Origin of the sequence: Pseudomonas brenneri (assembly GCF_007858285.1) — a bacterium.
In the GTDB taxonomy this organism is placed as follows: domain Bacteria; phylum Pseudomonadota; class Gammaproteobacteria; order Pseudomonadales; family Pseudomonadaceae; genus Aquipseudomonas; species Aquipseudomonas brenneri.
The window spans coordinates 54006-101479 of the sequence record NZ_VFIL01000015.1 but is presented as its reverse complement, the minus strand read 5'-3'; the positions used below and the strand labels follow the sequence as shown (position 1 = coordinate 101479).

Below are 47474 nucleotides of genomic sequence, written 5' to 3'. Positions count from 1 at the left end.
AGATGATCCTGCAAGGGACCCAGCTGGAGATCGAATACGCACGCGACACCATGCCGCGCGGCGTGCTGGGCATGAACGCGGCGATGATGGAGGACTACCTCAAATTCATCGCCAACCGTCGCCTGTCACAGATTGGCTTGAAGGAAGAATACCCGGGCACGACCAACCCGTTTCCTTGGATGAGCGAGATCATGGACTTGAAGAAAGAGAAGAACTTCTTCGAGACCCGCGTGATCGAGTATCAGACTGGCGGGGCGTTGAGCTGGGATTGATTGACCCACACCTCCTGTAGGAGCGAGCTTGCTCGCGAAGATCGTCAACGATAACCCAGGCACCCCGGATAAACGCGGCGCCTAGGCGTTTTTCGCAAGCAAGCTCGCTCCTACAATCAGTTGCGGTGTACGGCCTCAGTTGGACACTTGCTCAAGAAAGATCAGTTTCAGTGGTTCGTTGAGCAAGTCATCCGCCGTGGCGGCAAAGCGCTGGAAGTACGGCATCGCAAAGTGCGCATCGAGGGCCGCCTGGTTCTTGAACGCTTCACGCATATAGAACGTGCCGGGATCATCACGCAGTTCGAACAACACGTAATCCAGGTTGCCTGGCTCGGTACGGGTCGGCTCGACCAGGGCCAGCAAACCGGCCTTGAGCGCTTGTTCCTGGCCTGGCTTGGCCTTGAGTACGGCGATGGATATCAAGGGTTTGGTCATGCTGGCGACTCCATTGGTAGATTGGCTGGCGCATCCGGCAAGCATTGCGCACAGCGATAAGCCCAAGGCTTTGATCAGGGTGTTCATTGAAAATTCTCCAGCACAATCTTGCCCCGCGCCTTGCCGCTTTCCACCAGGGCATGGGCGCTGCGCATGTTGGCCGCGTTGATCGACCCAAAATGCGCCCCCAGCGTGGTATGCAACACGCCTTGGTCGACCAGTTGCGCAACGCGGTTGAGCAGATGGTGTTGCTGGATCATGTCCGCTGTTTCAAACAGCGAGCGGGTGAACATCAGTTCCCAGTGCAAGGACAAGGACTTGAGCTTGAGCGGCATGACATCCAGGCTGGCCGGATCGTCGATCAAACCCAGTCGCCCTTGGGGGCGCAGCACTTCGACCAGTTGCGCAAGGTACTCCTGGGTATGGGTGAGGCTGGCAACATGACTGACCCCATCAACCCCCAGCGCTTGAAGCTGGGCCAGCATCGGCCGGTGATGGTCAATCACATGATGGGCGCCCATGCGCTGGACCCACTCGACAGTCTCCGGGCGCGAGGCGGTACCGATCACCGTCATTTTTGTCAGTTGACGGGCCAGTTGCACCAGGATCGAACCCACGCCGCCACCGGCACCGACCACCAACAACACATCACCCTCGCCGCCGCCTTCGCTCACGCCAAGGCGATCGAACAGCAACTCCCAGGCGGTGATCGAGGTCAGCGGCAAGGCGGCGGCGTGGGCGGCATCCAGGGTACGTGGCCGGTGGCCGACGATGCGCTCGTCGACGACCTGCAATTGGCTGTAGCTGCCAGCGCGGATCAAGGAACCGGCGTAGTACACCGCGTCGCCCGGTTTGAACAGGGTGACCTCGGCGCCCACCTCCTGCACGATGCCTGCCGCGTCCCAGCCGAGGATTTTCGGCTCCTTGGCAAAGGTGCCGGAACGCACTTTGGTATCGACCGGGTTGACCGCCACGGCCTGTACTTGCACCAGCAGGTCCCGAGGGCCCGGTTGGGGTGCTTCGATATTCACATCAATCAGCGAGCGCGGATCGTCGATGGGCAGGCCATGTTCGGTGAAGGTAATTGCTTTCATGGAATCTCACGGGTGAAGAAGGACGATGGCCCTCGATGGCTTGCATTTTCACTGTTCCCAGGACGAAGAAAAATCGACAAAATGCAGCAACACTTTCATTTTTGGAGTGAAAATGATCCGCATCGATGATCTCGGCCTGTTCCTGCGCAGTGCCGCTTTGGGCAGTTTCACTGCGGCTGCCGTGGAGGCGAATCTGTTGCCAGGCCAGGTGGCAGCGGCGATCAAGCGCCTGGAACGGGAGCTGGAGGTACGCCTGTTTACCCGCACCACCCGCAGCCTGCGCTTGAGTGCCGAGGGCGAACAGTACCTGCCCACCGCCCGTGGCGTGCTGGAACAACTGGAGCTGGGTCGCGAACGCTTGCGGGGCGATAACGCGCCGCTGCGGGGCACGTTGCAGATTGCTGCGCCTTCGGACCTGGGGCGCAATATCCTGCTGCCGATGCTCACCGAGTTCCGGCGCCTGCACCCTGAACTGGCCTTACGGTTCCTGGTGTCGGACCAGGTCACCAACCTGTTTCGCGACCCGGTGGACGTCGCCCTGCGTTACGGCTGGAACACAGACGCCAACTACATCGCCCTGCCCCTGGCCCCCTGGAACCGCCGGGTGCTGGTGGCGTCACCGGATTACGTGGCGCGCCACGGTGCGCCCACGTCGATCAACGAGCTAACCCGCCACCCGTGCCTGTTGTACCTGCAAAACGGTCGCCTTCACGACCGTTGGGAACTGGGCGAGCAGACCGTGCAGGTCGCCGGCCCCTTGTTCAGTGACGACGCCGATGTGGTGCGGCGCTGGGCGGTGGCAGGTGAAGGCATCGCCTACAAATGCTGGCTGGATGTATACGCCGATGTGCAGGCCCAGCGCCTGGTGGTGCTGTTGCCCGAGATTCCCGGTGATGTGTACCCCTTGAGTTTTGCCTGCCCCCATCGCGGGCAGATGTCACGGGCAGTCACCCAGTTGTATCAATGGTTGAACCAGCAGTTCAACGCCCTGGAGCGCCTGTGAACCCTTTTGTCGTGGATTAGGAAAGACGCGGTTTTTATGCCAAATCAAACCATCAAGACGCCGTGCGTCGGCCTGTGTTCCACCGTTTATGGCGACCTGGTCTGCCGTGGCTGCAAGCGTTATCACCATGAAGTCATTCAGTGGAACGGCTACAGCGCCGAGGAAAAACAAGCGGTCTGGCTGCGCCTTGAGCAGTTACTGGTGCAAGTCATGGCCAGCAAGCTGCAAGTGCTGGATGCCCCACGCCTGCGCCAGCAGTTGGAGGAGCGCAAGATCCGTTTTATGCCGCACCAGTCACCTTACTGCTGGGCTTATCAGTTGATTGCCCGCGGTGCGCGGGTGATTTCCAGGCTCGATGCCTATGGCCTGGCGCTGCTGCCGGAGTTTCGCGAGCGGCACCTGGCGGATTTGCGCGATGCGATTGACCGGGAGTTTTTCCTGTTGTCAGAGGCGCATTACCAGCGCTACATCGCGCCGCAGTTTTTGCGTGAGGCGTTTGGGCCGGCGTTGATTGCCACTCTCTAAAACACACCGAAAAACCCTGTAGGAGCGGGCTTGTGTGGGAGCGGGCTTGCTCGCGAAAGCGGTGGGTCAGTTGGTGCATAGGTGACTGACCCACCGCTTTCGCGAGCAAGCCCGCTCCCACATTTGTTCCTCATTTACCTTGAGGGTCAGTGGGTCCAGGACGCCGCGCGCTCGGTGTGCAGGCCATAGCGCTCAATCGCCTGCTGGCACACCTGCGCCTCCAGGCTGCCCTGTTCCACCAAGGCCGCCAGCGCAGCGAGGACGATGTGGTGACGGTCCACCTCAAAAAAGTCGCGTAACGCCGCACGGGTGTCGCTGCGCCCGAAGCCATCGGTCCCCAGCACGGTGTAGCTCGATCCCAGGTATGAACCGATCATCTGTGGCACTGCGCGCACATAGTCCGACACCGCCACCACTGGCGCGCCTAGCGGCAGGCAGGTTGCCAGGTGGCTGCGCTGTGGGGCTTGCAGCGGATGCAGGCGATTGTAGCGCTCCACCTCACGCGCCTCGCGGGCCAGTTCACTGAAGCTGGTCACGCTGAACACCTCGCTGTCGATCTGCCAATCGTCGGCCAGCAACTGCGCGGCAGCCTGGGCCTCGCGCACCAGCGTGCCGGAGCCAAGCAGGCGCACCTTGGCGCCGGCACTGCCGTCGAGGCGATACATGCCCTTGATAATCGCTGCTTCGACGCCCGCCGGCAGGCTCGGCTGCGGGTAGTTTTCATTCATCAGGGTCACGTAGTAGAACTCGTCCACATCGTGCTCAAGCATCTGGCGCATGCCGTGGTCGAGAATCACCGCAAATTCCCCGGCGAACGCCGGGTCGTAGGCGCGGCAGTTGGGCACGGTCGCGGCCATCAGGTGGCTGCTGCCGTCTTGATGCTGTAACCCCTCACCGCCCAGGGTGGTACGGCCCGCCGTGGCTCCGAGCAAGAAGCCCCGGGCGCGCTGGTCGGCGGCGGCCCAGATCAGGTCCCCCACGCGCTGGAAGCCGAACATCGAGTAGTAGATGTAGAACGGCAGCATGCGCAAACCATGTACAGAGTAACTGGTGGCCGCCGCGACCCAGGAGCTGATGGCGCTGGCCTCGCTGATACCTTCTTCAAGGATCTGCCCATCGGTAGCTTCGCGATAGCTGAGGATCGAGCCGATATCTTCCGGCTCGTAGCGCTGGCCGACGCTGGAGTAGATGCCGATCTGCTTGAACAGGTTGGCCATGCCAAAGGTGCGCGCTTCGTCGGCGACAATCGGCACGATCCGCGGGCCCAGGACCTTGTCCTTGAGCAGGTTGCTGAGCATGCGCACAAAGGCCATGGTGGTGGACATTTCCTTGCCTTCGGCCTGGGTGGCAAAACCGGCGTAGCCACTCACGGGCGGAACGGGCACCGGCTCGGCGCTCTGGCTGCGGCTGGGCACATAGCCGCCGAGGGCGGCGCGGCGCTGGTGCAGGTAGCGCATCTCCATGCTGTCGGCGGCGGGTTTATAGAAACTCAGGGACTCGGTCTGCTCGTCGGTCAAGGGCAACTGGAAGCGGTTACGAAAGCCGATCAACGCCTCGCGGTCGAGTTTTTTCTGCTGGTGGGTGGTCATCTTGCCCTGCCCGGCCTCGCCCATGCCGAAGCCTTTCTTGGTCTGGGCCAGGATCACCGTAGGGCGCCCCTTGACCCGGCGCGCGGCGTGGTAGGCGGCATGGATTTTCAGCATGTCGTGGCCGCCGCGCTTGAGGCGGTCGATCTGCTCATCGCTCAAGCCCGCCGCCAGCTTGGCCAGGGATTCACTCTGGCCGAAGAAGTGCTCACGGTTATAGGCACCATCCTTGGCAGCAAAGGTCTGGAACTGCCCGTCCACGGTCTGGGACAAGGTGCGCACCAACGCACCGTCTTCATCCTTGGCCAGCAAGGCGTCCCAGTCCGAACCCCAGACCAGCTTGATCACGTTCCAGCCGGCACCGGCAAACAGCGCCTCTAATTCATCGATAATCCGCCCGTTGCCACGCACCGGGCCATCGAGGCGTTGCAGGTTGCAGTTGACCACCCAGGTCAGGTTGTCCAGGCCTTCGCGGGCGGCCAGGGTCAGGGCCGACATGCTTTCCGGCTCGTCCATCTCGCCATCGCCGAACACGCCCCACACGTGGCGGTCGGTGGTGTCTTGCAAGCCACGATGGTGCAGGTAACGCATAAAGCGCGCCTGGAAAATCGAGCTGATCGGGCCGATGCCCATGGAGCCGGTGGGGAACTGCCAGAAGTCCGGCATCAACCACGGGTGCGGGTAGCTGGACAGGCCACGGGCACCCGCCTTGACGGCGCCCAGTTCCTGGCGGTAATGGGCCAGGTCCTGCTCGCTCAAGCGGCCTTCAAGAAACGCCCGCGCATAGATGCCGGGCGCGGAATGGGGCTGGTAGAACACCAGGTCGCCGCCCTCATTGTTGTGGCGCGCACGGAAGAAATGGTTGAAGCCCACTTCAAACAGGTCCGCCGCGCTGGCATAGCTGGCGATATGGCCACCCAGTTCGCCATAGGCCTGGTTGGCCCGCACCACCATGGCCAGGGCATTCCAGCGGACCAACGAGGCCAGACGCTCTTCAGTGGCCAGGTCGCCGGGGAAGTGTGGCTGCTGATCCACGTCGATACTGTTGATGTACGGCGTGCCATGGCGCGGCTTCCAGCCGATGGCCGGGGTGTTGCCGGCGTCGGCCAGCATATCGAGGATCTCCCGCGCACGTTCCGGGCCTGCGTGGCGCACCAAGGATTGCAGCGCGTCCCGCCACTCGGTGAGCTCCTGCTGGTCAATGGCTGAGTGATTGACTGTCTTTACGAAACCGTTCATGGGTACCTCCGAGCTGTTTTTTCCAGTTTATGTCTGCCCAAAAGGATTTTTTGACTGTTCTGAGTAGGTTGCGGGGCGATTTGCAGCACGAAATGCTCAAATGCAGCTGATTAAAAGCACGTTGTGCTTCAGGCACCTGAAACACCGCAATTGTGTTTAAAATGCCGCCCGCTCAACGATCGACACTGCCCGATGACCCCAGACGCCCTCGCCCTGCTCCACACTCATCTGCTCGCCGCCCTGCGCGACGTACCCGCAGAAACCCGTCGCCTGTTCCACGGCCGGGGCCGCTGCTGGCCGGGTCTGGAACAACTGACTGTGGATTGGCTGCAAGGCGTGGTGCTGGTCTCGTTGTTCAAGGAACCCGAGGCGGTGCAACTGGATGCCTTGCAGCACTTGCTGCGCGACCTCTGCACCAGCAACGAATGGCAGCAGGCCGGCGCCCACACCCTGGCGCTGCAACATCGCTACCTGCCGCAAAGCACCACCGAATGGTTGTGGGGGCAGATGGTCGAGGAGTTGACCATCACCGAAGGCGGCCTGCGTTATCGCATCGACCTGGGCAAAAAGCAGAACAGCGGGCTGTTCCTCGACATGCGCTACGGCCGCAACTGGGTGCGCGAACACGCACGCAACCTGCGGGTGCTGAACCTGTTTGCCTATACCTGCGGGTTTTCCGTGGCCGCCATCGAGGGCGGGGCCGAACATGTGGTCAACCTCGACATGGCCCGTGGCGCCCTGAGCCGGGGCCGCGACAATCATCGGCTCAATGGCCATGACCTGGGCAAGGTGAGCTTTTTGGGGCATGACTTGTTCAAGTCCTGGGCCAAGGTCACGGGCAGCGGGCCCTATGACCTGGCGATCATCGACCCGCCGTCGTTTCAAAAGGGCAGCTTTCTGCTGACCAAGGATTACCAGCGTGTGCTGCGGCGCCTGCCGGACCTGCTGACACCCCAGGGCACGGTATTGGCCTGCATGAACGACCCAGCGCTGGGCGAAGACTTCCTGATCGAGGGCGTCACCCGCGAAGCACCAGCGCTGCGCTTTGAGCAGCGCCTGGAAAACCCACCGGAGTTTCCCGATATCGACCCGCAAAGCGGCTTGAAGGCCCTGGTGTTCCGTCAGGGTTGATGCCGAATGTGTCAACGCTTGCTACGCTAAACCTAACGCCGTGGTGGTGAACCTTATCCCCACCTTTCCGGTCGATACCTGCATCCCTTGGCCAGATTCGACGCTCAATCGCCGTCGGCTGCCGTGTTTCACCTTTTGGAGAACGCCCCTGTGATATCGACCCTGCATGTAGCCAGACTCAAAGCCTGGGGCGCCCATGGTTTTACCGCCACCGGTGTGGTGCTGGCCTTCCTCGCGACGCTGGCGCTGCTGGAGAACCAACCCAAGGCCTGCCTGCTGTGGCTGGGCCTGGCGTTGATCGTGGACGGCGTGGATGGGTCGCTGGCGCGACGGGTCAATGTGCAGACCGTGCTGCCGAGCTTCGACGGCTCGGTGCTGGACCTGGTGATCGATTACCTGACGTATGTGTTTATCCCGGCGCTGTTTATCTACCGCTATATCGACCTGCCGGACTTCACCCACCTGTTCACCGTCTCGGTGATCCTGGTGTCATCGCTGTTCTGCTTCTGCAACGTCAACATGAAGAGCAAGGACAACTACTTCCAGGGCTTCCCCGCCGCCTGGAACGTGGTGGCGCTGTGTGTCTACATCATCGATCCACCCGCCTGGATCACCCTGGCCACGGTGATCGGCCTGGCGCTGCTGACGGTGACGCCGATGAAGTTCCTGCACCCATTCCGGGTCAAGCGCTTTATGCCGATCAACATTGCGGTGACCACGGTCTGGCTACTGTGCAGCCTGTTGCTGGTGATCGACCAGCCGTACACCAACACGTTGACCATGGGTTTGTGGTTGTTGATGTCGGCGTATTTCCTGGGGATTTGTATCTGGCGTACAGCGGTGGAGTGGCTGGATAAGTCGCACAAGGCATGATGTGCGGTGCCCTGGCGGGCGCCATCGCCGGCAAGCCGACTCCTACAAAAGTACACGCCCTTGTAGGAACTGGCTTGCCAGCGATAATCGTCAACGATAACGCTCGGTACCTGACACCCTGCGTGCGGCTTGGCTCAGAACGCCAGCTTGAAGCCAATCAACCCCAGCATCACCGCCAGGCACGGGCGCAGCAGTTCGTCCGGCACCCGGCCTGACATGTGGCTGCCGAAATAGATGCCCGGCAGCGAACCCATCAGCAAGAACCCCAACAAATGCCAGTCCATGTTACCCATGCTCGCATGCCCTAGGCCTGCGACCAGGGTCAGCGGTACGGCGTGGGCGATTTCGGTGCCCACCAGGCGCTTGGTGGCCAGGAACGGGTACAGGATAAACAGCGCCACGGTGCCCAGCGCGCCGGCCCCGATGGAGGTCAGGGCGACCATGGTGCCGAGGATCGCGCCGGTGAAGACTGTCAGCCCGTTGAGGTTGCGCGGGCTCATATGGTAGTTGTCGCCGGCATGGCGCTGGGCAAAGGCCATGAGCTTTTTCTTGAACAGGATCGCCAGGGCCGTCAGCAACAGCACCACGCCCAGGGCTTGTTTGATCACCTCGTTCATCGCGCTGGGATCGGTGTGCAGACTCTTGAGGAACCACAGCGTCAGCAACACCGCCGGGACGCTGCCCAGGGTCAGCCAGCCGGTGATGGTCCAGTCGATGTTCTTGTTCTTGCCATGCACCAGCACCCCGCCGGCCTTGGTGATAGCCGCATACAACAGGTCGGTGCCCACGGCCGTGGCCGGGTTGATGCCGAACCACAACAGGATCGGGGTCATGAGCGACCCGCCCCCCACACCGGTCATGCCGACGATAAAACCAACGATCAGGCCCGCCACTACAAAACCAAAATTACCCACATCCATTACAACTACCTGCGGCCTTATAAAATTCTGGCGGCAGCATAGCGATTTTTCTTATAACGACTTATACCAATACGATCTGACTTTATTCCTTTTTGTCTTGCAGATTTATTTGTCCTGGCGTGCATCCAATCCGCCACACCGCGAGTAGTACAGGGAGTAGCCACAGCGCTGCTCTGCTGTTCACCCTGACGGAGAGACACCGATGAACACTAAACCCCTGCTCTGCCTGACCTGCCTGCTGCTCGCCGCACCAGCGGCCTTTGCCCAGACCAGTCTGCCCGACAGCATCAAGGTGCCGGACGGACACAAGGTGACCATGGAAACCACCGGTGTCGGCGAAATCACCTACGAATGTCGTGACAAGGCCAACGCTGCCGGCCAGACCGAATGGGTCTTCGTCGGCCCCAAGGCCGTGCTCAATGACCGTAGCGGCAAACAGGTGGGTACTTACTTCGGCCCGCCCGCCACCTGGCAGGCCAAGGATGGTTCGAAAGTCACCGGCACGCAGTTGGCCGTAGCGCCGTCCAGCGCGGGCAACCTGCCTTATCAACTGGTCAAGGCCAATCCGGCTGAGGGCCAGGGTGCAATGACCGGTGTCAGCTTTATCCAGCGCGTGGCGCTCAAGGGCGGCGTAGCACCGAGTGCCGAATGCAGCACCGCCAACAAAGGCAAGCAGGCAGTGGTGAAGTACCAGGCGGACTACATCTTCTGGGCGGCCAAATGATCCGCCCGCAAAGCAAAGTCGTCTAAGCTGCTGCGATAGCCCCCGGCCACTCACGGCCGGGGTTTGACCCTGAAATGGCGGCCCCTGCCTTGCCCGAACCTCTCTTTGACTATGAAGCCTGCCTGTTGGCCTGCGCCCGCGGCGAACAGCAAGCCTTGCGTCAGTTGTATGAACACGATTGCGCCCGTCTGCTCGGCGTGGCCAAGCGTATCGCACGGGACACAGCCCTGGCGGAGGACATCGTGCATGACGCCTTTATCAATATCTGGAACGGCGCCGGCGGTTTCGACCCGAGCCGGGGTTCGGCCCGTGGCTGGGTCTACAGCGTGACCCGGCATAGGGCGCTCAACTTTATGCGCAAGACCGGTCGCGAAGTTGCGCTCAGTGACGAGCACGAACACACACTGGTAGCAGAGCCCAGTGTCGAGCATTTCGAGTACCGCGCCCGTAGCGGCAAGGTTTACCAGTGCCTGGAACACCTGGAACCGTCGCGTCGCAGTTGCCTATTGCATGCGTATGTCGACGGCCTGTCCCACAGTGAAATCGCACAGAAACTGGGCACCCCATTGGGGACTGTCAAAGCCTGGATCAAACGCAGCCTTGCGGCATTGCGTGAGTGCATGGCATGACACCTGACGAATTGGACGAACTGGCCAGCGAATACGTGCTGGGCACCCTGGCGCCCGAGCAACGCCTGCACGCGCAGCAACGCCTGGAACACGATGCGCCGTTGCGCGCGGCGGTGGATGCCTGGGAACAGCGCCTGCTGCCCCTGACCGAACTGGCCGAGCCAGTGGCGCCGTCGCCCAATCTATGGCGGCGCATCGAACGCAGCCTGGGCCATCACACTGTGGACGCTGCACCGTCGGTGCCGTGGTGGAACCTGCTCGCCCTGTGGCGTGGCCTGGCCGGTGCAGGCCTGTTGGCCAGCCTGGTCCTGGCTGCGCTGCTGCTGAGCCGCCCCGGCGCAGTCAATCCCACCGCCTATGTCGTGGTGCTGATGGCGCCACAGAGCCAGGCGCCGGGCTGGGTGATCCAGGCCAGCAACGATCAGCATATCCAACTGATTCCACTGGGCGTGATGCAGATACCGGCCGACAAGGCATTGGAGTTCTGGACCAAGGGTGATGACTGGCAAGGCCCGGTTTCCCTCGGGCTCGTCAAGCCGGGGCAGAGCCTGTCGATCCCCCTGGATAAACTGCCGCCGCTGGCGCCCAACCAACTGTTCGAGATGACCCTGGAAGGCCCCAACGGCTCGCCGACTGGCAAGCCCACCGGGCCGATCCAGGCGATTGGTCGTGCGGTGAAGGTGATCTAGCACTGGATTTAAACGCCGACTCGCGCCATCCTCCGCGCTTTACGCCGCCTTATCTGCGGCGCTTGACGCTCAAAGGATATGTTCATGCACGACCAAGCCCTCGCCCCTGCCGATTTCGAGTTCATCGAAGACATTCTGCTCAAGTATGGCGACGACAACTCGGTGTTGAACCTGGCCGAACTCGATGGCTACTTCACCGCCCTGGTGTCCGGCCCGGCTGCGATGGACGTCGCCATCTGGTTCCCGGCCATCTGGGGTGACCAGATCCCCGCCTGGGAAAGCAAGGCAGAACTGGAGAAGTTCATCGACCTGTGCACACGCCATATGAATAACATTGCCCAGCAGTTGGCCAGCGATGCCCAGGGTTTCCAGGCACGCTTTGAACACACCGAACATCAGGACCTGCCGCTGACCCTCGCCGAGGAATGGTGCTTTGGCTATATCCGTGGCGCGGCGATCAGCCAATGGCCAGCCCTGCCGGCCGAGCACGCCGCCCAGTTGGAAGCCATTTCCTGGTGTGCCGAGCAGGACAATTTCGAATTGCCGGCGGACCTGGATGTCGCAGCCCATCAACAACAGGTGGCCCGCATCGAACCGGCGGCCAGGGCCCTGCATGCCTATTGGTTGACCCAACGCGGTTAAACCCACGGCATGATTTGACCCTGCCCCGCCAGATGGTCGATTATTCGTCTCCGCCAGCCGGCCACTCCCAGCCACCGCGCCTTGAATCAGGAGCCTTGTACCTTGAGTTCGCAGAAAACCGTGACCGTGACACCGCCCAACTTTCCATTGCACGGCAAGGTAGCGCCTCCCGGCTCCAAATCCATTACCAACCGCGCCCTGCTGCTGGCAGCCCTGGCCAAGGGCACCAGCCGCCTGAGCGGAGCGCTGAAAAGCGATGACACCCGGCATATGTCCGTGGCCTTGCGCCAGATGGGCGTGACCATTGATGAGCCGGATGATGTGACCTTCGTCGTTACCGGCCATGGCCAACTGCAGTTGCCGGCACAACCACTGTTCCTCGGCAACGCCGGCACCGCGATGCGTTTTCTCACGGCCGCCGTGGCGACCGTGGAAGGCACCGTGGTACTGGACGGTGACGAGTACATGCGCAAGCGCCCGATCGGCCCGCTGCTGGCGACCCTGAACCAGAACGGCATCCAGGTTGAAAGCCCCACCGGCTGCCCACCCGTGACCGTGCATGGCACTGGCCGCGTCCAGGCCAAGCGCTTCGAAATCGATGGCGGCCTGTCCAGCCAATACGTCTCGGCGCTGTTGATGCTTGCCGCCTGTGGCGAAGCACCGATCGAAGTGGCGTTGACCGGCAAAGACATCGGCGCCCGTGGTTACGTCGACCTGACCCTGGACTGCATGCGCGCGTTTGGCGCCCAGGTGGAAGTGGTCAACGAAAGCACCTGGCGCGTGGCCCCTACCGGCTACATCGCCAATGATTACCTGATCGAACCCGACGCCTCCGCGGCCACCTACTTGTGGGCGGCCGAAGTGCTCACTGGCGGCAGCATTGACCTCGGTGTTGCGGCACAGGACTTCACCCAGCCCGATGCCAAGGCCCAGGCGGTGATCGCCCAATTCCCGCAGATGCCAGCCACGGTCGTCGGCTCGCAGATGCAAGACGCCATCCCGACGCTGGCGGTGCTGGCAGCGTTCAACAACACCCCGGTGCGCTTCACCGAACTGGCCAACCTGCGGGTCAAGGAATGCGACCGCGTCCAGGCCTTGCATGACGGCCTCAACGAAATCCGCCCGGGGCTGGCGACCATTATCGGTGATGACTTGCTGGTGGCCAGCGACCCCGCGTTGGCGGGCACGGCCTGCACCGCGCTGATCGACACCCATGCCGACCACCGCATCGCCATGTGCTTTGCGCTGGCAGGCCTGAAAGTCTCGGGCATCCGGATTCAGGACCCCGACTGCGTGGGCAAGACCTATCCTGAGTACTGGAACGCCCTGGGCAGCCTGGGCGTGCAATTGACCTACTAAGCCGTCAGCACCCGCGTGGGGAGGGAGTGATCATGACAATTCGCCAACCCTGCCCACCTACCGTGTGTGACTGCGCGCGCGAACAACTGCTGGATGTGCCTGGCACCGACCAGCGCATCCTGCAACTGACCCGCCAGGAAGAAAAGAAACTGCTCGACCGCCTGGAGAACCTGCAAAGCCTGGCGGACCTGGAGCGCATGCAACACCTGATGCACCAGCAATTGGGCATCGGCGTACACATCGCCCCAGGGCATACCGAAGTCAAAAGCATGCGCGGGATCCAGATCGTGATCGATGAACTGCCGGGGCTGTGTCGCAAGACCCGGCAGTCGATTCCGGCGGCGATTCGCAAAGGGCTGGAGAAACGGCCGGAAATTGCGTATCGATTGCTGGATGCCCATGACTTGTTTCGAGAAAACTAGGCCTGTCACCGGGCAAACCGGTGACAGGCGTCACATACATGGCTTACCAAGTATAAGTGCCGCCACCCGGCGTTTTAAATGTGAACTTTTGTTCTTTGTCAGAGCCTTGACTCTCGTTATTGTTCGCCGATTGCTCGTTTTCTAATTTGTGTTTTTCAACATTATCCAACGTCTCCAGCCGTGCATCGAACGCAGTGGGTTTGTTCTGTGAGGTATCGATGGTAGGAGCAAGTATTCCTGGGGTATTGGCGGAAATCGAAGACATGTTTTTCTCCATTGGCAATAGTTTTACCAGCCTCGGCTGCATCTCTGTTGCAGCGTGTACGGGCTAGTAATCACTAGTGGCCGAGAAACAAAAACAGTTCCTATGGATCCGGATGCACTCTGTTTGTTGCCATCGAAACCAGCGCCTGACGCAACTGCGTCCGCCTAGTACTCAAAGAACAGGCAGCTACGCCTGCCGGGACTGCACAAACAGTTGGGCCTTGCGGCTCATCTGGTCGAAATGCCGGTCACGCTGTTTCTCGGCGTCAATCATCGCGCGCTTGCCGTGCTTCTGTAGCAGGTAAGTGTGGATCTGCCGCACTTCCAGCGAGCTATAGATCGACGCCACATCCAATACGCCCATCAGGCCATCGGTGCTGTAGTCACGTGTATTCATCAACACCTGGGTGCCACGCACACCACGCACCTGAAAGCCCATGGCCTCGAACGCCGGGACTTTTTCCACGGCGCAGGTCAATTCGCCATGGGGGTAACGGCTGAGCATCTCATCCATCATTGCCCGTGCCACGCCCTGCCGGCGGTGGCTGGCATGCACGGCCATGTAGGCCACGCCGCAGGCCTCGGGATCGTCCTTGACCGGCAGGTACAGCAAGAAGCCGATGACCTTGGCCGGGTCCTGCTCATCCGTCGCCACAATCAGCTCGACCGCAATGCCCTTGGACCCACCCAGCGCCTCCAGGTACAGGTGCACTTCGTAGCCGATTGCATACTGGTAGACGTTGTACAGCAGGTTGCTCGGCGGGATGGCGACCATGCTGATATCGGTCAGGTAGTCGACCACCATCTGCAGGATCTGGCTATTGACCGGCTCGGGGCATGGGGCGGCGTAATGGGTAAGGGTGAACATCGAATTCCTGTTTCCTGGTATTTCGTATCAAGGCGGTGGGGATTGTACCTGTTCTGCGCCACAGACCTGGCGCAAACAACCGCGCAACCAACGATGCGCGAGGTCGGCATCCAGGCGTGGATGCCAGAGCATTGCCACGCTGAACGGTGGCACCTCGACCGGCAGGGCAAAACTGCACAGGCCATCGCGCAGGCCGCTGGTATAGCGCTCGGGAACGCTGGCGATCAGGTCGCTCCTTTGTGCCAGGGCCACGGCCGTAGAGAAGCCGGTGACGATGGTCGCCACGTCTCGCGTCAGGTGCAAGGCCTCAAGCGCATCGTCAATCTGCCCGCGCTCGCGCCCGCGCCGGGACACGTAGACATGCCGGCCGGCGGCGTAGCGCGCGGTGGTGATGGGGCCTTGGCTCAGTGGGTGGCCGGCGCGGACCACACCGATAAAACGGTCGCGAAACAGCAATTGGGTCAGCACTTCTGGGTTGGCCGTGCTATCGACCACACCGGTTTCCAGATCCACACCGCTGTCGCGCAGCGGCGTGCCATCGTGGCCGGATTTATGGACGAAATGCAGGCGCACGCCGGGTGCTTCTTCGGCGACACGGGCGATCAGCGCAGGGCCGAAACTTTCGACAAAACCTTCGCTGGTGCGCAGCACGAAGGTGCGCACCAGGCCCTTGAGGTCCAGTGCCTGATGTGGACGCAGCAGCACTTGGGCATCCTGCACCAGTTGGCTGACCTGCTCGCGCAACTCCAGGGCGCGTGGGGTCGGTACCAGTCCCCGGCCTGCACGCACCAGTAAGGGGTCGCCGGTGGTTTCCCGCAAGCGGGCCAGCGCGCGGCTCATGGCCGACGGGCTCAGGCCCAGGCGTTGAGCGGCACGGGCGACACTGCCTTCGGCCAGCAGCACGTCCAGGGTGACCAACAGGTTGAAGTCAGGCAGCGACACAGGATGATCCTCATCAGGCGTTTGACGCACATATAGAGTGCAACTACTGCGTCTACCGCCATGTTAGGCGAGGCCGTAGAGTGCGGGCAACAACCACGGAGCAGAACGAGGAATGCCCATGACGTCCCCTACCCCACGCGGCGCGCTCGCCGGCTTGTCGTTGTGCATGTTGCTGGCTTCACTGGGCACCAGTATTGCCAATGTCGGCCTGCCCCAGATGGCCGAGACCTTTGCTGCACCTTTTGCAGCGGTGCAGTGGGTGGTGCTGAGTTATTTGCTGGCGATTACTGCGGTACTGGTGAGCGTCGGGCGCCTGGGGGATCGGCTCGGACACCGCCGCCTGTTGCTGACGGGGGTGATGCTCTTCGCCGTGGCTTGCGTCCTGTGCAGTGCCGCGCCCTCCCTCGGTATGCTGGTCGCGGCGCGGGCGCTGCAAGGGTTTGGCGCGGCGATCATGCTGGCAATGACCATGGCGCTGGTCGCGGCCACCGTGCCCAAGGCGCAGACAGGCCGCGTCATGGGTTTGCTGGGGACGCTGTCGGCGGTGGGCACCGGCCTGGGGCCGGCCATCGGTGGCGCGCTGATCGCGGCATCTGGCTGGCGCGCGCTGTTTCTGATCATGTTGCCGTTGGCCGCCCTGGCGTGGGTGCTGGTACACCGCACACTGGCCGACAGCAATCCACTGACATCAGCCGCGGGGCGTTCCAGTGTTTTCGCGGCACTCCATGACCGGGCCCTGGGCGCCGGGCTGGGCATGAGTACGCTGGTGGCGGCCGTGATGATGACCACCCTGGTCGCCGGGCCGTTCTACCTGAGCCATGGCCTGGGACTCGATCCCGCGCAAATGGGCCTGACGATGGCCGTCGGCCCGTGTATCGCGGCGCTGGCGGGCATGCCGGCCGGGCGCCTGACTGACCGCTGCGGCAGCTATGCCACGACGCTTGGTGGCCTGTTGTGCATGCTGGCAGGCTGCCTGGTGCTGGCGTTGATGCCCCTGGGCATCACAGGTTATATCGGCGCATTGGTCATCCTCACCCTGGGCTACGCGCAATTCCAGGCGGCCAACAACACCGCGGTGATGAGTCATGTATCGGCGGATCGACGCGGGGTGATTGCCGGCTGGCTGAACCTGTCGCGCAATCTGGGCTTGATCATCGGCGCGTGGGCGTTGGGCGCGGTGTTTGCCTGGAGCACAGGCGATATCCACTCCGCCCTCCCCATCGCCGTGGGCCACGGGTTGCGCATGACCTTTTGGGTGGCCTCGGGGCTGGTTGCGCTGGCACTGCTGCTGGCCTTCGCGCGCCGGGTAAAAACGCTGCAGGCCAGCACGGCGCCTTGACAAGGGAAAATCGTAACGGCTATTGTCTGACAACCTGATCACCTAGGTTTCGTCATGCTTGAGCTCCAGCGTCCAGATTCCCTCGTCGTGCGTGTTGTCAGCGCCATACGGGCCGAGATTGACTCCGGACAACTGGCGCCCGAGTCGCGCCTGCCTACCGAACAGCAACTGGCTGAACAGTTGAATGTCAGCCGCTCGGTGGTGCGCGAGGCGATTGCCCAGCTCAAGGCCGATGGCGTACTCACCGCCCGGCGTGGCCTGGGCTCGTTCATTTCGCAGACCCCGGCCGGCACGGTGTTCCGCTTTCCGGAAAAGAACGGCCGACGTCCTGACCTCGCGCAAATGTTTGAAGTGCGCCTATGGATCGAAACCCAGGCAGCCTCCATTGCCGCCCAACGCCGCGACGCGGGCGACCTGCAGCGCATGAAACGCGCCCTGCAGGAAATGCACGACAAGCGCGCAGACTTTGCAGCCGCCGCCCTCGCCGACGTGGAGTTTCACCGAGCCATCGCCGACGCCAGCAAAAACGAATACTTCGTGGCCTTCCACGACTTTTTGCGCAACCAGTTGGCCAGCGCGCGCAAGACCGCCTGGGAGAACTCAGCCTCGCGCTTTGCCAGCGGCTCGGCGGATGCCACCCAGGAACACCAGGCGCTGTACCAGGCAATCCTCGACGCAGATCCCCAAGGCGCCGCCGCTGCCGCCGAAGCGCATTTGCGCGCTGCCGCCAAACGCCTGCAACTGGAACTGCCCGCGACCCACTGATCGACCCGATACCGATGAAGCGTGCCTGCGGGCGCGTCGTTTTTTTAACAAAAACATTAGTCTGACAACCTGATAAGCAGACTGAAATGTATTGATTTAGGTAGCCCCACACATGATTTATGACTTTTGCATCATCGGCGGCGGCATTGTCGGCCTGGCCACCGCGATGGAGCTGCTCAAGCGCCAGCCCAACGCGTCACTGGTGATCCTGGAAAAGGAACCGGTGCTGGCCAAGCACCAGACCGGCCATAACAGCGGCGTGATCCATGCCGGCATCTACTACGCACCCGGCAGCCTCAAGGCCGACTTGTGCAAGCGCGGCGCCGAGGCCACCAAACAATTCTGCCGCGAACACGGGATCAAGTTCGAGGTGTGCGGCAAATTGCTGGTGGCCTCCACGGCCCTGGAAGTGCAGCGCATGGAAGCGCTCTATGCACGCTCGCAACTCAACGGGATGAACGTCGAGCGCCTGGACGCGGATCAACTGCGCGCCCGCGAGCCGAATATCGTCGGCCTGGGCGGGCTGTTCCTCGACGCCACCGGGATCGTCGACTACCGCCAGGTCTGCGAAACCATGGCCGCGGTGATTCGCCGCAATGGTGGCGAGATCTGCCTGGAAAAAACCGTGACCGCGATTAGCGAAGACACCGACAAAGTCACCGTCAGCACCCACGACGGCGCCTGGCAGGCGCGGCACCTGGTGGTGTGTGCCGGCCTGCAGTCGGATCGCCTGGCGACCCTGGCCGGAATCGATATCGATCACCAGATCATCCCGTTCCGTGGCGAGTACTTCCGCTTGCCGGCGTCGAAAAACAACATCGTCAACCATTTGATCTACCCGATCCCTGACCCTGAACTGCCGTTTCTGGGGGTACACCTCACCCGCATGATCGATGGTAGCGTCACCGTTGGCCCCAATGCCGTACTGGGCCTGGGCCGGGAGAACTACAAGAAGTTTTCCGTCAACTGGAAGGATGTGGCCGAGTACGCGCGTTTCCCCGGGTTCTGGAAAACCATCTGGCAGAACCTCGGCTCCGGCAGCGTGGAAATGAAGAATTCGTTGTTCAAATCCGGCTACCTGGAGCAATGCCGCAAGTATTGCCCATCCCTGGAGATCGACGACCTGCTGCCCTACGAGGCCGGGATCCGCGCCCAGGCGGTGATGCGCGACGGCACCTTGGTACATGACTTCCTGTTCGCCCAGACGCCACGCATGTTGCATGTGTGTAACGCGCCGTCACCGGCGGCCACCTCTGCCATTCCGATTGGCGAAATGATCGCCGACCGCATGTTCACCCCCAACTAAATACCCCCTGTAGGAGCTGTCTCGCCCCGCGAGGCTGCGATGACGGCGGCACAGGCAAGAAAAATATCGCCTGACCCACCGCTATCGCAGCCTCGCCAAGGCTCGACAGCTCCTACAGTTGACCGCGTTTGCAACACCCTAATAAATATAATGACTGAGAAGGAAGTACAGCATGACGGCAAAAGCCCACAACCCCGCCACGGTGGAAACCCCGGCACAAACCAAGAAACGCCTGCGCAAGGTCGCTGCCGCCACCATCTTCGGTTCGATGCTGGAGTGGTATGACTTCTACCTCTACGCGACCATGGCGGCGATTGTGTTTTCGAAGATCTTCTTTGATAACAGTGACCCGAAGACCGCGACCCTGATGGCCTTCTCCACCTTCGCCATCGGCTTTATCGCCCGCCCCTTCGGCGGCATTCTATTCGGCTACCTGGGCGACAAGTTCGGCCGTAAACATGTGCTGGTGTTGACCTTCTGCATGATGGGCGTGTGCACCACGCTGATCGGCCTGATCCCCAGCTATGCCTCGATTGGCATCTGGGCGCCGATCATTCTGGTATTTATCCGCATCATCCAGGGCCTGGGCGCCGGCGCCGAGTTGTCCGGCGCGGCGGTTACGTCCTACGAGCATGCGTCAGAAGGCAAGCGTGGCAGCCAGGGTGCCTGGCCGGCACTGGGGTTGAACCTGGGCCTGTTGTTGTCGTCGCTGACCGTGTACCTGCTGACCATCAATGGCAATGAGTTCCTCCTGGCAGGCGGCTGGCGCATCCCGTTTATCTGCAGCATCGCCCTGGTGGGTGTGGGCCTGTGGGTGCGTAACAGCATCCCGGAAACCCCGGAGTTCAAGGAGTTGAGCAAAGAGCCTGCCAAAGCCAAGGTTTCTCCGCTCAAGGCCCTGTTCAAGAATGACCTCAAGGGCCTGGCGGTGGTGTTCTTCGTGGCAATTGGCTACAACGCCCTGAGCTACATCTTCAAGACCTTCTCCCTGGCCTACCTGACGCAGTTCAAGGGTGTCGACGTGCATGTCACTTCGTTGTCGGTAACCATCGCAAGCCTGGTGGCCATTGTCGCTGTGCCGTGCTTCGGCTGGCTGTGTGACAAGTGGAGCAGCAAGTCGGTGCTGGTACTCGGCGGTGTGTTGTCGCTGCTGTTCGCCTACCCGTTCCTGGCGCTGTTGAACACCGGTGAAAGCCTGATGATCTACCTGGCCATTGGTATCGGCACCGGGATCCTCGCGCCGATGATGTTCGCCCCACAGGGCTCGTTCCTCAGCCGCCAGTTCCCGACCCAGACCCGCTCTTCGGGCTTCGGCACCGGGCGTGAGATCGGTACGGCCATCGCCGGGGGCCTGGCGCCGCTGGGGGCCCTGTCGATGGTGGCCGCCTCGACCACCCACTCGACGGACGGCGTAGTGATCATCCTCGCCATCGCCTCGGTGTTGGTGGTGGTGTTTGCCCTGTGTGACCAGGGCCGCAAGCACTCGGCATTCAAGAACTGAGGGCAAAATGTTGCCCAAGGGGTGCATCTGCGCCCCTTCATCGCGCATCATGGGCACTTTCATGCTCAAGGGAAACGTCCATGCGCGTTCTGTCATTGATGATAGGTGTTACGACGCTGGCCGCCAGTCTGGTGTTTTGCGCCACGGCGTCGGCGAGCGAAGAGAGTCAATTGATCGACTCGATCAACCAATACCGCAGCCAGGTGCAGCGCTGCGGCGACCAGGGTTCCCAGGAATTGCCGCCGCTGGCGGTCGACCCGCGCCTGGTGTTGCCGGTCAACAATGTTGGCGACTTGCAGCAAGCCCTGGCCCAAGTGGCCTACCCCATGGTCAATGTGCAGGCGATCAGCCTGACCGGTCCTCGCGACTCGCAATCGGCAATGAAAGCGGTGCGTGAGAGTTTCTGCCGGGTGGTGCTGGACCCGCAATTCGTCGATATTGGCGTCAGCAACAGTGGCCAGGACTGGCGCATTGTCCTCGCCCGTCCGCTGTTGAGTCGCGGCCTGGCCAGCTCCGAGACTGCCGGCCAGCAGTTGCTGGAGATGGTCAATGCCGCCCGCAACCAACCTCGCCAATGTGGCACGCAGACCTTCGCCGCGACTACACCGCTGGCCTGGAACGCTCAGTTGGCAGGCGCCGCCGACAGCCATGCGCGCAACATGGCCAACAACAACTTCTTCGACCATCTGGACCGCGACGGCCGCACACCCGGGGACCGTGCGGAACTGGCGGGCTATGTGGCCCAACAGATCGGTGAAAACATTGCAGCCGGCCTGGATACGCCGCGCAAAGTGGTCGATGGCTGGCTCGCCAGCCCCGGTCACTGTGCCAACCTGATGAACCCACAGTTTCGCGAATTGGGCGCCGCCTATGGGCTGGATCCCAAGAGCGATGCAGGCATCTACTGGACGGCGCTATTAGGCACGCAATAGTGCTGAACTGGCCCGCGCTGTCCGGGTCTGTTGCTTGGCATTGCGATGAAATACAGCAAAGTGCGACAAACAGGGTAATCAGCAAATGACAGACTGGCTGCAAGATTGCGGTGAAATGGCCGAACGGGTTCGCCGCCATGACTGGGCCAACACCCCTCTGGGGCCAATCGATCAATGGCCGGATGTACTCAAGACCACCGTTTCGTTGAGTCTTGCTTCGCATTTCCCCCAGGCGGTGGTCTGGGGGCCTGAGCTGATCACCTTATATAACGATGCGTTCCTGCCGATCCTCGGCAACAAGTCCGAAACCCTGGGCCAGCCCTTCAGTGCTATCTGGCAGGAAGCCTGGAGCCAGATCAGCCCCATCGCCGACGCTGCATTCGAAGGCCGGGCCACGTTTATCGAAGACTTTGCGCTGATCATCGAGCGTGGTGATGCGCCGGAACAGGCCTATTTCACCTTTTGCTACAGCCCGATCCGCGATCCTCATGGCAAGGTCGTGGGCATGCTCGATACCGTCACCGAGACCACCAACGCCGTGTTCATGGCCCGCCGCCTCGCCGTGCTGGATGCGATCGGCAACGGTGTGGCCAATGCCACCGATCCGGCAGCGATCATGGCGGCCACCACACGGGTGCTGGCGACCCACCTGAACCTGTCCAACTGTGCCTATGCCGACATGGAAGCCGATGAAGACGGCTTTACCATTCGCGGCAACTGGGCCGCAGAAGGTTCGCCCAGCATCGTCGGGCACTATCGCCTGGCCGACTTCGGCCAATTGGCGGTCAAGCGCCTGCAGGCCGGCGAGCCGCTGATCATCAATGACAACCTGACGGAACTGACGCCCGAGGACGCCGCGACCTTCCAGGCCATTGGCGTGACGGCGACGATTTGCATGCCGCTGATCAAGTCCGGGCGCTTGACCGCGCTCATGGCCATTCACGACCGCGTCCCGCGCCGCTGGTCGTCCTACGACCTGGCGCTGCTGGGTGAAGTCACAGAACGCTCCTGGGCCCATATCGAACGAGTACGCGCCGATGCCATCGTGCGCGAAGGCCTGTCGGCGCTGGCCGATTTGAATGCGACCCTGGAGCAACGGGTCATGGAACGCACCACCTTGCTCAACCAGACGGAAGCGGCGTTGCGCCAGTCCCAGAAGCTCGAAGCCATTGGCCAGTTGACCGGTGGCGTGGCCCACGACTTCAATAACCTGCTGACCATCATCCGCTCGTCGGTCGATTTCCTGCGCATGCCCAACCTGCCCGAAGAACGCCGCCAGCGCTACATGAGTGCCGTGTCCGATACCGTAGAACGCGCCAGCAAACTGACCAGCCAATTGCTCGCCTTCGCCCGGCGCCAACCGCTGAACCCGCAAGTGTTCAACGTGGGCCAGCGCGTGCAGAACATCGGCGACATGTTGGAGACAGTTACTGGCGCGCGGATTCATGTCAGCGTCGAATTGCCTGAACGGGCCTGTCACGTCTGCGCGGATTCCAGCCAGTTTGAAACCGCCTTGATCAACATTGCCCTCAACGCCCGGGATGCGATGGACGGCCAGGGCACGCTGGTGTTGCGCCTTGAAAGAGACCAGCCGCTGCCGTGCATACGCGGGCACGGTGGTTCAGGCAAACCCTTCGTGGCGATCTCCCTGACGGACACGGGCAGCGGGATTGCCAAGGCGACCTTTGAACGTATCTTCGAGCCGTTCTTCACCACCAAGGAGGTCGGCAAAGGCACTGGGCTTGGCCTGTCGCAGGTGTTCGGGTTCGCCAAGCAATCGGGGGGCAACGTCGATGTCGCCAGCGTGCTCGGCCAGGGCACGGTGTTTACCTTGTACCTGCCACAGGTGGAGCCCGAGGCGCTCCTGGACTGCACCGTCCAGGCCCCGCTCGAACTGGACCCGGACGCCGTGCGGCGGCGCATCCTGATCGTGGAGGACAACCTGGAAGTGGGCCGCTTCGCCAACCAGATCCTGCAAGACCTGGGTTACCAGACGGTCTGGGCCACCCATGCCGAAGAAGCGCTGGAGATGATCGGCCCGGATGCACGGGCGTTCGACGGGGTGTTTTCCGACGTGGTAATGCCGGGCATGGGCGGCGTGGCGCTGGCCAGGGAGTTGCGTCGGCGACGACCCGAGCTGCCCGTGATCCTGACCTCGGGCTACAGCGAGGAGTTGGCCAAGTGCGGCTATGACGGCTTCGAGTTCCTCGCCAAGCCCTACTCCGCCGACCAGGTCTCACGGGTGCTGGCCAAGGCCATGGGCAAAGACTGACTTGCAGGAGCGATCGGGCTCGCGAAAAACGCAAGAGCACCGCGCCTATCCCGTCAGCACGCGTTATCGTTAACGCTCTTCGCGAGCAAGCTCGCTCCTACAAAAGGCTGGTTGCTAGGACGCGACCGCCACCTGGTTGCGCCCCATGGCCTTGGCGCGGTACAGGGCTTTGTCGGCGGTGTTCATCAAGTGCTGCAAGTCGTCACCCACGGCATGGGTCGAGGCCACTCCCAGGCTCGCACTCAAGCCGTGCACCGGGTCGATGCTTAAGCCGGCAATGGCGCGGATCAGTTGCTCGCCGATGTCGCGCGCCACTTCAAGGGTCGTATCGGGCAACAACACCGCGAACTCCTCGCCCCCCAGGCGGCCGTGGATATCCGCCTGGCGAAAGGAGGCGCTGATCACCTGGCCAATCTGCCGTAATACCCGGTCCCCGGCCTGGTGGCCGTAGGTGTCGTTGATGGCCTTGAAGTGATCCATATCCAGCATCAGCGCACACAGCGGCTGATGGGTGCGTGTGCATTGGTCATACAGCACCTGGGCTTTATCGAAGAATGCCCGGCGGTTCATCAGCCCGGTGAGTTCGTCGGTCTGCGCCGCGCGCGTTGAAATACTGTGGGCACGCTCTATTTCACGGGTCAGGCGAAAGGCCGTCTCCAGCGCCTCGGACAATTTACGCGAGGCGCCCACCACAAATGATGAGAACACCAGCACGGCGATCGCCATGCCCAGCTGCATCTTGGACGGTTGAAACAGCAACCACAGGGTACACGGCAACAACACCAGCGCCATGGACACCATGGTCATGTAGCGGTAGGCCGAGTAGCACGACACCGCGCTGACCGACATGCCCACGGCAAAGAGCATGACCAGCGCCTGGGTCAACCGATCATCGGCGGGCATCACGGCAAAGGCCCCTATGCCCCAGATACCGGCCGACAGCACCAGGGTGATCCAATAATGACGCTCCCAGCGTTGCGGTGTGCGCTCGCTACGGGGGCTGCGAAAATACTGGAGAAACATCGACAAACGCAGGAGCGACGAGCCTGCCAGCAATACCAGCCAACCGATCATCAGCCGGGGATCAAGCCGGTCCCAGCACAGCCAGCACAGCATGCCCGCGGCCAGATAACTGCCAAAAACCGCAGAGAAGGATTGGCGAAACAGCTGATGCAGGCGATCAGTACGCACCTGCTCTTCGATGAAAAAATCCTGGTCCTGCCCACGCCCAAGGCCATTCATTTGATTTGCCTGATCCAATGCTGCGACAAAATGGCATTGTGGCATCATGGCCGCAGGCGGAACAGCAAAATCACCTGCCCATGTCGCGCAAAGACCCGAGTTAAAGCCTTTGGATTATCACTATCGTAGGGGTAGCCACGTACGGTAAGCGCTGGCAAACCAGCGCCTAGTGCCCGGTCGAGGTGTGTTCAATCCTGAGCCATGGCCAACGAGCCTGATAGCTCCTGGCTTTATGTTCGAACAGTCCTGGCTGCGGGGTGATGGGGTTGAGCCGCAGAATTCCCTGTTCGGTATCGGCCAGGCCGTAGGGCGCATAGATTTCGCCAGTGTCTGCTGCCAAGGCGATACAAGTACCCGCCACCAGGTAGCGATCCACCCCGGCCTTGGCTGAGCGCAACTGGGGGTAAGGCATGCCGAATCGCTGCGGGTACCACAGGTGAACACGCGCCTGGTTTTTCACTTCAATATTCACGCCCAGGTCGTGGAAAAGCTCGGCGGCGCGCGCAATGACTTCATTCTCGGCTTCCCAGGACACATCCGTGTCGAAATAGAACACGTCGTAATCCTTCACTCCCCAGTCGGCGGTCAATCCGGCCTGATGATTCCATACAGCCTGGAACAGGCAGCCGGCGGTCAGCAGGCATTGCTCCAGGCCAAGGGCTGGCAAGCGCTCGATCATTTGCGCATTGATGGGGTTGGCCATCACCAGCTCGACCAGCCTCTGGGGCGTCAGTTTCATATGCATTCCGTTGCCGTTGTTGCGTGTTGAGGATCGACGTTATATCAGGATTTCATCACCCTTTGAGCGCCGCCTCAATGACCGCGATGTCGATTTTCACCATGCCCATCATCGCCTCGAATGCGCGCTTGGCCGCTGCAGGATCGGGATGGGTGATCGCCGCCGTCAGCACGCGCGGGGTGATTTGCCAGGACAGCCCCCACTTGTCCCGACACCAGCCACAGGCAACCTCCTCTCCGCCGTTGCCGACAATCGCTTGCCACAGGCGATCTGTTTCGGCCTGGTCGTCGGTGGCCACCTGGAAGGAAAACGCCTGGTTGTGCTGGATACCTGGCCCGCCATTGAGGCCCAGGCACGCAATGCCCATGACGGTGAACTCCACGGTCAGGACATCACCCTGCTTGCCCGCAGGGTAATCGCCCGGGGCTTTATGGACAGCCTCTACCGTGCTGTCCGGGAATGTGCGGGCGTAGAAGTTGGCAGCCTCCAATGCGGCGCCGTCGAACCAGAGGCAGATGGTGTTTTTGTGGTTCATCGGGATGCTCCAAAAAAGGCAATTGACTGCTTCAGTCTAGCCCCTACTTTCAAAACATCAGAGCGTGCTGCGTGACGCCAACTTCATTTCCAGCCACGAAAGCGCACGCGTTGCGCTCATGGGCCGCGCGCAGAGATAACCCTGGCCCTGATGGCAACCCAATTTGAGCAAGCGTTGGCGCTGGCTTTCGTACTCCACGCCCTCTACCACGACTGCCATATCCAGAGCTTCAGCCAATGCCAGAGTGCTGCTGATCACCGCACAATTACGGGGGCTGCTATCAAGGTCACGAACGAAGCGCGCATCGAGCTTGATTTCGGTGAAGGGCAACTGGCACAGACGCTCCAACGAAGAGTAGCCAATACCAAAGTCATCGATGGACAGACCGGCGCCCATCATCCGAAGGCGAATCAAGGTTTCGAGCACCCTGGGAGACACCTCCAGCAGCCCGCTTTCGGTGATCTCGAAAGTCAGGCGCGAGGCAGGTATCGCGTAGTGCTCCAGCGCCTTGCACAGATGCGGTAACAGCGACTCACAAGACAGCTGCTCTGCCTCCAGATTAAACGCCAGGGACAGCACATGCCCCTGCGCCTGCGCTATTTGCAGGAAGGCCAACGCCTGTTCCAGCAGGGCAAAAAACAGCTCATCCATCAACCCGAACTGGCTAACCTGCGGCAGGAAATCCGCCGGGCATAGCACGCCGTGCTGCGGATGCTCCCAGCGCGCGAGTACTTCAAGGCTGTCGACTTCACCGGTCGCCAAATTGAACTTGGGTTGAAAAAATGCCTTGAGTTCATTCCCTGCAATCGCCTGTTCCAGGCCCGCCTGGCTGGCAAGCGGGTAGCGAGCCTTCGCAGATACATTCCCGGCAGCGACGGTGGTTTCCAGGTATCGGCTTAACAGTGGCGTGATCGCCCCTGCGCGTACCGGCACATCGACATACCCGAGGACGCTGGCTCCAAGCATGCCGACCATACGGTCGATGGCGTCTTGCAGGTCTGGGGCAAGCGCACTGCAAATGATGAGCGACTTGACCCGGCGGGTGCGGCTGAGTATTTCGAGCGTCGTCAGCCCTTGCATGCCCTCCTCGTTCAAGGCACAGAGCACGATATCCACTGGCCCCGCGTGCTCCAACAACTGCAGCGCAGCATTCACATCGGCCGCGCCCACCACGCTGTCACAGCCGGCGTCCCTGAAGGCCTGAATGGCAACGAGTTGCTTGAAGGGGTGCTCTTCGATGACCAGAACACGAATCGGGAGAAAGGACATGACACATCACAGATGAGATAGAAGTGCGCCCATTCTCACGACACGTCCTACCGGCGTATTTAGGAAAACGCCTAAATGGAAAGCGAAAACTCCTCGATTTGCTGACTTCTTACGCGGGATGAAAACACTGCAGTTCAACTGTGGGGTTGCTCGTGATAACGGTGTGTCAGCTACAGAAAACGGTGAGGTTACCCACATTGACCGTTAACCGAGGTGTCGTTATCATCCACAAAACCTACCGACCGGTAGGATGTTTTTTAGGTTGGAGACTGTATGAATTCGCAACCCACCCACAGGACCCCCCTGAGGCTGGCTATTGGCCTGGGACTGATCGGCGCCCTCGGCCCGTCGGCGGTCGATATGTACTTGTCGAGCCTTCCCGAGATTGCCCGCGAGTATCAGAGCAGTTTCGCCAGTGTGCAGTTGACCCTGACGTTCTTCCTCCTGGCTATGGGTGCAGGCCAGTTGATCTTCGGGCCCATCGTCGACGCGTACGGCCGCCGACGACCCCTGCTGGCCGGTCTTGTGCTGTTTACCTTGTGTTCACTGGGCGCTGCGTGGGCACCGACACTTGAGACGTTGATCGCCCTGCGCTTTGTTCAGGGGCTTGGCAGCGCACTGACGCTGGTGGTGATCATGAGCATGGTGCGCGACGTCAGCGAAGGTGTGGCCGCGACCAAGCTCTTTGCATTGCTGATGACCATCGAAGGGGTGGCGCCGATCTTCGCCCCGGCACTGGGTGGGGTGATCGATACACACTACGGCTGGCGTGCCGTGATGTTGGTGCTCGCCGCTTTTGGCCTGGCGGTACTTAGTAACAGTTGGCTGTCGCTACCAGAGACCCTGGCCTCTCGCCACAGAGAACCCTTGCGCCTGGGTGCCGCGTGTCGCACGTACCTGACCATTGCCAGGGACCGGCACTTTCTGCGCCCGACCCTCGCCGTGGCGGCGGTGTTCTTCTTTCTGTTTGCCTACATCGGCGGCGCGACCCTGGTCTATCAACAAACCTACGGCTTGAGCCCACAAGCCTTTGGCATGCTGTTCGGTGTCACAGGTGTAGCCATCCTGATCGGGGCGATGAGCGCCGGGAAACTGGTCAGCCGATTTGGCTTGAGCCGTCTCTCGCTGATCGGCGTGTCGTGCATGGCCGCAGGCTCGGCAATCGCTGTGGTTTGCACCCTGACCCAACTGGGCTTGCCCGGTATAGTGGCGGGCATGGCCGTCGCGTTGTTTGGCTTGGGGATCGCCGAGTCCACGTTGATGTCGCTTGTCATGTCCTCGCAAAAACGCGCGCTGGGCTCCACCGCTGCACTGCTGGGCGCGTTCCAACTGTCGATTTCCGCCAGTGCGACGCCACTCTCGGCATTGGCCCTGACCCAGGGACCAGTGGCCTGGGCAACACTGCTGTTGGCCAGCGCGTTGCTGACCTGCCTGCTGACGACGATCAGCCTTCCCCGGGGGGCAGGCCAAGCCTTTGACCTGACCGGGCACTGATTTGAGGAGCAACACCATGACATCCAACACCCTGACCTCGGCCGCCGAACGCATCGCGTATCTGGCCCTGGATCAATTTGCCGAGCATGGTTACGACGCCGCCTCGCTGAACGACATCGCCGTACGCGCGGGCATCAAAAAGGCCTCGCTGTACGCGCACTTTGCGAGCAAGGACGCGCTCTACGTGGTCGCACTCGAACTTGCACTGCAGGCCGAGCGCGACTACGTGCAAAGCCAATTTTCGAAAAACTCACGATCGGTCAAGGCCCCCGGCGAGGTCTATATCGACAACCTGCAACGCCGCTACAGCGCCAATGAATCCCTGCGGTTCTTGTTGAGGGCCGCATTTTACCCTCCGGCGCCGCTGAGGGGCGTGGTCATGTCCGGGTTCGATGATTACATGACCACGATCCGCAGCCATTTCCAGAAGGGGTTGCTCAAAGCCTATCCAGGCATAGACGAACAGGCCAGCGAGGTTCTGGCCGAGGCCTACCTGGTGATGATCGACAGCCTGCATGTAGAGCTGACCTACGGTAATGCACAGGCCTATGCACGTCGCCTTGAGGCGCTGCAACAACTGTCGCGGGCGGTTGGTTACGAGGAGATCATTCGGCGATTGCGCGGATAAACACCTGACCGGCCTTCGCGTAATACCACTGTAGGAGCGAGCTTGCTCGCGAAGGACGTCAACGATAACGCGTGCTTACAGGGTAAGCGCAGCGTTCTCAAGTTTTTCGCGAGCAAGCTCGCTCCTACAGTGAGCCAGTGGTTTACTTGCTCATCAGCCTGTCTCGTTCAATCCGTATCGAATGACATTGGGGGCACAACAGCCCCAACCGCACTGCACGGGTGAAACGATGCTCGCACTTCTTGCAGCGGAAGAAATACGGCGGCCCGTCGACAAAAGCGCTCATGACTGTTTCTTTTTCAGGACCATCTTTCCGGCCTCAAAGGAGATTTCCTCATACCCTTTGAACAGGGCAATGATCAGCCCCAGGCCCAAAGTGGCAGCTGCAATAATGGCCGCGATCTCCAACCCTGTCAGGGTGGCGATGGGCACAGCCGCCGCCATGGAGAGCCCACCGGTAAAAGGCACAGCCGCCAGTGCCGCGGTCAGCAGTCCAATCGTGATCGTCCCCGCTACCGCAATCTTCTTCGACGATTTGAGCTTGTTCGCAAGCTCACCTTCTACCGTGATCTGCTCGTACCCGGCATTCTTGGCAGATTCAAGTTCCGTTTTGGTTCTCACCGTGATGACGCGCATGCCATTTCCCTATTCGATGGTTCCAAACCTCAATGATCGCATAATGCCATACCCCTGAGTAAGCGATCGCATCCATCGGCATGTCGTTAGTCCGCAGTCAGACCCGCGCCACAATGAAGATCCGTTTGAACGGGAACAATGTCAGGCCATCTGGTTCCGGCGGGTACACTTGGCGCACTCGCTCAAGGTAGTGATAGATAAACCTCGCCCGGTCTTGATCATTCAGAGCCAGCAATACAGGGCGCAGGGCCGAGACCTTGACCCAGTCAAAAATCGGCGATTGGCCTTGGACAACTTGCAGATATTCAGTCTCCCAGATATCCAATTCGTGGCTCATGGGAGCCAGCAAACGGTAGTAGCAATCCAGCGATAGCACTGGGCGAGTCGACATTGCCTGGCGCAATTGGAGAGTACCCAATGGCACGCCTCCGGGCCCCGCATCTTCCAGGGTATCGAGCATCAAGCGATACCAGTGTGCGTCGCGCCAATTGGGCATATGGGCTGCAAAACAACCGCCGGGGTTGAGCTGTCGCAACAGCCGGGGTAACAGCTCATGATGCCCATCAATAAAATGCAACACTGCAGCAGCCAGCAGCAGATCCGCAGGTTGCTCGGCGTGCCAGCCTTGCAGATCACGGCGCTGCCACAGAGCCTTGATTGGCAGGCATTTCGCCTCAGCAAGCATTTCGGCAGAACTGTCGACGCCGGTCAGTTCAGCGTCTGGCCAGCGCTTGGCCAACAACTGGGTGGCAATACCGGTGCCACAGCCCAGGTCGTAGATACAGTGCGGCCGCTCAAGGTGGATGCGCTCAAGAAGCTCAACAACAGGACGTTCTCGCAGGCGGGCAAACTTCAGGTAGGACGCGGGGTCCCATTGGGTACTGGCATTTTGTGCCAGTGGGGAATCGGCGATCATGAGGTGGACCTCCAGGTCGTGTCACAGTTGTCGTCCAATGACGTTCAGCGTTCTCAGAATCAGACCTACGCCCCGCCGGGTGTCCGGTTCGCGAAGTAGGGTCAGCAAGCCATAGAGGCTATCGGGATGTTCCAGGGCCTGGGTTTGCGACTTGGCCATACGCACTGCGTTGCCCAGCTCCCAACTCACGCTGGTGGTTTGCTCAAACAGCGTTGCGAGCTTTTCCACCATTGCGCAATCCAGCAGATCGACGATGTCAGAAGCAATTGAGAGCAGGTCGATCAGGTTGTCCAGCCGGCCGCTATCGAGCAAAGGTTGAAGTTTTTGCACGATTTCGTGTATCGCCAGATCAGGCGTAGCGCCCGCCTGGGCACCGTCAGAGGGTATTGCGTCCATGACAAAGACTCCTTCCTTTGTATTGAGTCAAAGCATTCCGCGAGCCACAGCCCAGTAAAGACCGCGGTTAAATCCATTTCGCAGCAAGCCTGCCAACTTGTTCGGTGGGGTCGGCAACACATCGTGCGTATAGTCGTACCAGAGGGGCATACCCGCGTTCAGCCCCATTTGAGCCACGGCCTGGACACGCCCGTCGTAGATTGCATCGGCAGAACCATGGCGAATTTCACCTGCAATATTGTTTGCAATAACCGGTGCCTGGTTATGGCAAGCGCCTCCTGCTTTGCTGACGGGCAAGTCGACGGTATCGCCTATCACATACACATTTTCCAGACCGTAGACTTGCAGGGTCTCGTGATGAGTGGGTAGCCATCCCTCATTGCCTTGCGCCTGGGATACGCCCGACGCTATTACGACATCCACCGCTCGTATCGGCGGGGTCGCCATCAAGATATCGAACGGCTGGGCATCACCCTCTGCGGAATAGGCAATGCGTTGATCGGGATCGACCTTGTCGAGAGTAAAACCTCGCTGAAAGTGGATGCCACGCTGTTCAAACAGGCCAGGCAGAATTTCGCCTGTAGGTCGCTGCAAGAACAAACAGTTGCGCATCAACTGCGCCGTCGTGGGATAGGTGTAGACGATCTCCACCTTGTCGCGAACGCCGCGACGACGCAGAAAATCATCCAGCATCAGGGTGGTTTCAACGGGGGCAATCCCACATTGATGAGGAACATTCGGGGTTTGGGGGAAAGAAACGGTAATGAAAATCCGCCCGCGTTTTATGGTGCCCAGACGCTGGGCCAACTGTCGTGCAGGCTCGTATTGGTAGAAATGATCCCCGGCCTCCTTCAGCCCTTCAATCCGTTCCGGCGCGGGTACACAGCCCGTGGCGATCACCAGGTAATCATAGCCGTGGCGTTGGCCGCTGCGGGTATGCAGGGTCTGCCCGGGGAAATCGAAGCGGGTCACTTCATCGACCTGAAAGTCGATCTCCGGCCGCAACAAAGAACGCTCCGAGCGCTTGAGTTCTTCTTCAAAGAACTGGTTAAACGCCACGTACATGAAGGCAGGCTTGTAAAAGTGCTCCGCCGAGTTTGAGAGCAGGCTGACTTTCACCTTGGCCCTGACGATTTCGGGATACAGCTTTGCCACTAACTGATTGGCGACCATGGTCCCACCAAGACCACCGCCAACGATCATTATCCGGATCACCGCACTGCCTCCATGCATGGTTGGAACTCCTATAAGGGACCTTAGTAAATAACCACGTGGAGGCAGGACTAAAAGGCAATAACGGTTGCAGCGATCATCGCGAATAGGGTTCCTGCAAGCGTCAAGTAGGTGAAATAGACAGCCAACGGGTACGAAATACGGGCCGTGCATGGTTTTCCAATCATCGGTCCCAAGGACTGTGCAGCGATGCGCTACCGAGTCGCATGCTCCTCCTTGGCAAATGTAGATCACTGATATGGTGGGATTTTTTTCTACGCTGGCGCACGTAACCAATCAGAAAAAGACCGCTCGCAAACTTGCACCAACGTGCCTGGATCTATATATTCCCTAGCCTGCTGCACCGCTCAAGCACTTTGCCAGGCAAAGCTTCTTGAGTTGCTTCATCGCGCTGCCGCCCGAATGGCGAAACTGGTAGACGCATGGGACTTAAAATCCCCCGCTCGTAAGGGCGTCCCGGTTCGATTCCGGGTTCGGGCACCATAGATATCAAGGGCTTGCATGATGAACTTCATGCAGGCCCTTATCTTTTCTGCTTCGCAATTTTCTTACCTGTTCCGCAATTGTCTTCCCCCGCCCCTTCGTCGTCCCGCAAGTTAGTAAAATCGAGAGCAACCGTAAAACGTTGCTGCTCAAGTATCACATCAATCTTCCAACCCAATTTTGCACATAACTGGCGCATCAACTGCAACCCCAGGCCGTAGCCGAAATCGCTGGATTCCTCCCCCGGCTTGGCTTCCCTGATGTGATTGGCAATCAGCAACCGGGGGTAGGTGAAGTTGATTTCTACCTGGCCTTCTTCCGCGTATTGCAGTGCGTTACGCAGGAAGTTACCGATCACGATGCGGCATGCTGTGGGAGGTAATCGGCAGGGCTCGCTGTGGATGTCGACAAGCAGTTCGATATCCCGGTTGCCGATCAGGTAGCGATGTTTGTCAATCAACTCACCCACCAACGCACTCAGGTCAATGTCTTCCTCCGGCAAGGGTTCGGGACTCTCGCGGCTCATCCACAGCAAGGTCTCAGCGATAAGCTGCATGTTCAGTACCGAGCGCTCAATACGTTGCAGGGGGGGTGGCAGGACACCACCAGACTGCAGGGTCAACAGTTCTATATTGGCCTTTAGCACCGCCAGCGGAGTTCGCAGTTCATGGCTGGTGTAGCGCAACAGGCGGCCTTCGCGCTGGCTGGCGGCCTGCACTTGCTCAACACTCTGGGCCAGGGCGTCGGCCAGCGTATTGAACTCCTTGAAGCTGAAATCAGGGCGCTCGCCGGCCATTGCGTCCGGGTTTTTCAGCGTGCTGGACCATTGGGCCAGGCGTCCCAGCGGCCGTACCAGCCACCAGACCAACAGGGCGATGATGATCAGCGCCGGCACGAACACTGCCAGGCTGATGAACGTGACGCCCTGCAGCACCTGGTCAAAGTAGGCATCGGACAGCGGCGTCTCCACCTCGCCACCCTCTTCGTGATCATGGTCGATGTCATACATGTAAAGGGTCTTGCCGTCGCCCAGAGGCTGGGAGAGGACCGCCCGGACTTCAGCGTCTTCGTCATCGGAGTCGATATCACCGAAGACCTGAACCGCGCCGAAGGACATGCTCGGCGGTGCCTTGAGCATCTCCCGCACGCTTGCCGGCAAGGCTTCCTTACCGATAACCGACTTAAAGAAGTAGTTGTGCGGTGGTGGCGTGGTTGGATCCTTCTTGTAGTGCCTGACGAAATACTGCGCCTCTTCTTCCATCATCGCGCTGGCGGTGTAGAGCAGGCCGCGCACGGTGTATAGCGGCAGCAACTGGCTGTAGATCAGTAACACCACAGCAATCAGGAACAGGAAGCTGCCACTGATCACCCACTTCAGGCTCAGGCCGTTACGCATGGGGTTTGACCTGAATACCGACCCCAGGCAGGGTGTGGATCAACGGCCGGTTGAAGGGTTTGTCTACCGCCTTGCGCAGCCGATGCATGTGGACTTTGAGCGTATTGCTGTCCGGTGGCTCGTCACCCCAGATGGTGGTTTCCAAGCGCTCCCTGGGGACCGGTTCAGGGCTGGCACGCATCAGGTATTCCAGCAAGGTCCAGCAGATGGGCGACAAATGCAGCTCCTGCCCGGCGCGGCTGACTTTGCGGGTGGTCAGTTCCATCACCAGGTCGTCTACCTGCAAGCGACTGGTCTGGCTGCTGCGGCGCATGCTCAGGGCACGGATCCTGGCCACCAGCTCGGCCAGCTCGAAGGGCTTGACCAGGTAATCGTCGGCGCCGGCTGCAAAGCTGGCGAGCTTGTCCGAGAGAGCGTCCAGTGAAGTGAGCATCAGGATGGGCGTCTGGCTGCCTTGCTGGCGTAAGCGCTCGCACACTTGCTGGCCGTCGAGGCGCGGCAACATGATGTCCAGGAGAATGACGTCGTAATGATGGGCGAGTGCCAGGTTAAGACCGGCCTGGCCATTGCTGACGTGGTCGCAGACCATGCCACTGATCTCCAGGTACTCGATGACGGTAGTGGCCAGATCAAGGTTGTCCTCGACCAGCAGCAGGTGAATATGCACGGGAAAGCCCCCTCGGGCACAGGTTGCGCAGAGGTTTGAAGGATATCGGAAGTCGAGCGATTTTCCGTGGATGTTTACCTGGCGTTAACCCGGCACTGTCTAGGCTGGGCGCTTCCTATCCATGGGTCATCACCGTCATGAACCTTTATTCGATAGTCAAAGGGCTCCTGCTGGCCTTGATTTTTTTCACACTGATGACCAACGTCCTGCCGTCTCGGGGGCAATTGGTACGCCTGGGAGGTGGCAGCTGGTTTCTGCTGGGTAAGCATAGCGAACAGGCAGGCCAGTGCTGTGTCGCCCGTGCATTCTGATAACGCCGGCGCCGGCTATACCTGGCAGTTGGTGATATGCCTGGGGCTGATTGTGTGCGTGACGATTGCGATGGGTGCCTATATCGTCCATTTGAATGCACGCATTGATAAGCAGCGCGAACTGTCGCCGGTGTATCTACATGAATGTGAAAACGGGCGCGGGGGCTTTATTGTCTACCCCGACGGCAGGCGCAGCAGTGACAGCTGCTACCCAAGCGATGAAGCTGAATCGGCGGGCATCGACCAAATGCCGGACCTGTCAGGCCCACACCGCGTGCAATGGCTCAAATACATCCTGCCGCGCGTTAAGGGCCTTCCCAGTCCAGACGCCAACCCCAAGCTCCCGACAGTCTGATCAGCACCTCCGAGCCCCAGCCAGAACCCCAGCACAGCAGCCTGCACGTCGAATCTGATACGCTTTTTTCTTTATCACCTGCATCTGTACCGAACACACCACAACCCCGACAATGGCTCATCGGCAGGAACCCTCCAGCCGCCCTTCTTCCTTTTGGAGGCCCCATGGCTAAGATGGCAATTTTTCTGTTTGGGTTTCTGGCACTGACTATTGGGATCGGCCTGCTGGCCACCATCTCACCGGTCTGACACTGGGGTGTGAGGCAAAGTGCGCGTGATGCATAACTGACTTCTTGTATTACTTCATCAAGCGCACAGTTTTGCGTGTTTCAAAACGTCACTTGATCCATTCGGGATGGACGTTCATCAGCTCGCCGGGCTTGTCCGCTACGCCGTTGCAGCAGACGTAACCGTTGTACAGATAGAGCCCCGGGTAACTATTAAAGCTCACGGGGTCAATGCTCATGTACCTGGCGTTAGTCCAGCTCGAATAGGCATACAGGTAGCTGCGGCTGGTAAACGATAGGTACTGTGCCGTGCCAACAGTAACCATGTACCAATTCCCGGAGCCATAGTTGACCACCAGAAATTTCGAGGCCTTGGCAATATCCGGGGTGGTCATGACGTATCCATCAACCATCACCAAATAGGTGGCAGGTGCTGTGGAATAGTCTTTAAGAAAGGCCAACTGGGAAGATGGGTCTTTCAGCTCATTGGCAGAGCCTCCGACCTCAGGGTTGGTTTGCAGCTTGTCCGAGCCCAGCGGGCTCATTAATTCCTTCGACATTGGGTAACACTCCATTAACTTGAGATTGATGGTTTAACGATCCCCTCCAAAAAACACCATTGGCTGGAAAGACAGAAAAACCGCAGACTGCAATTAATAGTGCGCAAGCCCCTTGCTGCTCGATACTGTCACTTCTCACAGTTCGGTAGAGTGCTTCGGGATAGGTCCAGGGTTTTATATCTCGATCCCATCACCCCAGAAAAAACATCGGGTACAACGACAGCACCAACAGCCCCGCCATCGACCAGTTGAATAGCTTCAACCAGCGCGGCTCACGCAGGACATTGCGCAAACCGGTGCCACACCCCGCCCAGACGCACACACTCGGCAGGTTGACCACTGCAAACACCACGGCGATGACCAGTACGTTAGTGAAGTAGCCTTCAGCCGGCGTGTAAGTGGTGATCGCCCCCAACGCCATGACCCAGGCTTTGGGGTTGACCCACTGGAACACCGCGGCCGCGAGAAAGGTCATGGGTTTGCGCTTGCCGTGCGTGTCGTCCGACATCGCGCCAGAGTTGGCAATCTTCCATGCCAGGTACAACAAGTACGCCGCCCCGATATAACGCAACGCGGTGTACGCCCAAGGCAACGCCTTGAACACCTCCCCAAGGCCCAGGCCGACCGAAATCACCAGCACCATAAAGCCCACGCTGATCCCCAGGGCATGGGGAATCGAGCGGCGAAAACCGAAATTCACGCCCGACGCCAACAGCATGGTGTTATTGGGGCCTGGGGTAATCGAAGACACGAAGGCAAACAGCGCAAAGGCCGAAAGCAGGCTGGTGGACATGAACATGGTGCGGCATCCGGCAAATGATTGTTGCCCTGACAGTAGAGGGTTCTGTGGCGCCCTGCCCCGTACAGCTGGGGGCGGATCGAGAGATACAATTCTCTTCAATGTGCTCGCGTGCATGGCGCCCACCGTGGAAGTGCAAGCGCCCCGCCATCACCGACTCCTGGGCTTGCTATGCGGGGAACACTGGAAAAAACGGCACGATTCGTCAGGCACGCGCTACTGAACTAAAGCAGGTTTACCCCCATAAATGACCTGATCGCTATTTCTAACTGGCGTAGAATCAGGCAAAAAGCACAATCATATTCAGGGAAATCCGGATAATGCTCTTCGAGAACCTCGCGCTGTTTCTATTGATTGTCGAGAAAGGCGGATTGTCGGCGGCAGGCCGCGAAGCCGGACTTTCGCCGACGTCTGTCTCGGAACGGCTCGGGGCTTTGGAAAGGCACTACGGCGCAACGCTGCTGACCCGTACGACACGCTCAATCAGCCTCACAGACGAAGGGCGAATGCTGATGGAGGGCGCCCGGCGCCTGCTGGCAGAGGCTGACGATATCGAGAGCAATATCAAACTGGGCATCGAACGTATCTCGGGGCTGATACGCCTGAGCGCCCCCGTTGACCTGGGCCGAAACCGTGTCGTGCCGATCCTCGATGAGTTTCTGCAAACTCATCCCGAGATCAGTCTCGACCTGAATCTGACGGATGGCTACCTGGATCTCGCGGGGCAAGGGATTGATTTCGCCATTCGATATGGCGCCCTATCTGACAGCACCTTGCGCGTCAGAAAACTCAGCGAGGGCCGTAGGGTCGTATGTGCATCCCCCGCCTACCTCAAGGCCCACGGTACGCCCCGACACCCATCGGACCTGGCCCATCAGCAGTGCATCCTGATGCGTTTTGGCAGCAACATCCACCGTGAATGGCAGTTCCGCGCCGATGGCCGTACGTTCAAGGTTCAGGTGTCGGGCAGGCGTATCGCCAATGACGGCGATCAGGTGCGCCAGTGGTGCCTGGCGGGTCACGGTGTCTGTATCAAGTCCTACATCGATGTGTTTGATGACTTGAACGCAGGCCGGCTGGTCGAGGTGCTGCAGACCTATTCTCTGCAGGGCGTGGACTTGCAGATCGTCTACCCTTCCGGCCACGCTGTGCCGCGCCGAGTCAAACTGCTGATGGACGAAATCTCCTTGAAGCTGGCGAACTGAGCGCGCCCCAAGGAGATTTTTGGATCTGACCTGTAGGTTTCAGCCCTGCTGGGCCCAGGCGGAAAAATCCGAGTAGCCGCGCTCAGTACCACCAAATAACTCGGCCCCCTCCAAACCGGCTAAGGGATAGCCTTTCTCCAGCCGCAGTGGCAGATCCGGGTTGGCGACAAACTTACGTCCGAAAGCGACAAAGTCTGCGTAGCCTTTTTCCAGCACCCACTCTGCGAGCTCCACATCGTACTTGCCGGCCACCACAATGGCATTGCGGAACCGCTCGCGTACGACCCGACGGAAGTCCTCGGGAAACTTGGGAGCATCATCCCAGTCCGCCTCGACCAAGTGCAGGTAGGCAATGCCCTTGTCCTGCAAATAACCAGCAGCGTCCAACAAAGTGGGCAGAATGTCCGGGCACGCCATGCCGCGGGCCGTGAGAAACGGCGCAATACGAATCGCCGTGCGGTCGGCCCCCACTTCATCAATCACCGCATCCATGACTTCTTTGAGAAAACGCAGGCGATTGTCGCGGGATCCGCCGTATTCATCCGTACGAACGTTAGACGTGGTGCGCAGGAACTGGTCAATCAAGTAGCCGTTTGCTGCGTGCACCTCGACACCGTCGAAACCCGCCGTCATGGCATTGCGCGCCGCAGTACGGTAATCGTCGACGATGGCGTGGATTTCGTCGCGCTCCAGTGCCCGTGGTGTCGGGCATGGGGCCATGCTGCCGACACCCGACTCGGCATCCACCTTCCAGATACTGCCATCGAAAGGAATCGCAGAAGGCGCAACAGGTAAATCACCCTTGTGGAAGTCAGGATGCGACATGCGTCCTACATGCCACAACTGCAGGAAAATTCGCCCGCCAGCGGCATGCACCGCCTCGGTCACCAGACGCCAGCCGGCGATCTGTTCGCGGCTGTAAATCCCCGGGGTAAAGGAATAGCCCTTGCCCTGGGGTGAAATCTGCGTGGCTTCAGTGACAATGAACGCAGCCGATGCCCGTTGTGCGTAATAGAGCGCGTTCATGGCGTTCGGCACATCGCCAGGCTGGGTGCTGCGCGAGCGAGTCATGGGCGCCATGACCACGCGATTGGGCGTGTTCAGTTGACCAACAATGCCTTGGGTAAAAAGTTTGGACATCAGTGTTTCCTCGTCGATATTCAGTGGTTGCAATGACCACAGGATATCGACGAGGAATCTTTTGATAATCAACCCGACTCGGGAAACATATTGCGGTTAATCCGGATAATCCGTCCTGGCATTTTCCCAGACTCAGTGTACCTCGGGTTCGATTAGCTCCTGACGGACCTTGCCATTGCATGTCGCCACTCTGCTGGCAGACCCAATAAAAGCGCTGTACTTTGACTTTCAGCCCTATAACCCTCAAGGAGTCGAGATGTTCAGCCACGTCACCGTCGGAACAAACGATCTGGATAAAGCCGCCGCATTCTACGATGCCGTACTGATCCCACTGGGCCTGTGCCGCCGCCATGTAACCCCGGATGGCGGGCCGGCTTGCGCATGCTGGATCAGCGCCAGCAGCCCGTTACCGCGCTTCTATGTCTACTCCCCCTACAACCGCCAGGACGCCACTGCGGGTAATGGCAGCATGGTGGCTTTCTCTGCCCCCTCGCCAGGTGCAGTAGACGTGGCCTATGCCGCTGGAATGCTGGCTGGCGGAATCGATGACGGTGAGCCCGGCCCGCGCCCGCATTATGGCGACGGTTATTACGGCGCCTATCTGCGGGATCCGGACGGGAACAAAGTGCATATCGTGCATCGTGGCGATATGCAGGCAACGGCATGAAGACCAGCCAAACCCTGTACGAGTATTCAACCTGGCCATCACGTTAAGCAACGGTCAGTAATATCCCGAAGCTCACGAGTGCGGCACCAAAAACCCGGTCGATCCACTGTCGTGCGGCCATCAATTTCTCGCGCACCCTCCCGGCGGAAAAGCACAGTGCGACCAGACTGAACCACAACACATGCGCCCCGGCGATAAACAACCCATAGGCGACTTGCACAGTGATAGCGGTGTCCGGCCGTACGACCCCCATGAACAGGCTGACAATGAAGATCGACGTTTTAGGGTTCAGCGCATTCGTGAGAAATCCCATCCGCAGCGCTTCCAGATCCGACATCACCGCAGGTGGCGCGTCCAGTTGTTCAACCGCCGGCCTGGAACGAAGCATTTTAATGCCCAGGTAGACGAGATAGGCAGCTCCAGCCAGCTTCAACGTATTGAACAGCCAAGGTGTCTGTTGCAGTACCCACCCTAAGCCAAGCAGCGTGTAGCACACATGGACCAGCACCCCCACACCAATCCCCACAGCCGTGAGGACGCCCGCCCGTCGAGACCGTAGCAACCCATTGCGAGAGACCATGGCGAAATCGGGCCCTGGACTGATGCATGCAAGGAGTGTGATGGTGATTACTACTATCCATTCGCCCATGGTGTACCCTTTGAATTATTGGTTGTGCAAGGCAATAATTACAGATCTTCTGTTTGGGTAATAACGATGATTTCTGAAGAAAATAGTGACTACAACTCACTTATTTCTGAGGCGCGCCTGCCCTCTTTGCTCGCACTGCGTTGCTTCGAATCCGCCGCACGCTTCGAAAACTTCGCCCGTGCGGCTGACGAGCTGCATCTGACCCCCGGCGCCATTAGCCGCGCAGTGCGCCTGCTTGAAGAGGATTTAGGCGCTGAGCTGTTCGAGCGGCGTAGCCGAAGGGTTTTTTTAACGGATGCCGGAAGGCGCCTGGCCAAAGCGGTGAGTGAAGGCCTCGGGCTGATGAACCAGGCCGTTCGCGAGATACGCAGCGACGTACGGCGTGCTCGCCGACTTGTCTTGTCCTGCGAGCCAACGCTGCTGATGCGCTGGTTGATCCCGCGCTGGAGCGACTTCCAAACATGTCATCCAGGGTTAGACATTCATCTGGTTGCCGGCGGCGGCCCCTTTTCATTCAACCAGGGCATCGACCTGGCCATTCGGCGCGACGATTTCCCCCGGCCCTCCGGTTATCATGCCGAAACGCTTTTCGCAGAAAAGGTCGGCCCTGTCTGCCGCCCAGAAAAAGCTGACCTATGGTTTGGTAAAAACCGAAACGCTCTGCGCCCCTCGGCCCCCCTGCTTCAGACGACTAGCCGGCCTACGGCTTGGCAGGAGTGGGCTGCTGCAAAAGGGTTACCCACTCCGGCTATGGAAATGCAGTCTTTTGAGCACTTCTATTTCAGCATCCAGGCGGCTGTTGCAGGCCTTGGAGTCGCCATTGGTCCGTGGCACCTGGTGCGCGACGATATTCAAAGCGGTGTGTTAGTCGCGCCCTTGGGATTTGTTGAAGATGGCTCGCGCTACTGCCTGTTGTCTCCTTCTGCCCCCAAGCCAAGCAGCGTGGAAATGGCGTTGTTTAAGTGGTTGCAGGCCGCAGGCTGAGCTTTTTGGGTTGTCAGTTGCACCCGCTGCGACCCCGTCGTTTCATGCTGGCTGTCATATCTGTGATTTGCACAGCGGCATGCAACGCTCGCACAATAAGTTCTTCTTAAGAAGCCCGGCGCTTGACGCCCTTTAAAAGCGCTTATCTACTACCCCGCCGCCGAGCCAAGTGCTTTTTATATAAACACCAAGTCGAATGGGCCGCTGTCGATTGCGGGATAACCCCGATCAATAGTTTCATTCTTGCAATACAACCCAACAACCGACACCCTCCACCTGTGAGACTTCGCCAGAGCGCACAGGAGTACTTGACCGACTTTATGCCCCACAACAAAAACCACTACAACCGACACCAAGCTGACCAAGTAGTCACAACAAAACCACTCAAGTCACACACGGCTTATTACAGCCTCGCCAGCAGTGGAAAAACAATTAAAACTCATAATTATCAATCCATTACCTTCATAAAATATCTATTTCAAGAACACAAACCGCAAAGCTCACTTCCAACATCATTACCTCTGGGCGCACCCAACATTTCAATTAAGTAATGACAGGTTTCTTTCAGATATCTGAACTTCAGTACAATCCGATCACCGGTAGTTTTTTTTCAGTGCAATTTTATTTATTTATAAGTTAGGGTTGTCTGGCTCACTTATAGTCAAAGCCGATATTGACGATCGGGAGCAACCTGAACCAAACGCACAAAACAACTTCAATGCACGTTTGTTTAGCCCGACTTATCAGCCTTCATCGTCGACCATCGGTTTTGGCCGTCGGGCCATAGGAGAAAGTAAATGGCTATGTTCGATTACAAGGGGCAAGACGCCCGCGGCCTTATTTCAGATGCCTGGAACCTCGCCACCTACACCAGTGGCGTCGCCACCGTAGGCGCCCTCTACAACCTCCCTGGGCTAGTCCTGGGAGAGGGCAATACCTTTGCATTGCCCAAGGGCTGGCGCGAGATCGGTGCCAACGAACTGAAGGTTGACAAGAGCTACATCGACCTGACTGGCAGCTTTACGGGCGAGAATGTATTCGGCTCCCAGGCCAGGGTCTTCGGCCAATACGACGACAGTGACCAGTTACTGAAAATAGGCTTCTCCATTGCCGGCACCAACTCCCCGGTCGACTTGCTGGGCTGGCCAGCAATGATCGACAACTCTTATATCCGCGGCTATGACTACCTGCTCGATTCAATCAAGAACTACGCTATTGACCACAATCTGAGCGGCAAAGACGTGCTGGTCACCGGCTACAGTCAAGGCGGTTCGGTAACCAACAGCATGTACCTGGGCAAGGAAACGCTGGCAGACGGTTTCTTCAAGGATTCGGATTACTTCGGCATGGAGTCGCCCAAATCCAGCAACAGTGAGGGAATCTTCAACTTCGGCTTCGAAAATGATGTAGTCCACCGCCTCATTGGCCAGGAAACCAATGTGGGCAGCGCCATCATCGACGCTCTCAAAGGCAGCGACGCCAGCTACACCTCCACCACCGATAACATCGTACTGTTCGACACGATCTATGCTCTGCCCACCTGGCCCAACGGCCCATTCTCGATTGCCAACCTCAGTGGGTGGGCGGCTCACCTGGAGGGGATCTTTATCAATCCCATCCAGCGCATAGGCCAATCGACGTTCTACGACCACATCGAACGAGACAGCACCGTAATCATCAGCAACCTCGACCCCATCAGCCGCAGCTTTACCTGGGTGAGCGACAAGGCTACCGCCACTTCCAATCACTTCGGCACACCGGCCTTCCTGCTGGGCACCGACAGTGCAGACAAACTGCAAGACGGTCGCAGCGATGATTTCCTTGACGGGTTCAATGGCAGCGACAGCTTCCGGGTCAGCACCGGAACCGATATCGTCTCTGGGGGTGATGGCAATGACAAAGTCTTCCTCAAGGGCGCAGCCTCTTCCTACGAAGCCGTGAAACTGAGTGACGGCACCCTGTTTCTCAACGATACCAGTGGCCAGTACGGTCTAAAGGAACTGCACGGCGTCGAGCATGTGGAATTCGAAACCGGGCTGGCCAGTGCACTCGGGCAATTGCCTGTTATCGGCGGGATCTTCAGCAGTATCGGGCAGGCACTGACTCCAGCCTACACCGTCACCAGCGGCAAACTGGACTTCGAAGGCCTGTTCGGCGCCGACAAAGCCTACTCCAGAGCCGTTGAGGGCAGCCAATTGGACGATATCCTCAAAGGCACCGTCGCACGGGACCTGATATTCGGCCAGGGCGGCAATGATAGGCTCGAAGGTGGCGCCGGCAACGACCTGCTGCACGGCGGCGATGGCAACGACACCCTGCTGGGCGGTACCGAAAATGATGCGTTGTATGGCGGTAGCGGCAACGACATCCTGATCGGTGGCCTGGGCAACGACCAACTCAGCGGCGGCGTGGGTAGCGACCAGTTTGTGTTCGATCAGCGAGGGTTCGGCCAGGACCGAATCAGCGACTTCAACATCCATCAGAACGGGAACGACCTGTTGGTGTTCTCCAAATCGTTGTTTGCCACCACCGACGCTGTCCTTGGCGCCACCACCCAGAACGGCAGCGACAGCATAATCCTGGCAGGCGACAGCAGTGTCACATTGGTAGGTTTCAGCGCGGCGCAATTGAGCGCAGACATGATCAGCCTGGTTTAACGCTTATCTCGAAAGATCCAAGGTAATACCCCCCGTAGAGCATTGATCTACGGGGGGGTTCAAGAGTGGAGCAGATCACCCATTGCCACCTGCGGTGTTCTGCCCCTATTGCTTTAGGAAATGAAAACCCCCGCCCCATTCAACTGAGTCATGTCCACGCCCACCAACATCACAGAATTGTCGCCGAAGGACAGCACCGTGTTGTCTTCGAACGTCGAGGCATAAGAGCGGTAATCGTAATCCTGGCTCAGGCCAGGAATGCCCATGAACACCAGTTTATCGCTGGCCTGGTAACCCTCGATCCGGTCATTGCCAAAGAGGCCGTTGAACAGGAAGGTGTTGCTGCCACCGCCCGAAACCATCAGGTCATTACCAGTCCCGCCGACAAACACATCATTGCCCTGACCACCGATCAAGTGATCGTCGCCGCCCAAGCCGAACAACCAATCGCCAGCGGCATGAGCGGTGAGGACATTGTCCTGCGCATCGCCTTTGGCGGACGTCGCGTATTGCGTCAAGTCGGTACCGGCCAGCAGGCCGTTGCCGGTGACTTGATAAGTGATGTCATAGGAGCCCCAGGGGATTGAAGTCCACGGTATATAGGAGGCTTCCTTGCTCACCAGCGCACCAATATCGCGGGTCATACTGATGCCGCCATAGGCGTCGTTGATGTACAGCGTGCCATCGCCGTCGTTGGCAAAGCTGAAGGTGGCCAGTGACTTTTGCAGTTCCAACACGTTATCGCCTTGGCCGCCCAGGATGATGTTGTAGCCACCGTCATCGCGAAAACGGTCATTGCCGGCACCACCCTCCAGGAAGTCATTACCAGCTCCGCCCTTGAGCAGGTCGTTTCCCTCGGTACCCATGATGAAGGTATTGCCAGTGTGTTTTTCAGCGTAGCGGTTCAGGTCTTGCACCCAGGTGGTTTCACGCGCGACCTCTGTAAGGCTGGAGACGACGATGGTCGAATCCTTGCTGGTCAGGTCGTAGAAATCCGAGGACGCGATACGTTCCATGCCTTGGATATAGCCGACCAGGGAGTGAGCCTTGGCGACTCCCCAGTTGAGACTATTGGGTAAATGTGCCGAGAACGAGGCGTAATTATCAGTGAAGCTGACCAGGTTGTTGGCGGCCGAATCCCAAGCCCTATCGTTACCCCAGAACAGTGCCGAGGTGTTGATGCCTTTACCATCAATGGCCTTGAACACCGGGTCATTCTCGTAGCCGATATTCAAGACCGGTGTATCACCCGAGCCTTGAGTGGGTGAGGCAAAAGTCACGTAGTTTGCATCCTGATAGAAGCCACCCCAGTGATCGCGGCTCAAGGTTGCCAAGCTGTTGGCCCCTAGTGCGCCGAGGCTATGGCCGGTGACCAGAATATCCTTGCCGGTCAAGCCCTGGCTCGTGGCGTAGCTGGCGACGTTTTCCAACAAGGCACTGAAGGCGTACTTGGCGTAATTGGCGGCGTATCCGGGAAGTGCGGCGGCAGCCAGGTCGCTGGCCACGTCCCCCAATCCATCCCAAGTCAGGGCAAAGGAAGTGCCACGAAAGGCAATCCCCATGGCAATCAGCTTACCAACGCCATCGTACTGCCCCAAAATCTGGACATTGGCGGAAGGCGCCAATGCGGTCTCACCCCAAAAGGTGCCTTGCTTGTCCACTTTCTGCGTCACGCCCAGGGCTTGCGCACCAATAGGCGCCCAGCCACCGGTTGCCAGAGGTTGGCCGGTGGAGTCATAAGCGTATTCGGATAAAGCCAAGGCGTCGTTCAACAGCGCCTTGGCGTGCTCGCCTGTCATGCCCTTGTAGTCGAAAACGCCCATACCCTTTGCCCCTTTTCAGATGACTGTCTATGTGGCTTCAGCTCGGTTGGCCGGGATAAATTGAGGGCGGAATGGGGGAGGCAGTCAATCGTTACCTAAAAATCGAATAGTTGAAAAATCAAACATCAAGCTTGGAGTGTTCGAATGACGAGTAGGCTTGCTGGGCATGCAGGAGGTCAGCATGCAGAACAGAAAACTCTTTCTTGTCAGCCGCCTTCCATGGATCAGGAACACGCTGAAGAAAGTCTTCCAGACACTTCCCCGCGCTGGAAACTTTCCGAACTAAATCAGCTACTTCATTCCAGTAAGCGCTCATGAGAACCCTCCTTTACTTGCTGACAAGTGAACAAACAAGTAGCGAAGCGCCGAGCCCGAGCAGGACCGGCCATGTGAAAAACAAACCAAACACCAAAGAAGGGATGCCCACCAAAAACCATGGATCTATAAAAACACTCAACTTCATCAATGCTCTCCGGGGCAGGCGATGAAACTTGCTAAAGACGCTAGCCCATCAACCCAGTCAAAGCGCTCACCCAAGCCGGAAGCAATTCCCCCGGTAAAGGCTGCTATGAAAATCCCGGCTGAGCGAACGGCATAAGGTTAGCTGCCTTTTGATAGCTGCGTCCCTTTCGACTTTCTGAACAATTCACTCACTGCACTTGGGTTTGCCGAACAGCTTTGGCCTGGTCGTCGACGGGGATGCTGGTGACCACAATCTTCATGGGCGTACAC

47 protein-coding genes and 1 tRNA gene are annotated in these 47474 nt (G+C 59.5%); 25 read left to right on the top strand and 23 right to left on the bottom strand.

Translation table 11 applies throughout. The annotated features are described in order from the left end of the window. A partial coding sequence (locus tag FJD34_RS25650; protein WP_188310392.1) for a ribonucleotide-diphosphate reductase subunit beta occupies positions 1–272 on the top strand: 272 nt, incomplete at its 5' end. 135 nt (positions 273–407) lie between these two features. Here FJD34_RS25650 and FJD34_RS25645 read toward each other — a convergent pair. Further along, a complete protein-coding gene (locus FJD34_RS25645; RefSeq protein WP_032861097.1) occupies positions 408–707 on the bottom strand; it encodes a putative quinol monooxygenase in 300 nt (99 codons plus the stop codon). 83 nt (positions 708–790) lie between these two features. Next, positions 791–1801: a zinc-binding alcohol dehydrogenase family protein gene (locus tag FJD34_RS25640; protein ID WP_090290992.1), complete on the bottom strand. Its 1011-nt coding sequence runs from the start codon at positions 1799–1801 to the stop codon at positions 791–793. A gap of 112 nt (positions 1802–1913) precedes the next feature. Between FJD34_RS25640 and FJD34_RS25635 the strand changes: the two genes are divergently transcribed. After that, positions 1914–2804, top strand: coding sequence for a LysR family transcriptional regulator (locus FJD34_RS25635; protein ID WP_090293126.1), 891 nt, complete (start codon positions 1914–1916; stop codon positions 2802–2804). Between the two features lie 36 nt (positions 2805–2840). Continuing rightward, positions 2841–3329 carry a DUF1289 domain-containing protein gene (locus FJD34_RS25630; RefSeq protein WP_032860742.1) on the top strand — a complete coding sequence of 163 codons (489 nt, stop codon included), beginning with the start codon at positions 2841–2843 and terminating at the stop codon, positions 3327–3329. A 146-nt stretch (positions 3330–3475) separates the two neighbouring features. On the opposite strand, the gene mdeB is transcribed toward FJD34_RS25630, so the two are convergent. Next, the gene (mdeB, locus tag FJD34_RS25625) at positions 3476–6154 is read right to left on the bottom strand and encodes an alpha-ketoglutarate dehydrogenase (protein ID WP_090290991.1); all 2679 of its coding nucleotides are present in this window, start codon (positions 6152–6154) and stop codon (positions 3476–3478) included. Between the two features lie 192 nt (positions 6155–6346). Between mdeB and FJD34_RS25620 the strand changes: the two genes are divergently transcribed. Beyond that, the gene (locus FJD34_RS25620; RefSeq protein ID WP_090290990.1) at positions 6347–7285 is read left to right on the top strand and encodes a class I SAM-dependent methyltransferase; all 939 of its coding nucleotides are present in this window, start codon (positions 6347–6349) and stop codon (positions 7283–7285) included. A gap of 150 nt (positions 7286–7435) precedes the next feature. Then, on the top strand, positions 7436–8158 hold the full coding sequence (gene pcsA, locus FJD34_RS25615; RefSeq protein WP_032860748.1) for a phosphatidylcholine synthase: 723 nt from the start codon (positions 7436–7438) through the stop codon (positions 8156–8158). Between the two features lie 134 nt (positions 8159–8292). On the opposite strand, the gene FJD34_RS25610 is transcribed toward pcsA, so the two are convergent. Continuing rightward, the gene (locus tag FJD34_RS25610; RefSeq protein ID WP_090290989.1) at positions 8293–9078 is read right to left on the bottom strand and encodes a sulfite exporter TauE/SafE family protein; all 786 of its coding nucleotides are present in this window, start codon (positions 9076–9078) and stop codon (positions 8293–8295) included. A 202-nt stretch (positions 9079–9280) separates the two neighbouring features. Here FJD34_RS25610 and FJD34_RS25605 point away from each other — a divergent pair, with 202 nt between their 5' ends. The 6 genes from FJD34_RS25605 (at position 9281) to FJD34_RS25580 (ending at position 13543) form a co-directional block, all read left to right on the top strand. After that, positions 9281–9802 (top strand): DUF3455 domain-containing protein, encoded by a 522-nt coding sequence (locus FJD34_RS25605; protein ID WP_090290988.1) that lies wholly within the window; start codon positions 9281–9283, stop codon positions 9800–9802. 89 nt (positions 9803–9891) lie between these two features. After that, positions 9892–10431: a sigma-70 family RNA polymerase sigma factor gene (locus FJD34_RS25600; RefSeq protein ID WP_065942290.1), complete on the top strand. Its 540-nt coding sequence runs from the start codon at positions 9892–9894 to the stop codon at positions 10429–10431. Continuing rightward, complete coding sequence (locus FJD34_RS25595) at positions 10428–11120, top strand: anti-sigma factor (RefSeq protein ID WP_090290987.1); 693 nt, start codon at positions 10428–10430, stop codon at positions 11118–11120. Before FJD34_RS25600 ends, FJD34_RS25595 begins: the two co-directional genes overlap by 4 nt. A gap of 84 nt (positions 11121–11204) precedes the next feature. Beyond that, the gene (locus FJD34_RS25590; protein WP_032860752.1) at positions 11205–11762 is read left to right on the top strand and encodes a UPF0149 family protein; all 558 of its coding nucleotides are present in this window, start codon (positions 11205–11207) and stop codon (positions 11760–11762) included. 102 nt (positions 11763–11864) lie between these two features. Continuing rightward, positions 11865–13121, top strand: a complete 1257-nt coding sequence (aroA, locus tag FJD34_RS25585) for a 3-phosphoshikimate 1-carboxyvinyltransferase (RefSeq protein ID WP_032860753.1) — start codon at positions 11865–11867, stop codon at positions 13119–13121. Positions 13122–13153: 32 nt separating this feature from the next. Then, positions 13154–13543 carry a hypothetical protein gene (locus tag FJD34_RS25580; RefSeq protein WP_090290986.1) on the top strand — a complete coding sequence of 130 codons (390 nt, stop codon included), beginning with the start codon at positions 13154–13156 and terminating at the stop codon, positions 13541–13543. Between the two features lie 43 nt (positions 13544–13586). Here FJD34_RS25580 and FJD34_RS25575 read toward each other — a convergent pair whose 3' ends face one another. From FJD34_RS25575 to FJD34_RS25565, 3 genes are all read right to left on the bottom strand, one after another. Continuing rightward, entirely contained in the window at positions 13587–13808 is a 222-nt protein-coding gene (locus FJD34_RS25575; protein ID WP_032860755.1) for a hypothetical protein, read from the bottom strand. Positions 13809–13994: 186 nt separating this feature from the next. After that, positions 13995–14675: a GNAT family N-acetyltransferase gene (locus FJD34_RS25570; RefSeq protein ID WP_032860756.1), complete on the bottom strand. Its 681-nt coding sequence runs from the start codon at positions 14673–14675 to the stop codon at positions 13995–13997. 27 nt (positions 14676–14702) lie between these two features. Next, positions 14703–15611, bottom strand: a complete 909-nt coding sequence (locus tag FJD34_RS25565) for a LysR family transcriptional regulator (protein ID WP_082445615.1) — start codon at positions 15609–15611, stop codon at positions 14703–14705. A gap of 124 nt (positions 15612–15735) precedes the next feature. Between FJD34_RS25565 and FJD34_RS25560 the strand changes: the two genes are divergently transcribed. The 6 genes from FJD34_RS25560 to FJD34_RS25535 all read left to right on the top strand — a co-directional run bounded on the left by FJD34_RS25560 (position 15736) and on the right by FJD34_RS25535 (position 23732). After that, positions 15736–16956: an MFS transporter gene (locus tag FJD34_RS25560; RefSeq protein WP_090290985.1), complete on the top strand. Its 1221-nt coding sequence runs from the start codon at positions 15736–15738 to the stop codon at positions 16954–16956. Positions 16957–17010: 54 nt separating this feature from the next. After that, entirely contained in the window at positions 17011–17721 is a 711-nt protein-coding gene (locus FJD34_RS25555; protein WP_090290984.1) for a FadR/GntR family transcriptional regulator, read from the top strand. A gap of 112 nt (positions 17722–17833) precedes the next feature. Next, the gene (gene lhgO, locus FJD34_RS25550) at positions 17834–19027 is read left to right on the top strand and encodes an L-2-hydroxyglutarate oxidase (protein ID WP_090290983.1); all 1194 of its coding nucleotides are present in this window, start codon (positions 17834–17836) and stop codon (positions 19025–19027) included. A gap of 172 nt (positions 19028–19199) precedes the next feature. Further along, positions 19200–20528: an MFS transporter gene (locus FJD34_RS25545; RefSeq protein WP_090290982.1), complete on the top strand. Its 1329-nt coding sequence runs from the start codon at positions 19200–19202 to the stop codon at positions 20526–20528. Between the two features lie 80 nt (positions 20529–20608). Beyond that, positions 20609–21460 carry a CAP domain-containing protein gene (locus FJD34_RS25540; protein ID WP_032860764.1) on the top strand — a complete coding sequence of 284 codons (852 nt, stop codon included), beginning with the start codon at positions 20609–20611 and terminating at the stop codon, positions 21458–21460. 85 nt (positions 21461–21545) lie between these two features. Continuing rightward, positions 21546–23732: a response regulator gene (locus tag FJD34_RS25535; protein ID WP_090290981.1), complete on the top strand. Its 2187-nt coding sequence runs from the start codon at positions 21546–21548 to the stop codon at positions 23730–23732. Positions 23733–23846: 114 nt separating this feature from the next. On the opposite strand, the gene FJD34_RS25525 is transcribed toward FJD34_RS25535, so the two are convergent. From FJD34_RS25525 to FJD34_RS25510, 4 genes are all read right to left on the bottom strand, one after another. Continuing rightward, positions 23847–24974, bottom strand: coding sequence for a GGDEF domain-containing protein (locus FJD34_RS25525; protein WP_032860766.1), 1128 nt, complete (start codon positions 24972–24974; stop codon positions 23847–23849). 166 nt (positions 24975–25140) lie between these two features. Continuing rightward, positions 25141–25713 carry a nucleotidyltransferase family protein gene (locus FJD34_RS25520; protein WP_032860767.1) on the bottom strand — a complete coding sequence of 191 codons (573 nt, stop codon included), beginning with the start codon at positions 25711–25713 and terminating at the stop codon, positions 25141–25143. Positions 25714–25768: 55 nt separating this feature from the next. Next, positions 25769–26248, bottom strand: a complete 480-nt coding sequence (locus FJD34_RS25515) for a VOC family protein (RefSeq protein ID WP_090290980.1) — start codon at positions 26246–26248, stop codon at positions 25769–25771. 57 nt (positions 26249–26305) lie between these two features. Continuing rightward, complete coding sequence (locus tag FJD34_RS25510) at positions 26306–27517, bottom strand: EAL domain-containing response regulator (protein ID WP_065942276.1); 1212 nt, start codon at positions 27515–27517, stop codon at positions 26306–26308. 273 nt (positions 27518–27790) lie between these two features. Between FJD34_RS25510 and FJD34_RS25505 the strand changes: the two genes are divergently transcribed. Beyond that, positions 27791–29011 (top strand): multidrug effflux MFS transporter, encoded by a 1221-nt coding sequence (locus tag FJD34_RS25505; protein ID WP_090290979.1) that lies wholly within the window; start codon positions 27791–27793, stop codon positions 29009–29011. A 16-nt stretch (positions 29012–29027) separates the two neighbouring features. Then, positions 29028–29639, top strand: a complete 612-nt coding sequence (locus tag FJD34_RS25500; protein ID WP_032860771.1) for a TetR/AcrR family transcriptional regulator — start codon at positions 29028–29030, stop codon at positions 29637–29639. 282 nt (positions 29640–29921) lie between these two features. On the opposite strand, the gene FJD34_RS25490 is transcribed toward FJD34_RS25500, so the two are convergent. From FJD34_RS25490 to FJD34_RS25475, 4 genes are all read right to left on the bottom strand, one after another. Next, entirely contained in the window at positions 29922–30275 is a 354-nt protein-coding gene (locus tag FJD34_RS25490) for a hypothetical protein (protein WP_032860772.1), read from the bottom strand. A gap of 97 nt (positions 30276–30372) precedes the next feature. Beyond that, a complete protein-coding gene (locus FJD34_RS25485; protein ID WP_090290978.1) occupies positions 30373–31191 on the bottom strand; it encodes a methyltransferase domain-containing protein in 819 nt (272 codons plus the stop codon). 21 nt (positions 31192–31212) lie between these two features. After that, positions 31213–31587: a DUF1641 domain-containing protein gene (locus FJD34_RS25480; protein ID WP_065942279.1), complete on the bottom strand. Its 375-nt coding sequence runs from the start codon at positions 31585–31587 to the stop codon at positions 31213–31215. A gap of 27 nt (positions 31588–31614) precedes the next feature. Further along, complete coding sequence (locus FJD34_RS25475; protein WP_162276354.1) at positions 31615–32802, bottom strand: NAD(P)/FAD-dependent oxidoreductase; 1188 nt, start codon at positions 32800–32802, stop codon at positions 31615–31617. A 414-nt stretch (positions 32803–33216) separates the two neighbouring features. Between FJD34_RS25475 and FJD34_RS25470 the strand changes: the two genes are divergently transcribed. Next, positions 33217–33303 (top strand) — tRNA-Leu (locus tag FJD34_RS25470). Positions 33304–33343: 40 nt separating this feature from the next. On the opposite strand, the gene FJD34_RS25465 is transcribed toward FJD34_RS25470, so the two are convergent. Together FJD34_RS25465 and FJD34_RS25460 are read right to left on the bottom strand one after the other, a co-directional pair. Further along, positions 33344–34699 carry a sensor histidine kinase gene (locus FJD34_RS25465; RefSeq protein ID WP_090290977.1) on the bottom strand — a complete coding sequence of 452 codons (1356 nt, stop codon included), beginning with the start codon at positions 34697–34699 and terminating at the stop codon, positions 33344–33346. Further along, positions 34692–35366 (bottom strand): response regulator transcription factor, encoded by a 675-nt coding sequence (locus FJD34_RS25460; protein WP_032860821.1) that lies wholly within the window; start codon positions 35364–35366, stop codon positions 34692–34694. The genes FJD34_RS25465 and FJD34_RS25460 overlap by 8 nt, the downstream gene beginning before the upstream one ends. A gap of 300 nt (positions 35367–35666) precedes the next feature. On the opposite strand from FJD34_RS25460, the gene FJD34_RS25455 reads away from it, so the two are divergent. Continuing rightward, positions 35667–36032, top strand: coding sequence for a hypothetical protein (locus FJD34_RS25455; protein WP_223232754.1), 366 nt, complete (start codon positions 35667–35669; stop codon positions 36030–36032). Between the two features lie 336 nt (positions 36033–36368). Here the strand turns inward: FJD34_RS25455 and FJD34_RS25450 are convergent, their stop codons facing one another. Together FJD34_RS25450 and FJD34_RS25445 are read right to left on the bottom strand one after the other, a co-directional pair. Continuing rightward, positions 36369–36818 (bottom strand): hypothetical protein, encoded by a 450-nt coding sequence (locus FJD34_RS25450; protein ID WP_065942282.1) that lies wholly within the window; start codon positions 36816–36818, stop codon positions 36369–36371. Positions 36819–37008: 190 nt separating this feature from the next. Beyond that, positions 37009–37617, bottom strand: coding sequence for a LysE family translocator (locus FJD34_RS25445; RefSeq protein ID WP_032860825.1), 609 nt, complete (start codon positions 37615–37617; stop codon positions 37009–37011). A gap of 320 nt (positions 37618–37937) precedes the next feature. Here FJD34_RS25445 and FJD34_RS25440 point away from each other — a divergent pair, with 320 nt between their 5' ends. Continuing rightward, positions 37938–38822: a LysR family transcriptional regulator gene (locus FJD34_RS25440; protein ID WP_032860826.1), complete on the top strand. Its 885-nt coding sequence runs from the start codon at positions 37938–37940 to the stop codon at positions 38820–38822. 39 nt (positions 38823–38861) lie between these two features. Here FJD34_RS25440 and FJD34_RS25435 read toward each other — a convergent pair whose 3' ends face one another. Next, positions 38862–39962: an alkene reductase gene (locus FJD34_RS25435; protein WP_090290976.1), complete on the bottom strand. Its 1101-nt coding sequence runs from the start codon at positions 39960–39962 to the stop codon at positions 38862–38864. A gap of 256 nt (positions 39963–40218) precedes the next feature. On the opposite strand from FJD34_RS25435, the gene FJD34_RS25430 reads away from it, so the two are divergent. Beyond that, positions 40219–40629, top strand: a complete 411-nt coding sequence (locus FJD34_RS25430) for a VOC family protein (protein ID WP_032860829.1) — start codon at positions 40219–40221, stop codon at positions 40627–40629. A 43-nt stretch (positions 40630–40672) separates the two neighbouring features. On the opposite strand, the gene FJD34_RS25425 is transcribed toward FJD34_RS25430, so the two are convergent. Next, the gene (locus FJD34_RS25425; protein ID WP_090290975.1) at positions 40673–41278 is read right to left on the bottom strand and encodes a LysE family translocator; all 606 of its coding nucleotides are present in this window, start codon (positions 41276–41278) and stop codon (positions 40673–40675) included. A gap of 66 nt (positions 41279–41344) precedes the next feature. Here FJD34_RS25425 and FJD34_RS25420 point away from each other — a divergent pair, with 66 nt between their 5' ends. Then, the gene (locus FJD34_RS25420) at positions 41345–42262 is read left to right on the top strand and encodes a LysR family transcriptional regulator (RefSeq protein ID WP_090290974.1); all 918 of its coding nucleotides are present in this window, start codon (positions 41345–41347) and stop codon (positions 42260–42262) included. Between the two features lie 797 nt (positions 42263–43059). Then, positions 43060–44919: a calcium-binding protein gene (locus FJD34_RS25415; protein WP_090290973.1), complete on the top strand. Its 1860-nt coding sequence runs from the start codon at positions 43060–43062 to the stop codon at positions 44917–44919. Positions 44920–45032: 113 nt separating this feature from the next. On the opposite strand, the gene FJD34_RS25410 is transcribed toward FJD34_RS25415, so the two are convergent. Next, positions 45033–46742: a polyurethane esterase gene (locus FJD34_RS25410; RefSeq protein ID WP_090290972.1), complete on the bottom strand. Its 1710-nt coding sequence runs from the start codon at positions 46740–46742 to the stop codon at positions 45033–45035. A gap of 118 nt (positions 46743–46860) precedes the next feature. Next, a complete protein-coding gene (locus FJD34_RS25405; protein WP_065942287.1) occupies positions 46861–47058 on the bottom strand; it encodes a hypothetical protein in 198 nt (65 codons plus the stop codon). Positions 47059–47474 lie beyond the last annotated feature (416 nt).

Bases quoted from the DNA above. Each gene is read 5' to 3' on its own strand.
- FJD34_RS25540 (WP_032860764.1), top strand. From the start codon at position 20,609: ATGCGCGTTCTGTCATTGATGATAGGTGTTACGACGCTGGCCGCCAGT.
- FJD34_RS25580 (WP_090290986.1), top strand. From the start codon at position 13,154: ATGACAATTCGCCAACCCTGCCCACCTACCGTGTGTGACTGCGCGCGC.
- FJD34_RS25445 (WP_032860825.1), bottom strand. From the start codon at position 37,617: ATGTTCATGTCCACCAGCCTGCTTTCGGCCTTTGCGCTGTTTGCCTTC.
- FJD34_RS25490 (WP_032860772.1), bottom strand. From the start codon at position 30,275: ATGCGCGTCATCACGGTGAGAACCAAAACGGAACTTGAATCTGCCAAG.
- FJD34_RS25435 (WP_090290976.1), bottom strand. From the start codon at position 39,962: ATGTCCAAACTTTTTACCCAAGGCATTGTTGGTCAACTGAACACGCCC.
- FJD34_RS25610 (WP_090290989.1), bottom strand. From the start codon at position 9,078: ATGGATGTGGGTAATTTTGGTTTTGTAGTGGCGGGCCTGATCGTTGGT.
- FJD34_RS25430 (WP_032860829.1), top strand. From the start codon at position 40,219: ATGTTCAGCCACGTCACCGTCGGAACAAACGATCTGGATAAAGCCGCC.
- FJD34_RS25575 (WP_032860755.1), bottom strand. From the start codon at position 13,808: ATGTCTTCGATTTCCGCCAATACCCCAGGAATACTTGCTCCTACCATC.
- FJD34_RS25465 (WP_090290977.1), bottom strand. From the start codon at position 34,699: ATGCGTAACGGCCTGAGCCTGAAGTGGGTGATCAGTGGCAGCTTCCTG.
- FJD34_RS25560 (WP_090290985.1), top strand. From the start codon at position 15,736: ATGACGTCCCCTACCCCACGCGGCGCGCTCGCCGGCTTGTCGTTGTGC.
- FJD34_RS25500 (WP_032860771.1), top strand. From the start codon at position 29,028: ATGACATCCAACACCCTGACCTCGGCCGCCGAACGCATCGCGTATCTG.
- FJD34_RS25410 (WP_090290972.1), bottom strand. From the start codon at position 46,742: ATGGGCGTTTTCGACTACAAGGGCATGACAGGCGAGCACGCCAAGGCG.
- FJD34_RS25620 (WP_090290990.1), top strand. From the start codon at position 6,347: ATGACCCCAGACGCCCTCGCCCTGCTCCACACTCATCTGCTCGCCGCC.
- FJD34_RS25415 (WP_090290973.1), top strand. From the start codon at position 43,060: ATGGCTATGTTCGATTACAAGGGGCAAGACGCCCGCGGCCTTATTTCA.
- FJD34_RS25485 (WP_090290978.1), bottom strand. From the start codon at position 31,191: ATGATCGCCGATTCCCCACTGGCACAAAATGCCAGTACCCAATGGGAC.
- FJD34_RS25640 (WP_090290992.1), bottom strand. From the start codon at position 1,801: ATGAAAGCAATTACCTTCACCGAACATGGCCTGCCCATCGACGATCCG.
- FJD34_RS25440 (WP_032860826.1), top strand. From the start codon at position 37,938: ATGCTCTTCGAGAACCTCGCGCTGTTTCTATTGATTGTCGAGAAAGGC.
- FJD34_RS25515 (WP_090290980.1), bottom strand. From the start codon at position 26,248: ATGAACCACAAAAACACCATCTGCCTCTGGTTCGACGGCGCCGCATTG.
- FJD34_RS25590 (WP_032860752.1), top strand. From the start codon at position 11,205: ATGCACGACCAAGCCCTCGCCCCTGCCGATTTCGAGTTCATCGAAGAC.
- FJD34_RS25450 (WP_065942282.1), bottom strand. From the start codon at position 36,818: ATGTCGAAGGAATTAATGAGCCCGCTGGGCTCGGACAAGCTGCAAACC.
- FJD34_RS25420 (WP_090290974.1), top strand. From the start codon at position 41,345: ATGATTTCTGAAGAAAATAGTGACTACAACTCACTTATTTCTGAGGCG.
- FJD34_RS25405 (WP_065942287.1), bottom strand. From the start codon at position 47,058: ATGAGCGCTTACTGGAATGAAGTAGCTGATTTAGTTCGGAAAGTTTCC.
- mdeB (WP_090290991.1), bottom strand. From the start codon at position 6,154: ATGAACGGTTTCGTAAAGACAGTCAATCACTCAGCCATTGACCAGCAG.
- FJD34_RS25535 (WP_090290981.1), top strand. From the start codon at position 21,546: ATGACAGACTGGCTGCAAGATTGCGGTGAAATGGCCGAACGGGTTCGC.
- FJD34_RS25520 (WP_032860767.1), bottom strand. From the start codon at position 25,713: ATGAAACTGACGCCCCAGAGGCTGGTCGAGCTGGTGATGGCCAACCCC.
- lhgO (WP_090290983.1), top strand. From the start codon at position 17,834: ATGATTTATGACTTTTGCATCATCGGCGGCGGCATTGTCGGCCTGGCC.
- FJD34_RS25645 (WP_032861097.1), bottom strand. From the start codon at position 707: ATGACCAAACCCTTGATATCCATCGCCGTACTCAAGGCCAAGCCAGGC.
- FJD34_RS25480 (WP_065942279.1), bottom strand. From the start codon at position 31,587: ATGGACGCAATACCCTCTGACGGTGCCCAGGCGGGCGCTACGCCTGAT.
- FJD34_RS25605 (WP_090290988.1), top strand. From the start codon at position 9,281: ATGAACACTAAACCCCTGCTCTGCCTGACCTGCCTGCTGCTCGCCGCA.
- FJD34_RS25545 (WP_090290982.1), top strand. From the start codon at position 19,200: ATGACGGCAAAAGCCCACAACCCCGCCACGGTGGAAACCCCGGCACAA.
- FJD34_RS25425 (WP_090290975.1), bottom strand. From the start codon at position 41,278: ATGGGCGAATGGATAGTAGTAATCACCATCACACTCCTTGCATGCATC.
- FJD34_RS25595 (WP_090290987.1), top strand. From the start codon at position 10,428: ATGACACCTGACGAATTGGACGAACTGGCCAGCGAATACGTGCTGGGC.
- FJD34_RS25510 (WP_065942276.1), bottom strand. From the start codon at position 27,517: ATGTCCTTTCTCCCGATTCGTGTTCTGGTCATCGAAGAGCACCCCTTC.
- FJD34_RS25555 (WP_090290984.1), top strand. From the start codon at position 17,011: ATGCTTGAGCTCCAGCGTCCAGATTCCCTCGTCGTGCGTGTTGTCAGC.
- FJD34_RS25635 (WP_090293126.1), top strand. From the start codon at position 1,914: ATGATCCGCATCGATGATCTCGGCCTGTTCCTGCGCAGTGCCGCTTTG.
- FJD34_RS25505 (WP_090290979.1), top strand. From the start codon at position 27,791: ATGAATTCGCAACCCACCCACAGGACCCCCCTGAGGCTGGCTATTGGC.
- FJD34_RS25525 (WP_032860766.1), bottom strand. From the start codon at position 24,974: ATGAATGGCCTTGGGCGTGGGCAGGACCAGGATTTTTTCATCGAAGAG.
- FJD34_RS25570 (WP_032860756.1), bottom strand. From the start codon at position 14,675: ATGTTCACCCTTACCCATTACGCCGCCCCATGCCCCGAGCCGGTCAAT.
- FJD34_RS25630 (WP_032860742.1), top strand. From the start codon at position 2,841: ATGCCAAATCAAACCATCAAGACGCCGTGCGTCGGCCTGTGTTCCACC.